The sequence below is a fragment of the Cohnella cellulosilytica genome (assembly GCF_042431195.1).
Classification (GTDB): domain Bacteria; phylum Bacillota; class Bacilli; order Paenibacillales; family Paenibacillaceae; genus Cohnella; species Cohnella cellulosilytica.
The window spans coordinates 1-57,415 of the sequence record NZ_JBHMDN010000032.1; the positions used below are offsets into that span (position 1 = coordinate 1).

Here is a 57,415-nt window from a genome sequence, read left to right on the forward strand (position 1 = left end):
CGCAGGTCAGCGTCAGACTTTCTGCGAACGGGACGGGCAATGGCAGTGGTTTGCTGTATGCCGACAACATCGACCTGCGCGAGACAACGGACCCGAACCTGCTGGTAAATGCGGATTTCGAGCATACCCTGGACGCAAGCGCGACCGGCTGGCAGAGCTTTAATACGGGTACAGGCACAATTGAATCGGTGAACGCCCCTGTTGCCAGCGGAAGCAAGGCGATGAAGATCGAAGTGGCGAATCTGCCGATCTGGAAGAGCGGCTATATTCGTCAACAGATTAATGTAGAGGCAGGACAAACCTTTAAGCTGAGCGGACAATTGCATGCGGAAGAACTCAATGACGCGTATGGACAATTACTCGTGTGGTTCTACGACGAGGACTGGACGAATGTTGGATCGTTCACGGCAGAGTTGAATCAGGAAACAAATGGTTATGTGTATCTGGAAAAGCAGGGCGTCATTCCAGAGGGCACGGTGCTGGCGGAAGTCGGAGTGCATTTGACGGCCAATCATAGCGGCGGCTCGGGTACGTTGTATGCCGATGCGCTGAAGTTTGAGTATGGTATTGTGCAGTCTGAAGCGATTTCTGAGGAGCCTCCAGTACCGGAGGAACTGCAGGTTATACCTCTGGAAGGAAACGAAATTAAGCTTTCGTGGACGACTTCCGATCCTTTTCAGCAGGTTGTATCCTACCAGATACGTTCTAACCATTCTGTTGTGGGCTCCGTTTACGAGCCGCAATGGACGATGACTGCCGTGGAAGGGATCACCTACAGTTTTACGGTGGTTGCTGTTGATCAGAACGGACAACTATCAGATGAGAGTGAGAGCGTGTCATATACGCACGATACGATTGCACCAACTGCGTCAACGATCTTGATTGCTACTCGTCTTTCGGAAGCTGAAGCAGAATTGACGTGGACTGCTTCAGAAGATTCGAGCGGTATCAGGGAATACGAGGTATGGTTAAACGACGTGCTCTATCAAACTACTAACATGACAAGCTTTACATTTACAGGGTTGGAGGCAGGTTCGATCTATGATGTCAGAATACGAGCGAGGGATAACGCTGGTAATGAGTCGTGGGGTGAACTAGTAAGGATCCCAAATGTGTGAGCAATCGATGAGTTAAAAGTGTTATTGACAAAGCTATTAATTATACCCTTAAACTTAGGACGTGACTCTCTAAATGTGGAATAGATTAGGGTCTAGAATGGCCATGCTTATTCTCTCGCTTTTGATTACTGTCAACGGATTAACGACTTATGCTCCCGACCAAACGTCAGCCAATTCGGCTTCATCTTCTAGCGTTTCAATTCAAGATATTCTTAGCCGCTTTTCGACTACAGAAGCCTTTGTTCAACAACAGTTAAACAGTGGACTTGAATTGGAAGAAATCTATTTGATCTTTTTTCATGCCAAGATCAATCAAATGAATTACGAAGAAGCCTATGAGATGCTTTACCCTGAAGAGATTAACCTATCCTCCGAAGTTGAAAGCGAAACGATTAATGAAGTTACGGAGCTGGCTGAAAAACTTCAAGGATATACCGTTGTTGAAGAGGAAACTGAAGAAAATTCAGAGAATTCGAGTGAGCTCAATTCTCTGGAAGGAAGATCGAATGCTCAACGCATTCAGACACAGCAGGAGCCGATACTGGAACAGCCCCCTGTTTTCGACAGTACTAGAATTAGCCAAGCGCCCTATTCGGTTGGAACACAGGACGAACAGGTATCTACGCTTTCAGGAGCGCTTTCTATTCAACAAGCGGATTTTACTTTGCCGGGAAGAAATGGGCTGTCCTTTGCTTTGACACGTCAATACAGTACTTCAGACGCGCAATTGTATGATATGGGCTACTCTACCAGTTCGTATCAATATCAAGTTCCCATTTATAGCGTGACCTATAATCGTTATCGGATTCCGTATACATTAAAATATCAAATCGTTTATCGCGAAGTGCTTGAAGCTATTCAGGAGGATCGCAACAATGATGGCAATCCCGATTCTTCTTTGTACTATCCTACACTGAAGTACACCGATAATGTATATGGAACCTATAATACGAAAGCAGAAGCGCAAAGTGCACTGAGTCAAGGGATCAAATATGGCGGAGGACGTGAAACCCGTACAGCAACGGATACCAGAACGAGCCCAAGTGAAAGTTCGTTGCCTTCTTCCATTTCTTACAACCAGAACGGATATACGGGAACGCTATATAAATCGGGCTCTGTATCTGTGAGTGGTTCATATACGCCAGCAGCATCTAAAACGGAATCAACGACATGTATTAATGAAATTCCGGGAAAATACAATTCCAGTGGTAACTGGGTGGCGACTGGTTCCGAGACGAATCCTTGCCAAAGCTCTAAGCCTTACAATAGCGGAGGATATTCAGGAACGCTGAATAGAACGAGCACAACTACGTTGAAGGCATGCGCTTCTCCAGGCACAGCGAATTGGGTTTGCACGAAGAAATTTCAGGCCAACTATTCGGGAACGGTGACAAAGCCGGTATCGGATACCAGAAGCTATACGCAAAACTATTCTGGAACCGTTGGAAGAGATGTACCCGCAAGCAACAAAAGGTATGGATCTTGGACTTTTGACGGAAGCATCAGTTGGCGATATGTTTATGCGATTTCCTCTTCCCCAGCGCCGCAAATTAAAGATATCGAGATTCTGGGGCAAGGACAAACCTATAGAGCGCGGAGTGGACAGACAGATTCGTTAACGGCTGCTAACGATTTAAAAGCATCTATTAACAATCAGGCAGGGGCTCTAATCGCTCAATCAGACAGTGCATACGAGTTTATTGCTTCGCCGGCAGGAGCAACGGTAGAGACTGAATACATGACAGCAACAGGATACACGTATCACAATTCCGGAAAGACTCCTCTAAAACAACTCATGTACCCAATTGGCAAAGGATGGAAGTGGAATCTGCCCTATATGGAACTGAATGAAGGGAAACGTTACATTTCTCTTCCAAGCGGGGGGTACTATGAAGTTACCGGTTCAGGATCTTCAATGCAACTGAAAGGGTATGAGTGGAACAACCTTTCGATCGCGACCAATGCGAGCGTAGTGGTTAACGCCGAGACCTCAGCCTATGTCCTGTCATTTAAAGATGGCAGCAGGAATTACTATTTCACCAATGATGGTCGTCTGATTCAAATTTCAGATGCGTACAATAATAAGATTTTACTTGCGTACCAACAAAATGCCGCATACAACCGCAAACTGCTAAGTCAGATAGAGGACGCAATCGGTAATAAAATCAATATCACTTATACCAAAACAGAAGTGGTGCTAACCCAAGGAAACCAGACGGTGACCTATCACAAGAATACGGAAAATGGAACGGAATTGTTAAGCTCCGTTACGGATGCGGAGAACCGAGTAACGACTTATTCCTACAGAATTGCGCAGGCAGCCTCAAATCTATTTGAATACGATTCTGCCCGGGCTATGTCCAATCCGTATGCGCTTCTGACGAAAACGCAGCATCCGACCGGAGCAATAACGGAATACAGCTATGAGGGAAGTCCTGTAAAGAGATTCATTGGCAGCAGTTCTAGCAATCAAGCTTATCGATTGTCTGCTCGCAAAGATCAAATTGTTTACAGTAATGGTACATTGGAGGATTATAATTACCAGAGTTTTGATTATCACAATCAGGACGTGGGGAGTTCGTATGGCCAAGATTTGAACTTTACGACGAGTATTACTGACGGGTTGACGCTTAAAAATTATGCATACAAAAAGGATTACATCGATTCAAATACTCCGACGCAATATTATCTGATGCAGGAAACCGAGAATGCGGAAAATAAAGAGTTTAAGACAGAATACACGTATGCGAAGCAAGTCGCGGGGAGAAACTTTGCTGCATCGGTGCCTACTACGATCAAGAAGAGCAATAATATCAACTCGGATGTACTCACTGAGAACTCCAGTTACGATGATTTTGGAAATGTTTTGACTTTCACAAATGCCAATGGAGTAACGACGACTTACACCTATGATTCAGTGAAACAGTTGCTAGCAACAGAACTACAGCCGGTTAGTGCCAGTGCTGCGCTGCATACGACGTATAGTAGAAATGCGCAAGGATCAATTACTCAGATCACCGTTCGAAAAAACAATGCTGCGGGTGAAATTTTACAACAAGTGGATTATGGAAATTATGATTCATTTGGAAATGCGAGGACGATCTCTTATGCGAACGGCAGCCAATCATCGGTCGTCACAAGGAGTTTCAGTTCCGCTTATCAATCTGCGTTCCTCACCAGTCAATCTATTGCGGTAAAAGATGTTGATCAGACGCCAGCAACGATTATCGTTCAACAAGAATACAATTTAGGAACTGGCCAAGTCATTGCTGATGTCGACGGTCTTGGAAACAGAACCGAATACACCTATGACAAACTTGGACGAATTACCCGGATTAAGTATGCCGATCAAAAGCAAGTAAATGTATCTTATGATGACTTGCTCAATACATCGACTGTGACTGATGAAGACGGGCGGACATCTAAAACGACATGGAACATGTTGGGACAAAAGATTGAGGAAGGAACCCTTGCTTCACAGACCTATATCAAGCGTGCGAAATACAGCTATGATCCGCATAATCGCTTAATTTGGATCGAAGACGCAATGGGAAATCGTACGCAAACACAGTTCGATAACTGGAGCCGCCCAGTCTCGGTTACGTTTGCGAACGGAGTGATAAATCAAACGCAGTATGACGATGTGAATCGTAAAGTTGTCGAAATCGATGGAGAAAATAATGAAACGATTACAATCCATGATAAATTCGGCAGGGTAATTAAAGTTGAGGATAAGCAGTCGAACGGCAGCATAGTGACACGAGGATCGACGGTATACGATCCGATTAACGGTAATGTGGTTGAACAAGCGGATGCCAAAGGTCAAAAGACAACATACAATTACAATGTGCTGGGAATGCTGCAGACTGTCACCAACGCGAAAGGCGAATCAACAAGCTATACCTATGATCGATTGGGCAATCTGGTCCAACTGACGAATCCGGATCAAACGACAAAATTGAAACAATATGACCAGCTTGGCAGAACGATCCTGACTCAAGACGAGAGCGGACAAATCGAAAAGTTGTATTACGATGCAAATGGCAATCTGGTTCAACGAGCTGATCGTAACTTAAATACGACCACATACGCATACAATAATCGGAATCGTGTAGCTTCCATTGTCAATACGGAAGAGACGATTAGCTTTACTTATGACGGTTCAGGTCATCGGACGAGTATGATCGATAATACCGGTATGACACATTACGAATACACGAGTGATACGGGAACTCTTAAAAAGGTAACATATCCGGATGGATTGAACCTTCAGCTTCAATACGATCTGAACGGAAACCGGACGCAAATGACGGACCCGTTTGGCAATTCAACCTATTATACGTTCAACACGGTTAACCAACTGCAAGCGATCGGTGATACTCAAGGGACTTCCAATGCTATATATTCCTATCTAGGAAACGGATTGATAAAAGATAAATCCGCCGAGAACGGAATCAAGAGCAACTTCTCGTATTCCGGATTTGACTTAACCGGGCTAAACCATGCACAGGGAAGCTTGGTTTTGAAGGATTATGCTTATTCGTACGATACGAATCGAAATATTACCGCTATTGCAGCAGACGGTGCTACTTCGTCGTATACGTACGATTCTCTAAACCGTATTCTTTCGGAATCGGATTCTTCAACCTCGTATAGCTACGACCCACGAGGCAATCGTTTGACCATGGAATCGGATGCTTCACCTGGTCTTCGTGATCACAACTATCAATACAACAAACGTAATATGCTAACTAAAGTGATGTCCGACGAGTTGGATGTTCAGTACCGATATAATGGGGACGGACTGCTTGTTGAACGAATCGAAGGAAATACAACTTCAAGATATTATTATGATGGCGATCAGATGATTGCAGAAGCGAATGTTGTGGAAGGTACTCCGGAGCTTAAGGCAAGCTACATTCGCGGCAACCAACTAGAAGCCATTAAATACGCTGACGGTCAAAAAGCGTATGTCACGTATAATGGGCATGGAGATGTCGTTGAGCTAAGGGATGCACAAGGAGAGCTTTTGAATCGCTATGAATACGATACCTGGGGCAATATTCTATCCAAGGAAGAAGAGGTTTACAACCCATTCCGCTATTCGGGAGAATATTGGGATGACAGTACCGGTTTGCAGTATTTAAGGGCTAGGTGGTATGATCCGACTATAGGGCGATTTATTAATGAGGATAGCTACCAGGGAGAGCTTAATAATCCTCTAACGCTGAATCTGTATATCTATGTGGCGAATAATCCGTTGATCTACAGAGATCCCTCTGGTCATGAAATGGCCGGGGATGGAAAGTATGGTTCATTTGTTTATGATCAACTCAAATACTTAGGTGATGTCTGGCGTGCATCAGCCGGTGATTCAATTTTGCAAGCACAAATTCACGATACGGCAGACTATTTGAGGTTTTTAGCAGGTTCAGGAACTCCTTATGCAATTATTAGCTTGGATACATTTTTGCCTGTAGATACTGGAACAGATCCTTGGGGAGATACGTATCTAGGAAATGGGGACGATCGACAGTTCGGCGTAAATGATCTAAATGTAAAAACGTTGCAGTATGCCGCTGTAAATCTCCGATACAATTCATTTGTGGGATTTAATTATGTGACAGTGACAGAAAGAATTAATAGCAAAGGTGAAGTTATTGCGTCTAAACGTGATAGTAATGCGGGAATGTCTATGGCTTCTAACCTAGACAGAGACGGAAAGAGTAATTTTACAATATTCACTGCAACCACTTCTGCTAGAAATGAGTTGTCTTTAGGTTCACCATCACTGGATTACTCGGTTCTAATTACAATAAGTAATATGAACCAAATAAAAGTATCAGGAACAGTGGACAAATTTCCATCTTATGAGGGTTATATTAGTATTAATGGCGGTAACTTTAACTCCTTATATCAGTTTAGCGCAATACCGGCACCAGGAAATCCCTTTTATAATCTTGCTTTTAGTCGAGGATCGTTCAGCAGTAGATTCAGCTACCGTTAACCTCACGAGATAATTGATGCAGCAAGGAAGGCTAGGCGAGCTTAGAAAACCTAGCCTTCTCAAAATCATATTAAAAGTAAGAACGTGGTGAGGATGAGTATGAGTATGAGTAAAAGAGTTGGTTCAATATTAGGGGTAGTGTTTTCTGTGGTTTGTTTTGCAATGGCAACATATGGAAGTCGTTTTTTTGAAAACGGAGTTTCTCCATTCATTCTTTACCTGTTTTTATTTCCAGCTATTTTAGCCCTCATAGGATCACTTTTGAATAAACCGATAATAAATATAATATCATTGATTTGGATATTTCCTGCTTGTCTCTACTTTACCTTCGGGCCCTTACTAATAATTTTGCATGTAGTAGCGATTGTCTTTATGTTTATAGACAAAAAATCAAATGTTCGCAATAAGTCCCATATTCCACATAAATAATGAAATTAGTCGTCGTACTCTTCACGGCGCGCCGTTCTCACGCAAGCCAGGTCCGCCACTTCCACCATCGCCGCCGCTCTCCTGTCTCCTCCCTCGAGATTGCACGGATTACGAAGAAATCGTGCCGGGCATGGATACGAAGCTGAGCTGGACGTGCAATTGCCGGATGACCACCGACGCAATCCAGGCGACCGGAAGAGTAGCTATTGATTGGCCGGTGAGGCGCATGTCTATGGTTACCTGATGCTCACCGCTTGCCTTCGCAACCAACGTGCCCTGGTCATCAACAAGAGAAGACGTATCGCTTATGCAAGAAGTTGGGGATCCTTCATCCACAGCGTCGCAAAAAAGTACACTATCCGCGCCGTTTGGCTCGTAACGCGGTGGTGACGGCTTCTAATCAACAATGGTAGCTAGATGTGAAATACGGATACGTCGCAGGGTACGACCAGTTCTTTTACATCGCTGACATGATCGACGTGTACGACCGAACCCTTGTCGGCTACCACATGGGTGCATGCTGCGAAGCCAAGGATGTCTGTCGGATGGTGGAGGCGACGCTCACGTCACGTCTGTCGCCCGAAGAGCCGCCACCGGTGGATCCGCACTGACAACGGCCACAATTCGTTAGCAAGGCATTTGGGGAGCTTTGTGCGCGCAAGGGGAATACGCACGAGCGTATTCCGCCTAAAACGCCCAACATGAACGCCTATATTGAATCCTTCCATGCCACGCTGGAACGTGATTTACTCCGCAAAGAGGACTTCGATACGTTTCAGGAGGCCTATGAAGCTGTAGCGAACTACATCGGTTTTTACAACAATCGACGGATGCGCAGGAGTCTCGGCAAACGCTCTCCGGCCACGTTTATCGCCTGGGCGAAGACGAGAACGCCGGAGGAGTTGGAGCCGTACACCAGAGCTGTGTGAAGGAGCAAATGCCTGAAAACCAGCGAAAAATGAAGGCAAAGGGACAGAAGACTTTTTCAAATTGATTGGGATGCGCATTATCGTTCACCGCTTGTTTGAACTGAAAGAACTGCTCCCGCATTGGCCGCTGTCGGAGTTTGCCAAGCAACTCAACTACGACGGCTACAAGACAGCGCAAGGCAACCGTGTACTGTTAAGCAACTGGCGATTCGTCAGCTCGTCGTCGCCAAAAAAACGAAGCAACCGCGTAACGTCTACTTGCTGAACTATTACGAGCAAAAGATGAAGATGGTAAGTCAAAGCGTCAAGCAGTCGTATGCTTGATGCGGAAGATGGTGAATGTCGTATTCTATCTTTTGAAATATAGAGCAACGTATCCAATGCCAGCTATAACGGAACAAGGCAGAATGATATACTAAATTTTAACAGAGAAGGGTGCGTGGAATAATTCTTTACGATATATTGATCCGACTGGACATTGGTCGACCGACATCACAGCAAACTTCACAATTAACGAGATAAAATGGGCGTATGAGAAGGGCAAGAAATCAGGTGGGGACTATCAGAAGTGGGCGGATGCAGCTAACGATTTAAGGGCTAAAATGAGAAAAGCAGGGATAGCGGAATCGGATATTATGCAATCAACCGATACAGCTATTCCGGAAGAAATAATTACGAAAATGTCCTGGGCAAGTACATTTAGTTGGATTTAGAATGATCCTACCGGTTTTGGATTCTTAGTTTGGTCTGCTGACAAAATGTCTTATTTGTCAGGGGGCGGAGCTGCTGCATTGTCAATCAAAACTGAAAAGGATTTGTTCGATCTGAGGGAGAAGCAGGAATTAAGAAACTGACTGGCCAAGGCGTCAAAAAAGGCGGAACGTGGTATCAATATGAATTAAAAAACATATCAAAAGAATTTGGCGATTATCGTATTTATGGTAATTGGGACGATAAACTTAAGCAAGTTGTTTTCACCTTTTTTGGCAGGCATTAAACTCGTGAGAGAAGGGTTGATATGGATGTAGAAGGTCTAAAGGAGTTTGTCAGAAAGTACAACTTGGAAGAAAGAAGCGTCGTTGGATTCTGGAATTACTTCAACAACTTCAAAAAAGAACATAAAGACGAGTTTTATGATACGTTCCCAGACTTTAATAGTGATGAAATGGAATTATCTATCGGTACTGTCGCCTTGAGGATTACAAATTGGCCCGAGGATGGCTACAACCATGTCGTAGTCACTGTAGAACTACATTACAAAAAGCAATATGCGGGACGTTATTCAATTGAATTTTCACTCACTGGCGAAGTAGAAGATGATCACTTATCACTCTTCTAGGTCACTATAACACCTCATTTTTGATCCACATGCGGGCGCGATAACCTCATGTGGTTTCTTTTTCCAGAGGTTTTATCAGGTTGGGTAAGGGCTCGGTTTGCTGGCCAGTAAAGTCTAACTCCCAGTCTTGCGGCAGCATAAATACAACCCTAACCCGCTCGCCCACAAGTTGATTCCTCCGCAGGAGTAGCTGGCAGTCTTCCAATTTCGTTGGACAGATTCCTGTCTCCAACATCTGGAAAGGCTGTGAGCTGGAGTGCTGCGATAAAAGTTCAGTCGAAAAATCGCCTCGTATGAAATAAAATGAAAGCAAGCGAGGGGACGAGAGTATGAAGCGGTACGACAAAGCATTCAAAGAAAAAGCGGTCCGATTGAGCAATGAGATTGGGCCAAAGAAAGCCGCCGAACAGTTAGGCGTAGCCTATATGCTGCAGGATTGACGAAGACGAAGAACGCTGCACGGCGACGGCGCGCCTATCGGGAGCGGACATGCCTACGCCTCTGCTGATAAGACTGCACTCGAAATCGAATTAGAAAAAGAAATCAGTGAATTGCGGGATCGACGGACCGTCAAGGCGATGTGCGAAGGGCTTGCTGTCAGTGAATCAGGCTACTACCGCAGCTTGAAGCCCACACCCAAACAAGAGCGGCAGCAGCTTCTTCTAGTGAAGAAGCATGGCTTACTGAAGAAAGCCAAACGTTATCCAAATGGCATGACATGCGAGGGTGCCGCAGCTCAAAAGAGTGAGAATCTGATTCAGAGAGACTTTCGTGTCTCGGCCTCCAGCCCAAAGTGGCTAGCGGACATCCCCGAGTCCCTTGTTCCGACCATTAAAATGGGCAGGTGAGCATGTGGCTGAGTATCTGACGTATTTGAAGATTGAAGAGAACGAAGAAATTCGCAGCTGTAGGATGTATGTTCAATTTCTAAGCAACGGCCAATGCAAGATTCGCCTGGACGGGCATAACTTTTCTGAGGAAGCCGTTGAAAGCAGCTATTCTCGTTCCCTTGAAGCACTCTTAAGAGAACTACCATCAGGGTCAACATTACACTTAAACAATAAAATTGTTATAAACAAGAACGGTTTTTGTCATGTTATGGAAATTTCTGAAAAAGTAAAGCTGAGTTTTGTACCGTATGAGAATGACGACCTAATAGAATTCATTCTTGGATGTACATTTGAAAATCAAGAGTTGATTGCTGCATGCTTTGATGACTTTGGCATAGCTTTTTCTAACTTGGTGAAGCAAATTGGGTTGCCTGTTGAAACTTGTGCATATTGCCACAACGGCGACTTCAAATCAGATGGTGGGGAAGATTTAAGACATGGATGGTATTGCTTTCGAGATGTAGAGAATGCAAATATGCAACTTCCTTGGGTTGAACGTTTAGAAATGTTTAGCAAAGCAACCCCTAATTTAAGTGCATTTTTTTGGTGTCCAGGTTTTCAATACCAAAATAAAGAGCTTGCTTGACGTATAATACCAAGGTTGTGTATTTTTTACTAGGCATACATTGACTTTAATCGCAGATATCACTCTAACAAATACTGGCTTGATCAGGTTTTAAAATATGCGCCGAAATAAGGAGTGATCATGTTGACTTCGAAGAGGCTGCAGTGTCCTTGTTGTGGGTATTTCACTGTTGATAGTGATGATGAGGTAATTGTGGATATCTGTGAAGTATGTTTTTGGCAATATGACGCTACAGCTCATGGGCAACCTGAAAGAAATACCGGTGCAAATCATATTTCATTAAAGCGAGCAAGGGAAAATTATAGGCAGTATGGTGTTTGCAAACCCGAATTCAAGCACATGATTAGAGAACCTCGGGAAGAGGAGTTTCCTGAAAAATCGACATCATTAAATAAGGAGACAAAATGAACCCAATAACCATTAATTTAGATGAAGATGCGCAGTTTCTGCTTAAAGATAATGTGGGGAGAGAGTTGAGATCCTATCAGGAAACCGTGTTATGCTCTCATTAAGCAAAAATGCATTGCTGGGATTGGGACACCAATTAATAAAGTTAGCCAGTCTTAATTATAACGAGGGTTATCATATACATGTTGATCCTTGCGAGTCGAATTTTCATCCTCAGGTTTTAGGTTTTTTTCGCATCCGGATAGTGCAGAATTAATTGTTAGTTGCAGCGATTTTGAGCCAATTAACAATTACACCGAGGGAGAGTGAACTCTTAGATTATACTTGCCAATACACCGCAGGTTAATTTAAAATGTCGGCGGAATCGAGTTGCGTATTCATTGACGGCTTGGCTGTGGTTGTTCGGGCGCGCTCTGGAACCGAACTAAATAGACCCGCTCGGAGAGCTTAAGCTCTCCGAGCGGGTCTATTGTAGCTACACTTCCTATTTCCGAAAGCAAAGAGCCTCCGTCATTAAATAGGAGAGGGTGGCCTCGGCGCCGCAGTTGATGTTCGGACCGTACGGGGTGAGGCCGTCGCAGCAGCTGCCGTCCGCGGGGTCGGCGACGGGGGCGCGCAGGTCGTTGGCGCCGTGGAACCATTCCCGGCACTGGTCTCGCAGCCCCATATAGCTGCATGGCTGGCCCTCGTCCAGAGCGAAGCTCTCGCCCAGAGCGGAGCGGCCGAGTACGCCGGTGCGAACGCCGCCGCCGCTGCGGTCTGTCGGCGATTCGCGGCCGCGCGTGTCGCCGCGTCCCGCCGGCACATCTCCCGAGCCGCCGCGCGCGCTGCCGACGAGCCGCGATTCCTGCTCGAACAGCTGCGACGCTACCGCCGCTTCGTCCAACGCGAGCGCCAGCTTGAACATCTCCAGCGGCTGCTGATCCCAGCGGCTGACCGTGTCCGAATCGTGGGTGCACCAGCCCTCGTTGCCGATCGGCCGCAGCCAGCCTTCCTCGGCGGTCATCGCCTCGACGAGGAACTGGAGGCTTTCCGTGCCGATCCGGTACGTCTCCGGACGTCGCGTGAACCGGTAGGTGCGAAGCATCGCCCACGGCAGCACGCCGTTGCTGTACGTCATCGCCGGCTCGAACCAGCGCCAGGAGGCGATGGAGAAGTCCCGGTACGCCCGGCACAGCACCGACTCCAGCCGCGTCAGATGGTGCTGGAGCTCGCTCTTGACGTCAAGCGGCAGGTGGATCGCGCCTTCCTGCGCCGCCTGCAGCACATGGGCGCACGACGCCATCGCGAACGCCTGCCCGCGCAACGAATCGATTCTGCTGAACGTGGGCAGGGTGCGTTCGAAAATCGTCCGCGCCGTCTCCCGGCGGGGGCCGGACAGCCGAATCCACGCATCGGCGCAAGCCCAGATCGAACGTCCCTGGCAATCGTGGGAAATTTCCTCCGGCTCGAGCGTCCGGTCGTAAGCGAAATTGTTCAGAAACCAGCCGTTCTCTTCTTGCGCCCACAGCATGAACGCCAGATATACTTCGGCCAGTCTTTCCAATTCCCGCGTCTCTTCCTGTCCGAGCACGGGCTCTCCGAAAGCGAGCCATTCCGTGGCCGTCCACAGCGCTCTCGCGTTGTCGTCGGTCGTATAGCCTTCCCGTCTGCGGGGAATGCGGCCAAGCGCGTGCTCCAGCAATCCCGTATCGTCCGTCAGGCGGCGCAGGTGGGCGAGGGAAGGAAGCGCCGCCGTACGGGCCGTGCCGCGGTTAGACGACATCGGCAATTTTGTTCCCCTGCTGCGTGATGACGCGCTGGAATAGCCGCAGATGCTGCGCCCCTACATGCGGCCAGTGCATGCTTCGCCCGATTTCCGAGATGAGGCGTTCCCAGTCCGCCAGCATGCCCGGATAAGTAAACACTTCGATCAGCTTGGCGCTCCAAGCGTCCACGTCCCCGTAAGGCAGCAGCATCTCCTCGCGGCCCTGCACCAAATCCCGGGCGTAGACGTAAGGCGTCGACAGAATCGGTCTGCCCAGTCCGGCTGCATAAGCCAGCGTGCCGCTCGTAATCTGGCTCATGCCGGGATAAGGCGTCACGTACAGGTCGCAGGCGGAGATCAGCGAGACGAGCTCATCCTCCGGCAAATACCGGTCGACCCACTGGACGTGATGCTCCAGCCCCAGCTGCCGGATCAGCGCCTTCAATTCGTCGCGATAGGCTTCCCCCTCGTGCTTGCGGACTTCGGGGTGCGTCTGCCCGGCGATGACGTAGAGCAGCTCCGGGACGGCTTGAACGGCAGTCGCCATCGCCTGGAGAATCAGTTCGATGCCTTTGCTGCGGCCGAGCAGGCCGAAGGTGAACAGCACCTTGCGATGCTCCCAGCCGGCCGCCTTGCGGATTTTCGGCCGGTCGGCCTTGTTCGGAACCGGGGTTCCGTGCGGGATAAAGGTCATTTTGTCGGATGAAATGCCGAAGCTGTCTTTCAAATAAACGAGGCCTTTCCGATTCATGACGAGCAGATGGTCGCTGCAGTGCGCGATCTCCCGCTGCACGGGGGCATAAGGCTCGACAGGCTGCTCGAACAAGGTGTGGAAGGTCGTCACGACGGGTTTCTTGAGTCGATGCAGAAATTCCAGCAGATAGGAGCCCGCTTCCCCTCCGAAAATGCCGAATTCGTGCTGCACGGAAACGACGTCTATGGAGCTCTGGTTGATCAGCTCGGCGGTCCGGCGGTAAGCGTCCCGCTCCTGCTTGACGAGCGGGAGCATCCACGTTTCCCGGTAATCGTCCTGTTCGTCCGGATTGCACATCGTAATGACCGGCTCCGGGGAGCGGGAGCCCTTGGCATGGGAGATGGCTTCCCGGAGATGGTGGGTGTAAGTGGCCAAGCCGCATTTTTTAGGGACATAAGTGCTGACATAGGCGATCTGGGGCAGACGTGGATTCATCGGCGTTGCACCTCCATATTGCGATTGCATACCGCTTCGTGCAAAATGTGCGGACCGGCCTGCGTGGCCGTACCGAAAATACATTCGTTAAGCTGTGCGCCGGCGCGGATTTTGCACCGGTCCCACAGGATGGAATGGGCCAGTCGGACCTGCTTGCCGATCCGGCTTCCCTTGCCTACGACCGCGTAAGGTCCGATAATCGCCCGGTCGCCGATCGTCACGTCGTCCCCGATCATAACGGGGGGAACAAACAGGACGCCTTGGCCGACGCGAACGTTGTCTCCGAGCCAGATGCTCTTCTCCTCCATTTCTTTGGCATCGATGCGCAGCGGGAATCGGCGGTCGAGCAGGTCCCAGTGAAGCTGGCGATACCGCTCCGTAGTGCCCATGTCGATCCAATACCCGCCGATCGGATGGCCGTATACTCCGCTCCCGTTGTCGATCAGTTGGGGGAACGTTTCTTTCTCTATCGATGCGGCTCGGCCGGAAGGCACGAAGTCGAGCGCTCGCCGCTCCATAATGTATATGCCGGCATTGACGCGATTTGACGGTGCTTCTTCTTTTTTCGGTTTTTCGATAAACCGGACGATCCGTCCGCCGTCCGCTTGCTCGACGACGCCGTAGTGGGAAGGATCCTCCACCTCGGTCAGACAGATCGTAACCGCTCCCCCATGCGCCTCGTGGTATCGCAAAGCCGCGTCCAAATTAACTTGATGGATAATATCCGCGTTGACGACGATAAAACGATCGCTGAGCAGGTGCTCGGCGTTTTTGATCGCTCCGGCCGTCCCCAGCAGCTCTTTTTCCACCGAATAATCAATGCTTACGCCAAACTTGGAGCCGTCGCCCAAGTAGCTCTCGATGAGTTCCCGATAATGCTTGACGGCGATCACGAATTCCTGTACGCCCTGTTCCTTGTAGTGAAGAAGAAGGTGCTCGAGCCATGGCCGGTTGCCTACAAGGGCCATAGGCTTCGGAAGATGTTCGGTGAGCGGGCGAAGTCGGGTTCCTAAACCTCCGGCGAGAAGTAAAGCTTTCACGATAGGATCAACCTCCAATGATTTGATGAGTTCCCCTCGCAGGGTCAACTGACAACCTATTAACACAATCGCCGCGGCCTCAATCACCCCCCGCGGAAAATAGAAAGACGCCCCCATTCGCCATCGAGCGCAGGGAAGCGTCTATATCCGTTGGTAAGATCGTTATCGGGATTAGAAAAGTACGGTGTCGCGTCAAGAGAAAGATTTGCCCCGTCGGCAAGGCACAGAGAAGAACGGAGATGAGGCTGTGCTAAAGCCTACTTTACCTGAAAAAGGCATTAGCTGCAACTATTATCCAGATGCCTTGTCCGACCGGAGCAGACTCATAGATCGGTCGCCGCTGCCCGGAAACGGTTTAAACCCTTCCGCGTCGGCCGGTAAACAAGGAAATAATGAACAGGATCAGAAACACGAAAAACAGGATTTTGGCGATTCCCGCCGCCGCGCTGACGATTCCTCCGAATCCGAAAATCGCGGCCACGATCGCGACCATTAAAAAAACTGCAGCCCAATATAACATGTTGTATTCCTCCTTAAATTGTGCGCGTTGCGTACTGCGGACGATTGTATGCGCCGCCGCTCTGCGCTCGGGGTTAATGCTTGGTTACCCTGTCGGAGCGGGAATGAATCCGGCGGAGCGGATGTTTCGCAGGATGTTTCGGATGAACCCGGACGGGTTAACGAACAGTAGCAACTGCCGGAGGAGGAATGAAAAATGGACAGCAACGAACTATTGGCTTGGAGCGTCGCGGTGGCGGCGTTGGCATTCATTGTCATGTGCGGCTTTATCATTGCGCTGCTCAGAACGGCCCGGGAATCTCTCATGACCGCCCAGGTGGCGTTAAAGGAAGTAACCGCAACCGTAGAGGGGCTCCGGGGCGAAGTCGGCAAGCTGGCGGTCAGCGTCAACGACGTGGCCGCCGACGTCAAGCATAAGCTGCGGTCGACCGATCCTCTGTTCCATGCGGTCCACGACGTCGGAGACATGCTCAGCGAGTTGACCGGAACGGCCCGCGAAGCGGCGCACAGCTTGACGAAGACGGTTCGCAGGCAGGCCGCGGCTTCCGAGGAAAGCGCGGGACCGGTTCCGAAATGGCTCAGATGGGCGGCGATCGGCTCGCGCGTCGTGTCAGGGATACTGAAAGGCAAGGAGCTGGGCGTCAAATCGCCTTATCCGCAGGCTAAGGAGGGGCTTTAATGAGGCTCTCATGGCTGCTGCTGATCGCTTCTTTGCTGAACGGAGGATCGACGCCGCCTTCTTCGGCTCCTGTGGCGGCCGTTCCGCTGCCCGTCGTTCCCCATTGGGAGCTGGACGGGGTGGCGCTGGGAGATGCCGGGATGGAAGTTTCCGCCGCCTGGGGCAGTCCCGGCACGATCGAGGAAGACGAATGGTATCCGGGCTGCGTCATCTGGAGCTATGCCGACGGCAGGAATGTCGGTCTGTGCGAGGACGCGGTATCCTTCGTCCAAGTGACCGCCGGCGCAGGCCAGGCGAGCTTGAACGGGCGGGAGTTCCCCCTGGAAGACGCCGCTCTGCGCCAAGTGCTGGGAAAACCGGAGTTCGAGGCAGAGGACGGCTGGGGAGTCGTTAACGGCTTCGAGGCGCTTAAGGTGTTCGTCGACGACCGCGGAAAGCTCGTGTCCCTGGACCTGTTCGGGGCGGAAGGCTGAAATCGGCCGGACGCCCGGCAATTCGACAAAGGTTAACAAACTCTATGTTTCAAATAGATAGAGACGGGTTTAATCAACAGTAGACCGAAGAGAAAAAAAGGAGGAGTGCAAATTGAAAGCCTATGCTAAACTTGTAAACAACGGGTTGGAAGCGTTCGAGGTCGTGAACGATCTGCATCGTCAAGGATACAGGGAAGAGGAGATCTACGTGCTCGCCCACGAAAGCGACCGAACGAATCGTCTGGCCGACGCGGCCTCCGCGAATACGATCGGTGTCGCGGAGGAAGGAATGTTCGACACGATGGCGAATTTATTCCGTAACCGGGGCGATGCGCTGCGGAGCAAGATCGAATCGATGGGCTTCGAGCCGTCCGAAGCGGGCATGTACGAATCCGAATTGGATAAAGGCAAAGTGTTGGTAATGGCTCGCCAGTAACCCTAAGGGCAGGCGGGAATAAGGAATGAGGGCGGAAAATCCGCCGCTCATTCCTTATTCCCGTTTGCCGTTCGCGTGTTCGGCGGCTTACGTAGACGAGTTGGGTCAAGGAGACTGAGAAATGAAAAGAAAAATGACCGTATTGATCGTAGACGATAACGCTATGAACGTGCTTGTAATAGAAGAAATGCTGAAGAGGGAAGGGTATGAGCGGCTTCGCTCCGCGCACTCGGCGGCGGAGATGTTCCGCACGCTGGGGGGCGAGGCGGACGGCAGCGTACCCGGAGTCCCGCAAGTCGACTTGATCCTTCTTGATCTGATGATGCCGGAGATGGACGGGATCGAGGCGTGCCGGCGCTTGCAGTCGGACGCGCGGTACAAGGACATTCCGGTCATTATGGTAACGGCGGTCGGAGACTCCGTAAAGCTGGCGGAGGCGCTCGATGCCGGTGCAAGCGATTTCGTGACGAAGCCGATCAACAAAATCGAGCTGCTGGCCAGAATCCGCTCCGCGCTGAAGCTGAAGCTGGAGCTGGATTGGCACAAGGAACGCGACAACCGGCTCCGTCAGGAGCTCCAATTGGCCCGTCAGGTGCAGGAATCGGTGCTGCCGGACGAGGTGGAAGACGGCCGTATCCGCATCCTCGCTTATTATCAAGCGTCCGAGGAGCTGGCCGGAGACTTGTACGCCTGGCACCGAATCGACGACAACCGCTGGGGGATCGCGGTCATCGACGCGATGGGACACGGCATCTCTTCTTCGCTGGTCAGCATGTTTGTCGCTTCGGTCCTGAAGGAGTCGATGCGGACGCTGTGGTCCCCGGAACGCGTATTCAAGGAGCTTAACCGCCGGCTGATGGGGCTCCAGTGGGAGAACGAGCTGGTCCATTATTATTGCACCGGCATCTATGCGACGATCGATCTGGAGATCGGCAAGCTGAATTATATCAATGCCGGGCATCCGCCCGGATTCGTGTATCGCTCGGAAGGAGGGCATCCGGACAAGCTTCCCGTAAGCTGCCCGCCGTTGGGGTTGTTCGACAAGCTCGATCTGACGCCGAGCACGATTCAGCTGTCTCCCGGAGACGCCTTGTATTTGTTCACGGACGGCCTTCTCGGCGCGTTCGAAGGCGAGGAAGAGGATCGGCTAGGACAGTTGGCCGCTTTCCTGCGCCGCCCGGGGTCCGAAGCGGAGCTGGAGCGGCTCGTCGGCCGGGAATCGCCGGAGGAGACGACAAGGTCCGACGACCGCTGTCTGGTGAAGATTGAGCTTTGTACGAAGGGAAGCGGACAATGAAGATCAAAACGAAATTAGGTATCGGTTACGCGCTGCTGCTGCTGTTATTTGCCGGCGTCACCGCGTTCGGTTATTTGCAGTTGACCCAGATGAACCAATCTTTGGAGCTTTTTTACGAGAATCGCTTCGAGAAGGTGAAAATCGCGCTTGCGGTGCGCGGAGAGGTGAACGCTTCCGGCCGCGTCATGAACGATATGATGCTCGGGGACCAGGATCCGGCCCAGGCGATCGCGGACATTGGGCGGAGGCTGGGAGGCGCCGAGCAGCAGTACCGCATATTGGAAGGCATGCAGCTCGGGCCGGAGGAGCTGGATACGATCGGGAGAATCGAACAGCTGACCAACCGGTACGGAACGTCGGTCCGGCAGTTCATCTCTTTGGTCGAAGAAAGCAAAATCGAGGAAGCGAAGCAATTTTACGCCGACAAGCTGCGCGACGAGCAGCGCGAAGTCATCGATCTGATGGACGAGCTGGTGTCCGTTCAGGAAATTTCCTTGCGGGAGGAGATGGCGGACTCCAAGGAGACCTACGACTGGTCCATGCGCATGGTTGCCATGCTGACGGTCGTCGGTCTGCTGCTGGGAATGGGGATTGTGCTGTGGGTGTTTCCGAGCATTAACCAGGGGCTGAATCTGCTCGAGCGAATGGCCGATCGCTTCGCCAGGGGGCGCTTGCGCAGCTTTGCCCGCATCGAAGTCCAGTCCAAGGACGAGCTGGGCGCGCTGGCCGCGCTGTTCAAGCGGATTGCGCTGGACCTGCAGGAGAAGAACGAGCGCGAGGCCCGGCTGTCGGAGGTTCAGCAAAGGCAGGCCAGGATCAACGCCCAACTGGCCAGGGTGACGGAGCTGCTGCAGGAAGGCACGGACGCGAAGGGCGTCGCGCAGTCGTTCATCGCCGAATTCGCTCCCGTGCTCGGCGCCGCTCACGGGCTGATCTACTTGTCCGATCCGGCTTCGGCGGGCACGCGGCTGGAGCTGGCCGGAACTTACGCGGCGGCGGCAGGCGGCGGCGAAGGCGGCTTTGCGATCCCGGAGGCGCTGCGTTCCGGGGAGGGATTGGTCGGACAATGCTTCCGGGACGCCAAGCCGATCGAGGTCGACAAGGTGCCCGGCGGCTACTTCAAGATCGGCTCCGGGCTTGGGGAGATCGAGCCGGGAAGCTTGATCGTGCATCCGATCGTGTTCGACGATTCGGTCATCGGAGTCGTCGAGCTGGCCGCGTTCCAGTCGTTCGAGCCGGAGAACCGCGAGCTGCTGGAGGCGTTATCCGAGAAGCTGGGGACGATTCTGAACAACATTCGCTCCCGTCAGCGCGTCGAGGAGCTGCTGCGGGAATCGCAGGCGATGACCGAGGAGCTTCAGGTGCAATCCGAGGAACTGGTATGCCAGCAGGAGGAACTGCGGGAGACCAACGACAAGCTGGAGAAGCGGCAGGAGGACTTGAAGAAATCGGAGCTGCGGCTCCAGCAGCAGCAGGAAGAGCTGGAGCATGCCAACCGCGAGCTGAAGCTGAAGACGGAGGTGCTGGAGCAGCACGTCGGACGCATGGAGCAGCAGAACAGCCAGATTGCGCAAGCGAACGCCGAGCTGGAGCGGCAGGCGCTTCAGCTTGCGCTGACGACCAAATACAGATCGGAATTTCTGGCGAACATGTCGCACGAGCTGCGAACTCCGCTGAACAGCCTGCTTATATTGGCGGAATTCCTGACGGAGAACCGGGAAGGGAATTTGACGGAGAAGCAGCAGGAGTATATGCGCACGATCCATCTGTCGGGCTCCGATCTGTTGAAGATGATCGACGAGATTCTGGATCTGTCGAAAATGGACGCGGGCAAAATGGAGGTCCACCCGGAATGGACGGTGCTCGACGATCTGTCGACGTACCTGGAGCACCAGCACCTGCCGCTCGTCGAAGCGAAGGGGCTGTCGTTAAGCTTTGTCCGTCAGGCCGATATTCCGGAAACGATTCGGACGGACGGGCACAGGCTGAAGCAGATTATGCGCAACCTGCTGTCCAACGCGATCAAATTCACGGAAGCGGGATCGGTGACTCTGACGATGCGCAGGCCTTACTCGCACGAGATGGATTCGTCCCGGCAGGAGGAGAGCGAGGAAGCGGCCTATGTCGCGTTGTCGGTAACGGATACCGGCATCGGAATCCCGAAGGACAAAAGCGAGCAGATTTTCGAAGCGTTCCGCCAGGCGGACGGGACGACGAGCCGCAAATACGGGGGAACGGGCCTGGGGCTGACGATCAGCCGGGAACTGGCCCATCTGCTCGGAGGCTGGATTCATCTGGAAAGCGAGCCTGGCAAGGGCAGCGCCTTTACGCTCGTTGTGCCCGAGCAGATTCCCGGCCGGTCGCATGCGCTGCAGCCGGCGGACGATAACGGCGCAGGCGCCGAACGTCGTCCGGCCGATCCGGCGGCCGAACTGACGGCAGCCGCAGCGGAGCTGCCGGACAGCCCCGGGCCGGCAAGCAGGCCCGAGGACGACCGGGCCTTGCTCGATTCGGACGACAAGGTGCTGCTGATCGTCGAGGACGATATCAATTTCGCCAAGGTATTGCTCGAAATGGCCCGTTCGCGGGGTTTCAAGGCGGTCGTCGAGCTGCAGGGAGACGAAGGGCTGGAGGCGGCGAAAGCGATCAAGCCCGATGCGATTCTGCTCGACATCCAGCTTCCGGTGGCGGACGGCTGGTCCGTGCTGAGCGCTTTGAAGAGCGATCCGGCGACGCGCCACATTCCGGTGCACGTCATCTCCGTGACGGAGCAATCCTCGCAAGGACTGCGCATGGGGGCGATCGATCATCTCCAGAAGCCCGCTTCAAGGGAGCAGCTGGAAAAGGTGTTCGTAAGCATCCGCGAGGTGCTGGACCGCATGCCCAAGCATCTGCTGCTGATCGAGCGGGACGAGGAGACGCGCAGAAGCTTGACCGAGCTGATCGAGCACGACGACGTCGCCGTCACCGCCGTCGGCGATGCGGCCGAGGCCTGGGAGCGGCTGCGGGAGGGGACGTTCGATTGCATCGTGCTCGATTCCGGACTGCCAAGCGGGACGGCCATCGAGCTGCTGAAGAAGATGCAGCAATCGTCCGGTTTGCAGAAGATTCCCGTGATTGTGCATTCGGACAGCGATAACGAAGAGCAAACGTTAAGGGAAATGAAGTTTTTCGCGGATTCGATCGTTCTGAAGAACGTCAGGTCCCCGGAACGTCTGCTGGAGGAGACGGCGCTGTTCCTGCACCGGGTCGAAGCCGATTTGCCGGAGGACAAGCGCAAGCTGCTGGGCAAGCTGCATCGGGGCGAGGACGCGTTCGAGGGCAAGACGATTCTGCTCGTCGACGACGACGTTCGCAACGTATTCGCTTTGTCCGGAGTGCTCGAGCATCGGGGAATGAAGGTGCTGTGCGCGGAGAACGGCCGCGAAGCGCTCGACAAGCTGGAGCTGGAGCCGGGTATCGATATGGTGCTGACGGACATCATGATGCCGGAGATGGACGGCTACGAGACGATGAGGCGCATTCGGCAAAATCCCGAATGGAGCAACCTGCCCGTTATCGCGCTCACGGCCAAGGCGATGAAGGACGACCGCATCAAGTGCATCGAGGCCGGAGCGTCCGATTATATCACCAAGCCCGTTAATACGGATCAATTGCTGTCCCTGATGAGAGTGTGGTTGCATCGATGAAGGAGCAGGACCATCGGGACGAAGAGCTGGAGAAAATCGAGGTCTCCCTGCTGCTGGAAGGCATCTATCAAAGGTACGGCTACGATTTTCGCAATTACTCGCATCCGTCCATTTACCGGCGCATTCGGCATCGGCTCAAGCTCGAAGGACTGGCGGAAATTTCGGCGCTGCAGGGCAGCGTATTGCGCGATGCCGACGCTTTCCGGCGGCTGCTGAGCGATCTGGTCATTCCGGTAACCGAGCTGTTCCGCGATCCGGAGATGTTCCTGGCCTTTCGCCGGGATGTCGCTCCGGAGCTGCGCCGGCTTCCATACGTCCGCATCTGGCACGCGGGCTGCTCGACGGGAGAGGAAGTGTACTCGCTGGCCGTGCTGCTTCACGAGGAAGGGCTGCTGGACAAGGCGCGAATCTACGCGACGGACATTAACGAGGACGCGCTGCAGAGGGCGCGCGACGGCATGATTCCGATCGACCGGATGAAGCAGTATACGAAAAATTATCTGGCGGCCGGAGGCAAACGGGATTTCTCCAGCTATTACGCCTCCAATCACGGCATCGTGATGCTTAAGCCCGCCTTACGGGAGAAAATCGTATTCGCGCGCCACAACCTTGTGACGGACAGCTCTTTTAACGAGTTTCACGTCGTTTTCTGCCGCAACGTCATGATCTACTTCAATACGCAGTTAACGAACCAGGTGCACGAGCTGTTTTACGAGAGCTTGGCCCAGGGCGGCTTTCTCATACTGGGAGGCAGGGAGTCGCTTTCCTTCACGCCGCTGGCCGAGCGATACGAAACCTGGAACGACGCGCAGCGCATATATCGCAAAACGATGTAGCCCGCCCTTCGGTTCAAAGCCGCCCGTTCGGGGTATACCATCAATGAAAGAATGAAAGTCCAATTCCGATTTGAATGGAGGGCTACTTATGACGGCTATCGTAGGGATATTCCGGCAGGAGGATCAGGTGATGGAGGGCATTCGGCAGCTTCGGGAGGCCGGAGCCGAATCAGCGGACATCCGGGTCGTTGTCGGCAACCGGGAGAGCGCTCCGCTGCTCGGGTCCAGCTCCGACGTGAACCTGGAGGAGCTGCGCGAGATCCAGGCGACGCGCCGCCGCGAGCACGGAGACGAGTGGGTGGCCGGGGTAGCGCCGCTGTCCGCCTATCCCGCGGCCAACATGGCGGCGGGAAACACGGGACCCGGAGTGATCGTCGCGGCCGACGATGACGGGAGCAACGACACCGGGGCGGTGCTGGCCGCGATCGGAATTCCCGACCGGTTCTGCGAGCGCTGCGCCGATGCGATCGACAACGGCCATTATTTGCTCGTCGTCGACGACGGGCGGGAGATCGGCGCGCAGCGCATTCTGAATCGGGCCGGCGCGTCCGAGCCCGATTGACGAAAGCGGGCGCATAGCCGGCAAGCGACGGCACCCCCTTGGCAGCCCCCTGGCGATCGTTCCGCAATGTGCGGAGCCGCCAGGGGGCTGCTGCCGTTCACTGGGCGCTGACGCCGCGATCCGGGCGGACAAGCGGCGCGATCGGGTTCGGCACGCCGAGGATGCGGTCGCGGATGATGTCCGCGCCCATGCAGCAGTAGATCGTTCCGTTGCCTCCGTAGCCCAGGCAATAATGCTGGCCGGGGCGTTCGGGATCTTCCCCGATCCAGGGCAATCCGTCCGCGGACTCTCCGAACGTCGCATTCCATTCGTAGCGAATTTCCGGCGAGAGGCCGGGAAACAGCGCGCGAAGCTCGGACAGCAGCCGCAGCGAGCGGGCGCGCAAATCCGTCTTGGTCAGCACAGGCTGCCGTACGTTTTCGTCCAAGCCCCCGATAATGATCCGGTTGTCCTCCGTCGTTCTCAAGTACAAATAAGGGCGCGCCGTCTCCCAGATCAGCATCCGTTCGTGCCAGTCCGCCAGGGACGGAAGAGGATTGGTCGCGATGGCGTACGAGCGATTGAGCCGGGCCCCCGCCCAGCGGCGCTCCGTAACTTCCGGAACGTATCCGACAGCGTATACGACATGCTCCGTCTCGATCGAGCCGCCGCCGGTCCGTACGACGTATCCGCGCTCCGACGGCTGAATGCCCAGCATTTTCGTCCGTTCGTAGAGCCGCAAGCCCTGCTGGACCGCTTCTTCGGCAAGCGCGTGGACGAACAGATAAGGATTGACCTCGGCATCGCCCCGCGTAACGATCGCCGCGGATTTGCGGAAAGGGAAATGCGCCGCGATCCGGTCTCCGTCCCACCATTCGGCGTCGAATCCGTTGCGCGTCAGCATCTCGTACTCCCCGGCAAGGGCATCCGTGTCCCGATCGCTCGATGCGTAATAGAGACTGCTGCGCCGCTTGAACGCGACGTCACGGGGCAGCCTCTCTGCGATATCGGCGATTTTTTCCGACGCGCGCTTGCATGCCCGATAAAATTGCGCCGCATCGCTCTCTCCGAGCGTCAGGGCGAACTCGCTGAGCATCGTGTCGTTGGCGTATTGGAGCAGGCCGGTATTGGCCAGCGTGCTGCCGGAAGCGACTTGATCCTGTTCGATAAGGACCGTCTCGATGCCGCTCGCGCTCAACACATAGCCGCAGAGCAGCCCGGACATTCCGCCTCCGATAACGACGGCCCGCGCGCCGACATCGGCCCGCAGTTCCGGATAACGGTTTGGCCGGGGCAGCGAATACGGCCAGTATAACGACCCGAAATACAAAGGCATAGCTCTTCTCCTCCGATCCAGATTAGGTTTCCGCATCCGTTAACCGTTATTCAGCTGTTTCAATCGCGGCGAAAACGGGTTATAACAGGATTGGAGAATCATTTTAGCGAGAGGCGAGGGGAGACTGGGTATGGCTAAGAGTAAACTGGAGCTCCGGACGGAGCATGCTGAAGGCCGAACAATTATGCATGTCGGAGGAGAATTCGACCTGGAGGTGGCAAGCCAGATGCGCGCGGCTCTGCACTCGTTGATCGAGCAGGCGGACAGCCGGGTGACTCTGGATCTCCGGCAGTTGAAATATATCGACAGCACGGGCATCGGCATTTTAATTTCCTTAATCAAGGCGCTTCATGCGCGCGGCGTCTCTTTCGACGTCGTACATATTCCTCCTCATATCCGCAAGCTGTTCGATATGACGGGAATAACGCCATTCCTGATGAAACCGGAATCGTCGATATGAATGCGAAGAGAGGAATGAGGAAAGATTCCATGGTAAACGAGAGAGCGGTCAAATTAAGCATTCCCGCGCTTCCCGAATACGTCGACCTGGTCCGCCTGACTTTGTACGGGATCGCGACCAAGCTCAAGTTCACGTTCGAGGAGATCGAAGACATGAAGGTTGCGGTATCCGAGGCGTGCAACAATGCGGTTCTGCATGCTTACGGGGATGCGTCGGGACAAATCGAAGTGACGTTCGAGACGTTCGAAGAAGAGCTGATCATCACGGTGCAGGATTTCGGAAAAAGCTTCGTGGTCAAGGAGGGCAAGGAAACGCCTGTCATGCACGGCAAAGCCATTGACGAGATCCAGTCGGGCGGATTGGGGCTCTATCTGATGCAGGCGTTGATGGATCGCGTGGATGTCAGGCAGGACGGCGGAACCGCGGTTACGTTAACGAAAAAAAGGCAGGTCTCGGAAGAGACTGCATGAGCGCATCCCATTCCGAGCGTCTGCCCGACGACGCGATTGCGATACTGATCGAGTATCAGAGGACGTTATGCTCCGAGCTGGCCGAGAAGCTTATCCGGCACTACGAGCCGATGGTCAAGATAGCGGCGAACAAAATGTCGCGGAATCGGCCGGATCTGTTCGACGATCTGTTCCAGGTCGGCCAGATGTCTCTGTTTCGATTGTTGACGCAATTCGATCCGCAGCTAGGCATGCCTTTCGAGCCTTATGCGATGAAGAGCATGATCGGCCATATGAAAAACTATTTACGGGACAAATCGTGGTATATCCAAGTGCCCAGAAGAATCAAAGAGATGAGCCTGGTCGTGCAAAATACGATCGACGAGCTGACGAGCAAGCTTGAACGGTCCCCGAACGTCGAGGAGATCGCCAGCCATCTCGGCCTCGAGGTCGAAGAGACGCTGGAGATTTTGGCCGGACGCGACTTGTATCACTATGTATCGCTGGACACTCCGACGACGGATGACGACAAAGGGGCGGTGCTCGGCGATCTGATCGGCTCCTCCGCGGACGACTACGAGGCTTTGGAACAGAGGCTCGATTTAAGGCAGGCGATGGAGCAGCTGCTGCCGGAGGAGCGGAAGGTGCTGGACCTCGTCTTCGAAGGCGGAATGCCCCAGAGATCGATCGCGGACAAGCTGGGCGTGTCGCAGATGAGCATCTCCCGAATCCAGAAGCGGGCCATCGACAAACTGAAGCTGCTCATCCGAAAAACGGAATGACGGCCCCGTTTCATCTTCTCCCGAAAAGTGTAATTAGCGATAACGGAAGCTTTAATCCTTCCGTCAAAGGAGAGGGTGAACATGACGGTCAAATACCAAATCGAATTTTCCGAAAGCGATGTATTCGTACTGGAGCAAGACGAGGCCTTCCATCTGACGATCTGTTCCCGCGTAAATCCGCTTGGCTTCGGCAACAAGCTGGCGGTATACTCTCAGATCGGACAAGCGGTAGACGCGGCGGAGAAATTTTGCAAGCTGTACGAGCTGGCCAAGCAGCACGGCTACCATCTGAAGGGTACCAGCTTCGTGAAGGAAGGGTGCGACTCGCTGTTCGTTCCGGCATTGCTGGAGGAAGACGCGACCGTCGACGTCCTGCGGGCCAGGTTCAAGGCCGACAAGGTTCCGAACGAAGCTAGCGGCTGACGGGAGTAACGGCCCGGCCCTCCGAGCGCCAAACTGCAAACGAAGCGCAAATTGAAAATAAGCCAAAAGAGAAGCTCCCCGCCGACGATGCGAGGAGCTTCTCTTTGAAGTAAAGGTTTAACGGTTCTGGATCGGATCGTTCACGAGTCCGTCTTCTTCCAGCTCGCTTTCCGTTTTCATTTGCTTCATTTCCTTACCCATTTTCTGCATGTCCTTGAAGTCGTGGACCATGGAGCCGTTGCGTACGCTGTCGAGCGCCTTGGCGCCCTGCTCCTGAATTTCTTCCTGGACTCCGGCGACGATGGAGCGGGTTTTGTCCGCGAGGTCGGCCGTTTTCCGTCCGACCTGCTGGGCCAGCTCCAGCGTTTTGCTGCCGGCGTCGGAGACGAGCTGCTTGGTGCGGTCCTGTACGGACGAGTAACGGACGCGAATATCTTTGCGGAGCTCCTTGCCGGATTTGGGAGCCAGCAGCAGCGCGGCCGCCGCTCCGATAATTCCGCCGATTACGATTCCTTTAACCGCTTGTTTTGTTTCCGCCATAGTGAATTCCTCCTCGTTTTTGCAATACGGTACTTGATTTGAATTACCCGTTACGGGCAAAATGAATCGCGCTCTTTCCAGAGAGCGGCGGTTCGTCTACAATAGGGACAGGAAAAAGCTGTGGCAAAAAGTCGAAAGCGAGGACGGAAATGGACTATCATGAGACTGTCCGGTCCGCTCCGGTACAATGGGGGAAATCTTCGTCCCATTACCGCGAGGATCGGCGGTGGACGCCGTTGGATCTTATATTGGTTGTGCTTCTTACCGCGATATCGGCGATTATGACTTTTACCGATCTGGGCAATCGAACCGCGCCCCAGACGTTCTGGATGCCGGACAAGGCGGGGGATTATTTCACCGTCGATTTCGGCGAAGCCAGGAAGGTCGACCGACTTAATCTGTACGAAGGTCCCGGCGCCAAAGGCGAGACGAATATCGAATGGTCGCTGGACGGCCAAAATTGGGAATCCTATGCAAAGGTCGAGCATAAGACGAATCGCGTCTTTACATGGAAGTCGGAGGACAAGTCGGTCGAAGCCCGCTACGTGCGCTTTACGACCGTTCGTACCGGCTACCGTCTCTACGAAGCGGCCTTCTTCACGAAGGGCATCGAATCCGTTGCGATTCCGATCGCAAGCATCGAATCCGGGAGCGGCAATTCGGAGGCTGCGCAGGGCGGCGGACAACAGGTGTTCGACGAGCAGCAGTGGGCGCCGTACCGGCCCGATTACCGCAACGGCATGTACTTCGACGAGATTTATCACGGGCGCACGGCGTACGAATTCGTCGAGCTGATGGAGCCGTACGAGAACACGCATCCGCCGCTGGGCAAAATCATTCTCGAGCTCGGCGTCCGGATGTTCGATATGACGCCGTACGGCTGGCGTTTCATGGCCGGCGTGGTCGGGACGTTGATGGTGCCGCTCTTCTACACCGTCGCCAAAGGGATGTTCGGGAGAACGAGATATGCCTTTCTCGCCGCGCTGCTGCTCGTGCTGGAAGGCTTCCATCTCGTGCATTCCCGCTCCGCGAACGTCGATATTTCCGGCGTAACGTTTACGATTGTCATGTTTTACGGGATGTACCGGTTCGGGGAAACAAGGTGGCAGGGCGGCGGCTTCAAGCGCGGGCTTGGCTATCTTGCGCTTAGCGGCTTGTTCTTCGGTGCGGCCGCGGCGGTTAAATGGAACTATCTGTACGGCGGAGCGGGGCTGGCGATATTGCTGGTTTTCGCGCTATTCCGCCGCTGGCGGGAAGGACGAATGGCCGGCGACTTCGATACTTTGCGGCGCATCGTGCTGACGCTGATGGCCTGCGTCGTTTTCTACGTGGCGGTTCCGGTCGGCGTGTACGCCGCAACCTACGTGCCGTTCATCAAAGCGACCAAAGCGGAAGACAGCTACAAAGACTTGTGGCAGTTCCAGAAAAATATGTACGACTACCATAAAGGCGTCAAGGAAGAACACCCGTACGCTTCGAAATGGTACACTTGGCCTCTGATGCTCCGACCGGTCTGGTATTACGGAGGCAAGGATCTCGACAACGGAGAGGCGCAGAGCATCGCGGCGATCGGCAACCCGCTGATCTGGTGGGGAGGACTGGCGGCGCTGCTCGCTTCCTGGTGGCTCGGCTTCCGCAGAAGGGACCGCATCGTGCTGACGCTGGGCGTCGCCTACTTGAGCTTTTACGTGCCGTGGATGGTCGCGCCGCGAAGCATTACGTTCCTGTATCATTATTTTCCGATGGTGCCGCTCCTGATTTTGTCCATTGTCTGGATGCTTCGCTGGTTCGAGGAACGAAGCTACAACGGGCGCAGAGTGACGCTGGCGTTCGTAGTCGCGGCCGCCGGGCTGTTCATCTGGTTCTATCCGGTGTACACCGGAATGACGATCAGCCGGGAGTGGATGAATGTCATGATCCGCTGGCTGCCGAGCTGGGGCTTCTAAATCCGCTTTTGATCACGAAGATACACAGGGAGCAGACTCGGCGTCGAATCTTGAATTCAGCCGGGCCTTCCGGTGCTCACGTAGGCTTTTCCTACGCTCCGCTCCTCAGTTCCTAAGCTTCATCCAACCTTCTCGGTGCTGAAAAGCGGACTTTTTTGAACATGTTGTTTTCATGTTGTTTCTTGCTGAAGGGAGATTAAATTGTGCAGAAGGGCTGTTTTCTTTCCGTTGTCGTTCCGATGTACAACGAGGAAGAAGTGATCGAAGTGACTTACCGCCGGCTGCAAGCGGTGCTGGACAAGCTCGGGGAGACGTACGAGATCGTGTTCGTGAACGATGGCAGCCGCGATCGGACGGCGGATATCGTACGTTCCCTGTGCGCCGAGGATCGCCGCGTGAAGCTGGTGGAGTTCTCGCGCAATTTCGGCCATCAGATCGCGGTGACGGCCGGGATGGATCATGCCTCGGGCAGAACGGTCGTGCTGATCGACGCCGATCTGCAGGACCCTCCCGAGCTGATCGCCGACATGGTCGCCAAGTGGCGCGAAGGCTACGATGTCGTCTACGGCAAACGGATCGAGCGCAAAGGGGAATCGTGGTTCAAGAAATTAACCGCTGCGGTATTCTACAGGCTGCTGCGTTCGATGACGTCGGTGAATATTCCCGTGGATACGGGCGATTTTCGGCTGATGGACCGCAAAGTATCCGACGCGCTCACTTCCATGCGGGAACGAAGCCGGTTCATTCGCGGCCTTGTCAGTTGGGCGGGCTTTAAGCAGACGTCGGTAGACTACGTGCGGGACGAACGGTTCGCGGGAGAGACGAAGTATCCGCTGCGCAAAATGATCCGGCTGTCCTTGGACGCGATGACCTCGTTCTCCACCCGCCCGCTGAAAATCGCCAGCGTGCTCGGCTTCGTGCTGTCGGCCGCCGGCTTTATCTACCTGTTCGTCGTGCTGTACCAGCGCCTGTTCACCGATACGACGAGGGAAGGCTGGACTTCGATGATCGCGATCAGCCTGCTGTTCCACGGCATTACGCTGTCGCTGCTCGGCGTTCTGGGAGAGTATATTGGAAGGACCTACGAAGAAGCCAAGGGCCGCCCGCTGTATCTGGTGGCCGAGGCGGTGAATTTCGAGGAGGAAGCGGAGGATTCCCGCAAGAAGGAGACCGCCGGAACGATTACCTGAGCGAGCCAAATTTGGTTGGCCGGGCATACTTATGAATAAGGGACGACCGAATTCCAGACGGCGACGTCTGGTTTTTTGTCGGACTGCGCCAAGACAGCGAAAGGGGAAACGATCACGATGAGTACGAAGCCGATCCCGGCGGACGTTCCGCTATTGATCATGAATAGGGGCGGACGGACGGAGAATGTGCATAGAGGACGGATCGCCGTCGTATCCGCGGCGGACGGCAAGCTGCTGCACGCTTGCGGCAGCGTCGACGAGCCTGCCTACGTGCGTTCGACCGCCAAGCCGATCCAGGCAATTGCCTCACTGCTGGACGGAGCCGCCGAAGCGTACGGCTTCGAGGAGCGCCATTTGGCTCTGCTGTCGGCATCGCATAGAGGAAGTCGCGAGCAGATCGAAGTATTGGAGGAAATTTTAGCCCGTACGGGACTGAACGAGGAAATGCTCGCCATCCAGCCTACGCTTCCGGTCGGCCGTCGACAGAGAGACGAGTATGTCGCCGCTGGCGGTCAGCCGCGCAAGCTGCTCCATACCTGCGCAGGCAAGCATCTGGGCGTATTGGCGTGGAGCAAGCTGAAAGGCTGGCCGCTTGAAGGCTACATTCGCCCGGACCATCCCGCGCAGCGGGAAATCGTTCGTCTTATCAGGCAATGGGCGGAAGCCGACAGCGAGCAGATGACGATCGGCAAGGACGGCTGCGGCTTTCCGGTGGCGGGGATGCCCTTGCGCTCGCTTGCCTTGGCCTACGGCCGACTTGCGACTCCCGAGCTTGCCGAGGATCGCGCCGCGGCCGATGCGGCAAGACGTATAGCGTCGGCAATGAACGCCTATCCCGAGCTCGTCGAAGGGCGTTATCGGCTGGCCAGCCTGCTGCTCGAAGATCCGAACATCGTCGCCAAGAGCGGGGCGCACGGCGTATTCGCGCTGGGGCTGCGACGCGAGCGTATCGGCGTATCCCTGACGGTGACCGACGGAACGGAAGTGGCCTGGCCGTATATCGTCAAAGCGGCGCTCAAACGAATCGGAGGCGCTTCGGACGAGACAATGCTTAAGCTGGACCGGACGTTTCCCGACGAATTCCTCAACGACGCGAAGGAAGCCGCGGGAAGCTGGGAGCCTGTTTTCTCCTGGTAGCTTGCCGTTCCGGCTCGCCTACGGCTTCGGCTCACTTGCCGCCTCCCACCCGCCGACTCGTCTCGACTGCCATTCGGGGCTCCGTGTCTGCCAATTCGCCCCAGCTGCAGCTCGTCGGCCCGCGCCCGCTGATCCGCTCGGCAGCCCCGGCCGGCTTTTATTTCTTTTTTAAGGCGTCGTCGACGGTTGTTCTGTACTCCGTTGGCGACTGCGCATACCAGCGTCGGAACTGCTTGGAGAAGTACAGCGCGTCCTGAAAGCCGACCGACGAGGCGATTTGCTCTACGGTAAGCTCCGGCCGCTCGCGCAGCAGCCGTCTTCCTTGATCGACGCGCAGCTTCGCCAGGAAGGTAGCCGGAGAGACGCCGACGTGCTGCTTGAACATGCGGGACAAATAAGCGCGATTGTATCCAAGCGCCTCGGCCATGCCTTCGATCGTAATCGGTTCCGCGTATTGGGTGGACAAGTAGCCGGTCACTTGGCGGGCCAATTCTTCGGTGTGCGTGCCCGGACGAGGATAGGCGGGTTCGGAATCCCCCGAAGCTTCGCGCAGGCTCGCCAGCAGCAGATGCAGGTGACCGGATGCGGCCAGAGCCGCGGAGCCGCCCCTTTCCCGGAAAGCTTCGAAGATTGCCCGGCATCGTTCTCCGGGAGCTTTATCCCCTCCCGTCCGAGCCCAAGGCCGATCCGGGTCGAAGCCGGCGTCTTTGACGAGGGTTCCCGCTCCCGAACCGGCAAATGCAACCCAGCGGTACCTCCACGGAAAATCTTCGTCCGAGACGTAATGAAACAATCGGCCCGGATAGATCAGAAAGCTGTCCCCTGCCCCGAGCTCAAGCTCGACTTCTCCCATACGAAATATTCCACTGCCCGACAGCACGTGATGAAGCAAATAATAATCGACCACCTTGGGCCCGATCCGATGCAGAGGTTTGGTCTGGCTGTCTCCGGCGAACAGAACGGCCAGCGCATCCTTCCGAAAGCCGGAGGGGTTGGACGCGACGCGGTAGGTCGCTTGCTTGGCCATCATAACGACTCCTTTCCTCCACTGTGACTTCTTAATCTTGTATAGAGCTTCTTGTGTCCTCTGCCGAAACTCTTCCTATCTTATCCGATTATACCACGAAAATCTCGATTTCCCTTTCCCGAAAGTCACATTTCTCCATATGAAGAGCACTTCAAGCCATTTCGATTTTCCCGGGATTATCGCTATAATAAGATCAAACGAACAACAATTCGGAGGAGAGATGGATTCCTTATGGCACAGCTTACGGAGTTGAAAAAACGGTTCGCAGAGCAGTTCGGCGGGGACGCTTCCGGCTTATCGGCGTTTCAGGCGCCAGGGCGGGTCAATCTGATCGGCGAGCACACCGACTACAACGGAGGAGCGGTCTTCCCGGCGGCGCTCACATTCGGCACAACGCTGCTGATCGCTCCGCGCGACGATCGCAAGCTCGGCTTCGCTTCGACGAATTTCCCGGGGACGTCGGAGATCCCATTGGATGAGATTGCTTTTAGAGAAGAAGACGATTGGGCGAATTATCCGAAAGGCATCGTGTGGGAACTGAAGCAGCGCGGCATCGAACTGAGCCGAGGATATAATTTTCTGTATCACGGCGAGATTCCGAACGGATCGGGACTGTCCTCCTCCGCTTCCATAGAAGTCGTTACGGCGTACGCTTTGCTGACTTTGGAAGGCAAACCGACGGATACGGTGCAGATCGCTCTCTGGTCGCAGCATGCGGAAAATGAATTTATCGGCGTCAAATGCGGCATCATGGATCAATTCGCGGTTGCCAACGGACGCAAGGACCATGCCATTCATCTCGATTGCGATACGCTTAAATACGAGCTGGTGCCTTTCCGCTCCGGCGACTACAAGCTGGTCATCGGCAATACGAACAAACGCCGCGGGCTGGTCGATTCCAAATATAACGAGCGCCGCGCGCAATGTGAGCAAGCGGTTCGCGACCTTCGCGCTGCTTTCCCGGAGTTGACTCTGCTCGGACAGCTGACGCTGCAGCAGTTCGAGGACAACGCTCATCTGATCGCCGACGAGACGGTCCGCCGCCGGGCGCGCCACGTCGTCGAAGAGATCGACCGCGTAGGCCGTTCGATCGAAGTGCTGAACAAGGACGATCTGGCCGCGTTCGGCCAGCTGATGAACGCCTCGCACGATTCGCTGCGCGATCTGTACGAGGTGACGGGAGCCGAGCTCGACGCGATGGTCGACGCAGCGCGTACGGTGCCGGGCGTGCTTGGCTCGCGAATGACGGGAGCCGGGTTTGGCGGCTGCACGGTATCGCTCGTTCACAAGGATTCCGTGGAACGGTTCATTTCCGAAGTGGGCGACAAATACGAGGCCGCTACCGATCTTAAGCCTGCGTTTTACGTATGCGACATCGGGGATGGAGTCGGAGAACTGAAAGGGGAGGCGTAAACGATGGCGGTATTGGTAACAGGCGGCGCGGGCTACATCGGCTCGCATGCGGTTGCGGCATTGTTGGAAAAGGGTGAGCAGGTCGTCGTCGTCGACAATCTGTACCAAGGTCACCGGGACGCCGTGCTGGGCGGCAGATTTTATGAAGGAGACCTGCGCGACGGAGAGTTCCTGGCCAAGGTGTTTCAGGAAAACGACATCGACGGCGTCATCCATTTCGCTGCGAATTCCCTCGTCGGCGAGAGCATGAAGGACCCGGGCAAATATTATCACAATAACGTGTACGGAACGCTGTGCCTGCTCGAGCAGATGCAGAAAGCCGGCGTATCCCGCATCGTGTTCTCTTCGACCGCGGCGACCTACGGAGAACCGGAACGAGTGCCCATCGACGAGTATGATCGGACCGTGCCGACGAATGCTTACGGCGAAACCAAGCTGTCGATGGAGAAAATGATCCGCTGGTTCGACGTGGCCCATGGCATCAAGTTCGTTTCCCTCCGTTATTTCAACGCGGCAGGCGCGCATGATTCCGGCAAGATCGGGGAAGACCACAATCCGGAATCGCATCTGGTGCCGCTTGTGCTGCAGGTCGCGCTGGGGCAGCGCGAGTTCATCTCCGTATTCGGCGACGATTACGCGACCGAAGACGGCACCTGCATTCGCGATTATATCCACGTCAGCGATCTTGCGGACGCTCATATTTTGGCGCTGGAACGGCTTCGTCAAGGCGGGGAGAGCGCGATCTACAACTTGGGCAGCGGCAACGGCTACTCGGTTAAGCAGGTCGTCGACGTCTCGCGCGAAGTGACGGGCCATCCGATTCCGGCGAAGATCGAAGCGCGCAGAGCCGGAGACCCGGCGGTGCTGATCGCCTCTTCGGATCGGGCGCGTAAGGAGCTTGGCTGGGCGCCGAAACGCGACAAACTCGAAGCCATCGTCAAGAGCGCATGGGAGTGGCATAGCACGAATCCGAACGGCTACAAGAAGTAAGAAGGGGAGGATTATCGCATGAACGAATCGACAACGACCCCCCAAGCGGCGGAAGAGCATCGATTAGCGGCGGCAATCGAGAAGCTGGTTGCGTTCGCACTGCATCGAGGACTGATCGAACCGCTCGACGTGGACGACGTTCGCAACCGTCTGCTCGATCTGTACGGCGTGAAGGAGCCGGCGGAGAGCATGCCGTCAATCGAAGAGCTGCCGGACAGCCCGGTTCCGCTGTTGGGGCCTCTTCTCGATGAGGCTGCCGCTTCAGGTCTCATTCCGGACGATACGTTGACCTACCGAGATTTGTTCGACGCTCGTATTATGGGCCTGCTGCTGCCGCGGCCTTCGGAGACGAATCGTCGGTTCCGCGGACTGGCGGAGGAGAGCGGCATTGCTCGCGCGACGGATTGGTTTTACAAGCTGAGCATCGACTCCAACTACATTCGCATGGATCGGATCGAGAAGAACGGTTATTGGAAGCATCGCACCCCGGACGGAGAGCTGGAAATTACGGTCAACCTGTCCAAGCCGGAGAAGGATCCGAAGGAAATCGCGCTGCTCAAATCCTTGCCGCAATCCCATTATCCGAAATGCTTGCTGTGCAAGGAGAACGTCGGATACGCAGGGCGCCCGGATCACCCGGCCAGACAAAATTTGCGCATTTTGCCATTAACGCTGCAGGGCGAAGATTGGTTTTTCCAATATTCCCCTTACGTATATTACAACGAACACAGCATCGTTTTTTGCGGCGAGCACGTTCCGATGAAAATTTCGTCAGCCACCTTCGCCCGACTGCTGGATTTCGTCGAACAGTTTCCGCACTATTTTATCGGCTCCAACGCGGATCTTCCGATCGTGGGCGGCTCGATTTTGAATCACGATCATTTCCAGGCCGGGCGCCACGTCTTCCCGATGGAGACCGCTCCCGTGCCGGAATGGCGACAATACGACAAGCATCCGGAGGTTTCTCTCGGAATCGTGCAGTGGCCGATGTCCGTACTTCGTCTGCAGTCCAGCAACCGCCGGGCGATTCTCGAAGCTGCATCCGCCATTCTCGCCGAATGGCGCGGCTACAGCGACCCGGACGCGGACATCTTCGCATACAGCGAGAGGGACGGGGAGCGCGTCGAGCACAATACGATCACGCCAATTGCCCGGTTCAAGGATAATGGCGCCTACGAGCTCGATCTCGTGCTTCGCAACAACCGCACGAGCGAAGAACACCCGGACGGCATTTTCCACCCGCACCAAGAGCTGCACCATATTAAAAAAGAGAACATCGGTCTCATCGAGGTGATGGGGCTGGCGGTGCTGCCGGGTCGCTTGGAAGCCGAATTGAGCCAGATCGCCGATATTCTGACAGGCAAAACGGATTACGATGAAAAGGCGATTTCCTCCAGCGATCATCCTCTGAACAAGCATGCCGATTGGATTTGGCAGCTGGTCGACCGCTATGGAACGGACGGATCCGAAGATGCGGCCAAGCTCCTGCTGCAAGCTGACGTGGGCGATATCTTCTATGCTGTGCTTCGCGATGCGGGCGTATATAAAGTGGATGAGAAAGGTCGGGCTGCCTTTGGTCGATTCCTGGCCAAATTCGCAACGACGTAATCGTTGCCTGCTGTTCGTTCGAGGATGGATAGGCAGGACAAAGTTATACAAGTAAAGACGGATAACAGCGGTTGGGAAGAGGGAAACCTCCGCCCGGCCGTTTTATTTACGCTGCCGGACTCTTTCGCTCGCGGAGCATCCCGTATTCGTTAAGCGTGTAGATCGTCGTGCAGGCACTCAGGATCAGCTTGCTGAGCGCGGCGATCGGATTACAATCGTTGCTGCTTCGAAAACGATATTCGTAATAGTAGTACAGCCGGTTCCACTTGGAGACGCGTTTTCCGTAATACTTCCGAATGAAGGCGCGGGCCTTCCGGTACATCAGCAGCATGGCCCTGCGTACGATCGGCAGCTGCTCGGAGCGCTTCTCTCGTTTCCAGAAATCGAGCATGGGGATGCGTTCCGACTTGTGCATGGCAAGCCGGATCTTGCGAAGCAGCCTGTCGGCCGTTCGCTGCTGAATACGCAGCGTCTGGGCCAGCTTGCGCGCGGAACAGGGAAACCCGGAGGCGACCCAGTAGAGAGCCACCATCCAGTAACGCAGAGGCAGCTTGGTCCGGTGCATGAGGGTGTTGGAGGTAATGGAGGTTTGCGTCTTGCAGTTGGCGCATTCGTAGACGTTCCGCGTTTTGATCAAGCAGTACCGCATCTCGCCGCACTTGGTGCAAATAAAACCGCGAGGCCAACGTGCAGCAAACAAATAGTCCCTGCAGGCCTGCTCGTCCGGAAAGAGTGCCATAAACTTGCGAATGGACGCCATCGGATCCTCATCTCCTCACATATCGAACGTTTGTTCCCTTTTTTCTCATCATACCAAACATACATTCCCATTTCAACCACTATTCCATGATTTCAGTGAAATTTCAGACAGTTCCCTGAATTTTCCTATCTTGGCGAACGTCATTGTATCTCAAATTCGGCTTCCCTGAGTGAATGGCAGATGGGGAGGAAAGATGCGCTAACTTGGGCTTAGGCGGCTTTCTTGTTCTTGGGTAATAAATGAGGCATACAACTTGAATATCGGAGGAAGCTGCGGCGAGTCTGGCGGAGGAGTAGAGAATAATGGGGTAGAAAGATCAGTGTATGATTCGCGCAAAGGAATACGGGGTGATTCAGGCCAAGGAGAGCAGAAATTTCGGCGGGAGAGGGGAAGTGGGCTGGGAACGGGAACGGGAAGCGGGGAAGCAGGAGTAGGAGCAGGAACGGGAAGCAGGAGCAAGGACAGAGCAAGAGCAGAGCAAGGGCAGAGCAAGAGCAGAGCAAGAGCAGAGCAAGAGTAGAGCAAGAGTAGAGCAAGAGTAGAGCAAGAGTAGAGCAAAGAGCAGAGCAAGAGCAGAGCAAGGCAGGAACAGGAATAGGAGCAGGGAAACGGGGAATCCGTTGGAAAAGCAAGGGATCTGCAGATGGCTCAGGGAGCGGGAAAATGGGATACAAACGAGCTAGGGTTAGGAGGTATCTGGAAAAATATTTTCTGGAATATATTCCCTTTCAGGGTGCAGAAAGCTCCGAAGGCATGCAAAAAGCGCAGACTGAGCTGCAGTCCGCGCTTGCCGGGAGTGGATTAGTGGAGAGGAGGGCGGTTATCCGCGAAGCTTACCCAGCTCGGACACGAGAGCTTCGACTTCGCTGATGCTGAAGCGTTCCTTGGATTGGATCATGTCGTAGATATCTTTCAGGTCCTCGTATTTGTCCACGGTGAAGCTGGAGGCTTGCATTGCCGAGCCTGTCGCCATGCGCAGCTTCGACTTGATCGCTTCGATCATATATTCCACGTTTTGTTGCGTCGGTTGGGTCAAATCCATCGTTTTCTTCCTCTCTGGCCTAAATAGGGATGCTGCTATTGTAACACAGGAGGAGGTTATGCGCTCGCGAGCAAGGGGGGAGTGGAAAGAGAGCATACGTCCATGAGCAAGAGTCGGTGGAAAAGAGAGCATACGTCCATGAGCAAGAGTCGGTGGAAAAGAGAGCATATGTCCGTGAGCAGGCAATCGGGTGCAAAAGTGGCATTCCGCTTGCCGGAGTGGTAACCTGAAACAAAGAGTTTGAGAATGGGAGAGAGTACGATGATCGACCGCAAGCCGGGAGAGGCCGACCGGGTGGATGCCGCCGGACTGCAGGCTTTTGTGAACCGGATCGTCTCGGAGCATGGAGGAGAGGAACTGATCTTTCTGTGCATCGGAACGGACCGTTCAACAGGGGACAGCTTGGGGCCGTGGGTCGGCACGCTGCTGGAGGATCGGGGAGTGAGCGGCGTTCTAGGGACGCTGAGAATCCCCTGCGACGCGAACTCGCTGCCGAAGTTGATGCGCACGCTGCCGGAAAAAGCGGTTATAATCGCAATCGACGCCTGCTTGGGCCGCCCGGAGAGCGTCGGCTCGTTTCTGGCGAGAAAAGGACCGCTCGTCCCCGCCCGCTCGGTGAACGGAGGGCTCGAAGCCGTCGGCGCGTACAGTATCGAAGGCGTCGTAAATGAGAACAGCTTAAAACCTTACTGGACGCTGCAGTCTACGTCATTGTACCGCGTTATGGAGATGGCCGAACAGGTCGCCGACGTCATTGCGAACGCGATGAGGGTCAGAGGAGACTTGCGAGATAGCGTTTTGCGGAGATTTGCGAGATAGGGACATGCGAAATAGTAACTTGCGGAATAGTAACATGCGAAAGGGACGTGCGAGGCAGGGGCTACGAGAAGGAACTTGCGAGATGCGGACGCGTCAGATAGGGGTATACGAGATAGGGACATGCGAAATAGGGACATGCTAAAGAAGGAAAGGAAGGATCTCTTATGAATAAAAAACAGTTGTCTACGGGGATTTCCGTTGCTTACGAGGAAGCCGGCAAAGGGGAGCCGATCGTTCTGCTGCACGGCTTTTGCGGAAGCCGCCGATACTGGGAGGAGGCGCTGCCGCATTTTGCCGGGATCGGACGGACGATCGTGCCCGATCTGAGAGGACATGGGGATTCGGACGCCGCGGGATCGGAAGAGCGCTATACGATGGAGGATTTGGCCGACGATGTCGCCGCGTTGATGGACGAGCTGAATTTGCCGAAGATCGCCCTGTTCGGGCATTCCTTGGGCGGCTATGCGGCGCTGGCTTTTGCGGAAAAATATCCGCATCGCTTAACCGCGCTAGGGCTTGTGCATTCGACCGCCTACCCCGATACCGAGCAGGCGAAGGAAAACAGGCTGAAAGCTGCGGAGACGATTCGTACGCAAGGCGTCGATGCGTTCGTCGACGGTCTTGTCCCGAAGCTGTTTTCTCCTGCTCACCGAGAGAGCAAGCCGGAGCTGATCGCGAAAGCGAAGGAAATCGGCTACGGGACGTCGCCGGAAGGCGCAGCGGGCTGCGCTCTCGGCATGAGGGCCCGGCCCGATCGCGTGTCCGTCCTCCAGCGGTTAAACCTGCCGATTCTGCTGCTGGCCGGCGAGTCGGACGAGGTCATTCCGCCGGAAAAAAGGTTTCCGGTATCCGGAGACAACGTGACGGCGATTACGCTGGAGGGCGTCGGACATATGGGAATGATGGAGGCCCCGGAGGCGCTGGCCGGGTGCATAGGCTCTTTTATGGAACGGAATCGGAGGACTGATCGTGTTTGAGCGGGATTATCTGATTCGTCTGTTGACGCAAGCCGGCCTCGCGCTGGGCAAAGCGGCGGGGCTGAGGCAGCAGCAGAAGCAGCGGGAGGCGCTCGATCTGATTGACGAGTTTCTCGGCCGGGAGCTGCGCCTGCGTTCGCGGCTGGCCATGGGACTGTCGGACGACGATCTGCTGGCCATGCTGTCGGTAACGGGAAGTCCGAATGCGGAATCGGTGGCCGTCGTTGCGGCATTTTTGCAGCAGGAGGCGGATTTGCTGAGCGATCTGGGAGAGGCCGGGGAGAGCGTGCCGAGGTACGAGAAGGCGCTTCGTTTGAACTTGTTCATGCTTCGCGGCGGCATGGAGATCGAAGGCTGGGACATTCGCGACAAAGTGTCGGAGCTGATGAAGGCGTTGGAGCCCTATGAGCCGTCCGCGGAGACGAAGCGGGCGCTCTGGCAGTGGTACGAGTCCGAAGGCAGGCTGGCGGATGCGGAAAACGAGCTCTACGAGCTCGCGGACGATCAGGCGGTGACGGAGGAAGAAGGAACGGCGTTCTATGAAAGGCTGGCGGCTTCCGGCGACGACGTTCTCGAAGCCGGAGGCTTGACCAGGGAAGAGCTGGAAGAAGGACGCCGACAATGGGCGGCGTTGATGAAGGAGAAGGTATCGTGAACGGGAAAGTCGGTCAACGGGAATGGCTCGCTTTATTGGAGAAAATAGCCGCCGAGGAACGGCTGGTGCAAGCCGTATTCAGCGCCCCGAGACGCAAGGACGGGACGATCGCGCGCAAGGCGACCGTAAGGCCCGTTACGCTCAAGGGCGGGCTGCGCTATCAGTTCGAACGGCTTGCGGACAACAAGGCGTTCCATGAAAATGTGAACGCGGACGAGCTGGCGGCCAAGCTTGCGAACGAAATGACAAGCTATAAGCAGGCGCTGATTCAGACTACGGAGGCCGATATTCAGGCTCTCGCCAACAAGAAGGGAGAGCTGACGCTGATCGCGCGGGCGAAAACGTCCGATCAAGAGGGAACCGCGAGCAAGGCGGTTCCCCAGACGCACAACCGGGACAAGCGGTACGTTCTTCCGGAAGGCGAGCCGGTGCTGTTTCTGGTCGCCCTCGGCGTCATGACGCCGGAGGGCAAAGTCGTCAAGGCGAAGTATGATAAATTCCGGCAGATCAACCGGTTTCTCGAGATGGTGGCCGACGCCGCGCCGGAGCTGCCGCGGGGCAAGCCGCTGCACATCGTGGATTTCGGCTGCGGCAAATCGTATCTGACTTTCGCCCTGTATCATTATTTGGCGGTCAAGATGAAGCTTCCCGTTCGCATCTTCGGACTGGATCTGAAGAAAGACGTCATTGAGGCTTGCTCCAAGCTGGCTTCCGAGCTCGGCTGGGAGGAGCTGACGTTCGCGGTAGGGGACATTTCGGATTTCAAGGGGCAGGCTTCCATCGATATGGTCGTCACTTTGCACGCCTGCGATACGGCTACGGACGCGGCGCTGCTGAAGGCGATCGGCTGGGGGGCGAGCGTCATTTTGTCCGTTCCTTGCTGTCAGCACGAGCTGTTTCGTCAAATCTCCCAGCCCGTTCTGCAGCCGCTGCTTAAGCACGGCATTTTGAAAGAGCGGTTCGCGGCGCTCGCGACGGATGCGATTCGGGCGAATTTGCTGGAGCTGGCCGGCTACAGAACGCAAATGCTGGAGTTTATCGATCTGGAGCATACGCCTAAAAATTTGCTGATCCGCGCGGTCAAGAGCCGCGGCAGCTCCCCTGCCAGTATCGAAAATCTTCGCGCCGAATACGAGCGTTTTCGCGATTTTTTGTCCGTTTCACCCTTTATGGAGCGGGAAAACTGATTATTAAGACCGGGGTCTTATAAAAATAAGTAAAAAAGTCCTTGAAAATATACGAAAAATAACTAGAATGAAGTCTTTCGGCGGATATCTGGTTGTCGGAAAAAGCGGCGATATGGTAAAATCAAACATGCCTGCCGCATTTTTTTATTCAGCCCTTTTATGAAAAGGTGAATGCCTTGGGAATCCAATGGATCGATTTTATCCTTTTTTTGATGCTTTTTCTGCTATTCATCGGCGTTATCGCCGTTAACAGAATTACGACGACGCATAAAGTGTATTTGGCTTTTCATTTTATCATGATGCTGTGGCCGCTCGGACAGTTCGCGGTCAAGCTGACGGATTTTCCCAACGTTCAACTGTTTTTCATCAATTTATCCTTCGTGGCCTTGGGAATGCTTGGCCCGGGGTGGTTATTCTTCGTTTTTTTCCTCGCGAATCGAACGACCCAGTTGAAAGGGAGCCGGGTTCTGCTGTATATTGGCCCGGCGGTCGTCTGCATCGCGGCGGCGATGTGGAACCCGGGCAAGCTGTTCATGGCCCCGGTCGTCGACGGCTATACCGAACGGGAATACGGCCCGCTGCTGTGGCTGCTCGTCCTCGTTCAATTCGCTTACCTTTTCGTCGCCCTGCTGAATATGTTTCACGCTCTGAGGAGCGTAACGTCCGTGAATCAGCGCAAGCAGCTTGCAACCGCTTTAATCGGCATGTTCGTACTGACGGGGCTCGGGCTGCTCGACGTATTCGTGAACGTATTGCTGGTCGAGTGGCTGCCGGTCGTTCCGGGCCTGCTCTCGATGGGCATTTTACTGTCGGATCTCTGCTTCGTCATCGCGATTTATCGGTTTGGCATGCTGGATATTTTGAGCATGGCCCAACGGGATATTTTCGAGCATATGACCACCGGCGTTATCGTCGTGGACGAGAACGGCAAAGTGCTGGAAGTGAACCGGGGCGCTTCGCCGCTCGTGCAAGTCGCCAAAGGCGAGACGTTCGAGATGGAGAAGTTTCTGGGCCCTTTGCAGGTGCAGGGGGAAGTCTACGAATTTCTGTACCGCTACAATCATCATCCCCAAGAGAAGCTGCAGATGGAATTTTCGCTTCAGGACTCGTCGGGCAGGCACGTGTCGATTCAAATATCGCCCGTCCTGGACAGCCGCAGAACGCTGCTCGGGCGGATTATTACCTTCCACGACGTCTCGGAGCTGCGCAAGCTGGTCGTGGAGATGAATCGCAAAAACGAGGCGCTGCACGAGCGAAACCTGGAATTGATCACGATACAGGAAGAATTGTTCCGCGTGAACCAGAAGCTGGAGCAGATGGCCGTCACCGACGGGCTGACCGGGTGCTTCAACCGCAGGTATCTGATGCAGCAATTGGAGCACGAAGTGCTGCTGAACATGAGGTATCAAATTCCGTTCGCCATTTTCTTGTTCGATATCGATTACTTTAAGCAAATTAACGATAAATACGGCCATCTTGTCGGCGACGAGGTGCTTCGCAGCACGGCGGAGATCGTTCGTTCGATGCTGCGGCGGACGGATATTCTGGCAAGATACGGAGGAGAGGAGTTCACCGTCTACCTGCCCCATACGAACCGGGAGCAGGCGGAGCTGCTGGCGGAGCGAATCATGCTCGCCGTCGGGGAGAACCAGGTGCAGGCCGGACCGGATAAAGTGGGCGTCACGATCAGCATGGGCGTGCTGTCCGAATCCAGCGACAACTTGAAATTCACCGATCCCAAGGAATATTTGCGAGAGGTATTCTCCAGCGCGGACGCCGCTCTGTACAAGGCCAAAAATGAAGGCCGCAACCGCGTCGTCATGGTGCGCTGACCGGGGCGGGGCTTGGCGGAGACGCAAAAAACATATGACGGAAAGTTAGCGAATATGGTACAATTATTCCAGCGGAAAACGGATTGCGATAAACGCAAACTTGCTGAAAAGCAAGGACGCAAAGCCACAGGGTCTAATGTCCAGCGGACGATGACAGCCTGGCTGCCGATAATCCTACAGGGATGATTCAGGCGAAACGGGCTGCTCCGATAGAGTTGCCTGTTTTTTTATATCCGACTTAAGCAAAATGGCGGGAAGGTGGTTGCGCGGAGATGTCGCATACCGAAGACAATAGAGCCGCATTAACCGAACTGGACAGAGATTTGCTGCCCTTAAACGTGCTTCTGCACTGTCGGACCGTCGTAGAAGGAAAAAATTTCGTCACGACCGGCGTCATGACCCATGTGGAAGGAGAATTGTTCGAGGTCGAGCTTCCCGAATTCGAGCAATTCGAGCTGGGAGAGCCGGTAAAGATGACCGTATATTCGCCGGCGGGAATCCAGTCGATGTCGTCCATCGTGTTCGCGAAATACGAAGGGGCCATCGCGATTCTCCAGCCCCCCGAGCTGCAGAAAAGATTCAAGGAAAGGCGGGAGTACCCCCGGGTCGAAATCGAGGGGAACGCCTTGGTCGTCCGCGTCCTGGGCGATTCCGGGGCGGGACGGGAACTCCAGAACTCGGAAAGCCTTACGATTCACGATATCAGCATATCCGGAATCAGCTTTTCCGGTCCGGACGCGCCGCATTTCGCCGCAAAGTCGAGGCTGAGAGCGACGATCGAAATCGGGATCACCTTCGACTGCGAGCTGGAAATCGTGCGCAGGGAAAGGCAGGAGGACCGGATCTATTGCGGGGCCAAAATGCACGTGCTCGAGCCCGAGATGCTGCGCCCGCTGCGCGCGCTTATCTTGCGCCAGCAGGTTCAGAAAAACGCCGACGCCCGCCGCGCCCTGGGCAAGAAACGTTAATATTATCGGGAGAACGCCAAGAACAAGGGTTGGACCAGCCGCTAACGGCGTCCAACCCTTGTTGTCGATTCAACCGCCGAACGCGTCCCGGAAAGCTTGCGTCAGCTTGACGCGATCGACGTCCCACAGCTCCGCGATGTCGGCGCTGACCTCCTCGTCCCACCAATCGGCAAGCTTCTTGCGGTTGCTTTTATTTTCCGAGATCCACATCAGATTGCCGATCACCCGCTTGAAATACAGCTCCTCGGCCTCCCGGACGAGCGGGGCGGGGATGTGCCGCTTCAGCCTTTTGACGGTCCGGTACAGCTCGTTCGAGCATGCCCGGCGGATGCTGCGCGGCGAAGGCAGCGGGGAGGCATGTTTTTCCTGAAACATTTTCATCGGCTACGCCTGCCTTTCTCTCCCATACCCTATGCAGGAGAAAAAGGGGCGGTTACCGCGAGCGCGAAGTTATTGGACGACGAGATAGCCGACCATCGGTCCGCCGCTTTTCGGATCGGAATGCGTCTGGCAGACGATGGTGTAGATGCCGGCTTCCTTCGGAGTGAAATTGACGACGGTCGTTTTGCCTTTGCTGATGGTGCCCTTGATGTCGAAGCCTTCGATGACGAACGGATGGGACTGGCCGTTGATGCCGGTAATGCGCAGCTCGACGGGCACGCCTTTTTTGGCGACGACGGTGCCGGGGTAGAACAGGTAGGTTTCCAGCTTTTTGCCGTTGTCTCCCTGAGCCGTGAATTCTCCTGTCGTCAAATACAGAATCTGCTTGGCCGTCTCGTCGCCCGCAGGCGCGATGGCGGGTTTGGATTGCTGCCAACCGATATACGCGCCGGCCAAAATGACGAGCGCCGCGATAATGGCGTACAGCTGGATTTTCTTGCGGTTAAGGATGACGATTTTATTCATGCCGCTCTCTCCTCTTCAACTTTGTCCACCTACTCGAAGTCTATGCCGGGGCCCGTCCGCTCATGACAAGCCTGCAACGATTTTGCGGGAACGCCGTATAACTGGAAGGCGGCTGCGGGGCTGTGCTAGAATGAAGACGGTTGTCCGAGGAGCGGAAGGATTTAACAATGGGGAAGAAAGCGGGTTGGAAACGATGATGGACACGCTGCACGAATGGTTGGCGCAATTGCTGGCCTGGGTCGAGAGCTTGGGGTATTGGGGCATTATTATCGGTTTGGCGATCGAAGTGATTCCGAGCGAGATCGTATTGGGGTATGCCGGCTATCTGGTCTATCAGGACATTATTTCTTTCCCGGTTGCCGTCGTCTGCGGAACGATCGGCGCCATTTTGCAGCAGTGGCTGCTCTACGCGATCGGCCGCTACGGGGGGAGGCCGTTCCTGAACCGGTTCGGCAAGTATTTGCACTTGAAGTCCAAGCATATCGATCTGGCGGAAAAATGGTTCGAGAAATACGGGCCGATTATCGTATTTACGGGGCGGTTCGTGCCGGTCATGCGCCAGGTCGTATCGATTCCCGCGGGGATGGCGCGCATGAATCTGTGGAAATTCACCTGGCTGACGATTCTGGCTTCCATTCCGTGGTCGATCCTGTTCGTATGGCTGGGGTCTTCGCTCGGCGAGAACTGGGAGAAGATCGACGAGAAGGCGGCTCCTTACGTGCAGCCCGTTATTCTGATCGCCATCGCGCTGCTTGTGGTCTTTTTTCTCGTCCAATATTTGCGTAAAAGAGGCAAAAGCATCTAAAATAAAGATACTACGGAACGAGAGGAGTTTATTCGAATGAGCCAACTGATCGCCAGCAAATTACATAAGGGGTTGTCCCCCAGCCAATTTATCGAAGGTATGACGAAAAATCGGGAGACGTTCGAGTCCTGGCTGGAACGGTTCGAATGGCATACGGCCGAGCTGGAGGAATTTTACGAGTCGCTCAACAACCGCGACGACCTGCGCTGCATGATTTTGGCGGCGGACTGGTGCGGCGACGTCGTGCGCAACGTTCCGGTCGTATTCAAAGCGATGGAGAAAGCGGGCATCCCGACAGAGGTGCTGATCATGGAGGAAAACCTCGACTTGATGGATCAGCATTTGACGATGGGCGGCCGTGCCATCCCGGTCGTGCTGTTCATCGACACCGGCGGTCATCTGCTCGGCAAGTGGGGCGCGCGTCCGAAATACGTGCAGGAACCGATGAATAAATTCAAGGCGGAAAATACGGACCGCGAAGCGCCGGATTACCAGGAGAAGCTGAACGCGGCGAGACAGGAAATCGGACGCCGCTACGGAGAAGACAACGCCTATCAGAAGGTCATTCTGGAGGAAATCCGCGACGTTCTGTCCGGAGTGTGAGGAACGCCGCACGATGCTGACTTTTCAAAGATTCGCGCTTGGAGCGCTGCAGACGAACGCCTACGTCGTCATTAACGAAGATAGAACGCACGCAGTAATCATCGACCCCGGAACGGCTGACGGAGCGCTGATGCGCAAGCTGGACGGTCTGAAGGTCGAAGCGATTTTGCTGACGCATGCTCATTTCGATCATATCGGCGGGGTAGGGGAGCTGCGCAAAAAATACGGCTGCCCGGTCTATCTGCATCCCGCCGAGCGGGATTGGCTGACCGACGCGGGGAAGAACGGCTCGGCGCGCTGGGCCGACGTTACTCCGCCGATCGTAACGGAGCCGGCCGAGCACGCCCTGGCCGACGGCCAGAAGCTGGAGCTGATCGGGACGACCTTCGAGGTAAGGCATACGCCGGGCCATTCGCCGGGCAGCGTCGGCTTCCTCGTCGGCGACCTGCTGTTCGCGGGCGACGCGCTGTTCCGGCGGTCCATCGGGCGGACCGACCTGCCGGGCGGCAGCCAGGAGCAGCTATCCCGTTCGATCAGGGAGAAGCTGTATACGCTGCCCGACGACACGCTCGTTCTGCCGGGACACGGACCGGAGACGACGATCGGAGAAGAACGCCGCGAAAATCCTTACGTGCGTTAGTTTGGGAACGCTGCTAGAAATTGTTATAAAAGGTCTTTACAAGTGGGCCTGGGATTTGATATATTTAGCCTAGTTAAATTAGATATGCGAGACGAACGTACGCTGCGAAGAACGCATGCGATGGAGGTAACCCCTCTATCCTTGCGTTCTTTTTTTATCTTCCGGAGGAGATGAGGTGCTGGCATGAACAGGAGAAAACAAGCCGCGATCAGTCTGACGGCCGCGCTGCTGTCGGGGGTGTTCGTCTACGGCGTGTACTTGCTGCAGCTCAGGCAAATCGAGCTGCAGGAGATGGCGGAGGTTGTCGTTCCGAAGCAGTTTATCGCGACAGGAACGAGACTGGAGGAGGGGCTTCTGACGACGATCGCGATCCCGCGGTCGGCGATGTCGCCGGAGATGGTGACCGACCTGGCGGAAGCGGTAGGCTTGGAGACGTCAATGCCGCTCGGCGGCCGCGAACCGCTGCTGCGCTGGAAAGTCGACAAATACCGGCTGCTGCCCAAGGCCGGACAATCGACGTTCCAGATTCCGCGGGAGTACGTGAAGTCGATCTCCAGCGGCATTCGCGCGGGCGACGAAGCTGTTGTATATCTGTCGGGAGAGGAGATGGAGCCGCGCAGGCTGTTCCCCGAAGCTGTAGCGGTCGCGGGGGTGAAGACCGCCGCGAATCTGGAGATCGATAATCCGAAAAATTCGAACCTGCTGTCGATGGCCAACGGCGACAAGGAAGGCATGTACGCCTCCCGGCGCGACGCCAACGGCACGATCGACGCGATCAATTTGAATTTGACGGAGGAGCAGTGGCTGCGGCTCGACGCCGCCTGCAAGGGCGGAAACGCCAAGCTGGTCATTGCGTTCCAGGCATCGACGATTCGGGAGGAGGAACTGAGGTGAGCGGAAGATTGGCAGCCTTCGCGGGCTCGACGCCGAATATCGGCACGTCGCTGACGGCGTTCGGAACCGCATATCGCGTCGCGGCTTTGACCGGGCGCAAAGTCGGATTTCTTTGTCTGAACCTGAAGAGCGCGAAGACGCATCTGTACCTGGGCGTCGACAAGCCGGACGTCACGCTGGACGGAGTCAGGCCGGAGCTCAGAGCCGGGACGCTGACGGGGGACAAGCTAAGGCGCTACGCATTTCAACCGCCTCGGCCGGGCGGACTGCACGTCCTGTTCGGCAATCTGTCGCGGGAACAGGCCGAGTATTACGAGCCGGAGGACATGCGGCAGCTGCTGGCGGCGTCCCGCGAGGCGTTCGATCTGACGATCGCCGATGTCAGCGCATACTGGGACAACGCGGCGACGATCTGCGCCATGCGCGAAGCGGACGAGCGTTTTCTCGTGACGACGGACAGTCTCAGCCATTTTCAGGAGGATGTGCAACGCTGGACCGGCCAGGTCGGTCCGCAATTCGGAATGAGCCCGGAGCAATTTCAACTGGTGCTGCTCCAGGGCAATCATCGATCGACAGGAGGATTCGGGATGAAGGAAATTCGCAAAGAAACCGGGTGCGCGGAGTTTGCCGAGCTGAAGCTGCTGGAGAGCGTGCATCTGCAATTGGACAGCGGAAGATTGGACGAATGGCTGGCTGCGGAGGAGAGGCACGCCGCGGCGTTCGATGCGGTCGCCGAGCCGCTGATCGGCCGCCTGAACTGGGCGAGCCGGCTGCAGAAGACGGATAGACCCTGGATGAGAAGGCTGCTTATGCACCGGCGGAGGAAGACGTGAGCGCGGAGCAGCGGACGAGGAGCAAGCGCTTCTCTCCCGCCGCTTATGCCGCCGAGCTTCAGGTTTCCAGTGCCGCGGCGACGGCAATTCAGCTGGAGGACAGAGATTCCGCCTCGGGCATGAATCGGCTGAGGGCGTACACCGAAGAGGTCCGGCAGATGCTGTCGACGCCCAGAGGCTGGAGCGAGGAAGAGCGCAGGCAGTACGCGGAGAAGCTGAATCGGGCGATTATCGGCTTCCCGCAAGAACGGGCCGAGATGCTGGCGATCATCTCCGACTGGATCATTCGCAAGCGGCTGCAGCACGTTCAGTTCGGCAGCCTGCCCTATCCGACGCTGGCGGAGGCGCTGTTCGCCGAGGTGATCGGGATGAACGTTCTCGAGTTGGTGCTTCGCGAACGGGAGGGACTGGAGGAGGTGCAAGTCGTCGGCACGCGCATCTTCGAAGTGCGGGACGGCCGGGCCGCGGCTTCCCCGTATCGGTTCCGGGAGGTGAGCGAGGTCGAGAGAATTCAGCAAAACCTGGTGCTGTTCAACAACGACCGGATCAACCCCCGCAAGCGCTGGGCGGAAGTGCTGCTGCTTGACGGCTCGCGGGTTACGCTGACGGGGTTCGGCTTTACCGCCCAGCCCACGCTGACGATCCGGCTGTATACGGTGAAGAAATTCAGCCTGGATACGCTGTGCCGGCCCGAATACCGCACGATGGACGAGCGGGTCAAGGAGCTGCTGATGATTATCGTCCGGAGCCGCTTTAACATGGTCGTGATCGGAGCGACGAATACGGGCAAGACGCATCTGATCAAGGCGCTGATCGCGGCGATGCCGGACGAGGAGCGGATCGTGACGATCGAGGGGAGGTTCGAGCTGATGCTGGGGCGCGATTTTCCGGAGAAGAACGTCGTGGAGTACGAGGCGGAGGAGGACGATCCGCTGCACGGCCCGCGCCAGGCGTTCAAGCTGGCGCTCAGGCAGTCTCCGCAGCGGATTTGCCACGCGGAAATCCGCGACGAGGACGCGAACATTTACGTTCGCGCCTGTACGCGGGGACATGAGGGCAGCATCACGTCCGTTCATGCCAGCGGCCTGGAGGACGTGCCCGATACGATTACCGATATGTGCATGCTCGACGGCCGGGGCATGAACCCGATGACGATGACCCGGAGAATCGCCGAACACGTCACGCATATCGGGTTCGAGATGCGGATGATCGGCGGCGTGCGCAGGCTGGTCCGGGTCGGGGAGTTCGAATGGCGCAACGGGACGGTTCACGTTCGCGATCTCGTTCGTTACGAGGAGGAAGAGGAGCGCTGGACGTTTCCGGAAGGCTTCTCGCCTAAAGCTCTTCGCAAAATCCAGAGAGCCGACCCCGAAGGCAGCCGCTTGGTCGGGGAGGTCCGGTCGAAGGAGGAGCCCACTTGCTGAAGCTCGCCGTGCTCGGTCTTGCCGTCCTGCTGTTCCTGCTCTTCTCGACCAGCGTTTATTTCGGCCTGCTGGCCTGGTGGAGCGGGCAATCGCGCAAACGGCGCCTGCGTGTCAACCGTGGAACCCGCGGAGACACGGTCGCGTCTCCGCCGTATTGGCGCCGCTGGAGCAAACCCCATCGGCACGTGTCCGATCTGCTGCTGGCGCTGGGGTGGCGCATGAGTCCGGTCGGATTCGTCGTCTGCTCTCTGGCGATGGGGACGCTCGGGATTGTCGTCGGAGCTATCGTCTTCCAGTCCGTTCGTTCCGTCCTGACCCTGCTGTTCATGCTGAGCTGCACCCCGTATTTGGCGTTAAGGATGTCGCTGATGAACCGGCAGATGTCGACGCGTCTCGAATTTCTGCCCGCGGTCGAGCTGTTCTATCAGAGCTATCTGGTCACCGGATGCCGCCATATCCGGATCGCGCTGCAGAAGACGGTGGAGGAGCGCAGATTGCCGGGGGAGGTGCAGGCGGTGTTCGACCAGCTCTACCGCAACCTGTCGGTCAAAGGCGACGACGAAGGCAGCTTGCGCCGGTTCTCGCTCTCGTTCGGCAACATGTGGGCGGAATACTTCGGCAACATTCTGAAGATCGCCCTGGAGGAGGGCAACAACGTCTCGGACAATCTCCAGGAGCTGATCTCCGATATGCGCAAAGCCCAATTGGCCAACCAGGTCGAAAGGCACCGGATGCTCGAAATCCGCTTGGCAAACTATACGCCGGTGCTGTTTCTTGGCATCTTCATGGGCGTGAACTTCAGGCTGAATCCGTCGGGAAGCTACGAGTATTACATCGTCGACGCCGGAGGGAGGGAAATGCTGCTTAACGCCGTGCTCCTGTTATTCGGATCGTTCATGATGGGGCTCTATTTGTCCAGAAGAAAGCTTTAAAAGGTAGTTCAAAAAGTCCAAAAAGAAAGGCAGGGGGCGCGCAATGTCGGAGTATATGAGGTCGCTGACGTTCGGATTAAGCTGGCTGCTGCAATTCTCGCTTGCGTTCGGCGGCATTTACGCGGCTTCCAGGCTGATTATCGCCCCGCGAAATCGCTGGCGCATCCATCTGAAAGGGTGGCGCAAGCGGCGAGCCCCCCAATGGTGGTACAAAATGTGGCGCGTCGATCGGGACGGCATCGCGCTGCAGGAGAGGCGGGTGCTGCTGGCGGGCTGCGGCATCCGGTATTCGCCGGAAGCCTATCTGGCGCTTCGCCGCTTCCTGCTGACCGTATTGCCGGCTGCCGCGCTCGCCCTGTACGCGCTGCAGACGAGCAAGGCGATGGCTTCGCTGACGGCCTGGAACGGGATTTTCGCGCTGGCGGTCGCGACGGTCCTGTTGTCGCTTGACCGTTCGGCGCTGCACGCCATCCGCCGTCACCGGACGGATCGAATACGCCGGGAGATCGTGGCGGTTATCAGCCAACTGCTGTATTACACGGGCTCGCGGATGCATCTGCATGGCAAGCTGATGAAGTGCTTGTCCCTGACCCGCCATATTCGCAACGAGATGGGCCTGCTGCTGAACGAATGGTACCATGACGCGGACGCCGCCCTGAAGCGGTTCAAGGAACGTCTAGGCACGGATGAAGCTTACGGCTTCGCCGAGAGCATCCGCTCGCTGCGGCTGAACGAGAGCGAGGAAATCTACGCTTTGATGAGAGAGATCGTCAGAGATTACAAAGCGCAGATCGAGCTGTCGAGGCAAAGCCGCAAGGAGACGACCTCCTACTTGCTGTTCGTGCTGGCGGGGATTCCGGTTTTGTACACGTTCCAGGTATTTCTGTACCCTTGGGTGCAGGAAGCGGCCAAGCTGTTCGACGCTCTGAATCCTTAGAAAGGAGGTGCCCGGATGCGCAACATCCTTATTACTGTAATGATGCTGATCGTCGTCGCGCTGATGTTCAATACGATTATCGCGCAGGACAACACGGGGACGAAAGCCCGTATCGAGACGCACGGAGACACGGCCAACACGACGCTTGGCAATATGCAGCCGTAAGCCGCCGCGGCGGGCCGAATTCAATAATCCACGCCGTTGGGAAGGGAGATACGAGATGAGACAGTTGCTTATGACGACGCTGTTGGTGATCACGGTTGTGCTGCTCTATACGTCGATAGCGCAAGGCGACGGCGGAACGAACGAGAGAATTACCGATTCCGGCGGCCGGATGGCGGATCACCTGTCGCGCATCAGCCCATGAAACAGCTGCTCGTGTTCGTGCTGTTTGCCGCGTTGTTTTGTTGGCTGATGTTCTCTCCCATCTACAAGCATGTGCTCGTTATTCGCCAAGCGCTGCTGCAGCAAGAGGTCGACTATATGCTGGAGATCGGAGCGAGCGGCAAATACGGCTATATCGACGGCTGGATGGTCGAAGAGTCACGCAGCCGGCTGACGCAATACGGGTTTTCCGCAGGCCTGCTGGAATACGAGATTCATTCCACCACGGGAGCGGAGAGCGGCAATCCGGCGAATCCCCTGCCAAGGGGCACCGGGCTTCAGCTGCGCATTGCGTACCCGTATGAAAACCTGCTGGCGATCGACAGGCTGATCGGACTCTCTCCTCCCTCCGAGAACGCCCGCATATCCGGGAGGGGGATGAAGATGAGCGAATACGTTCCCGATTGACGACCGAACGGAACGGCTGCGGAAGGAGGCGAGGGAGAGCTGGCCAAGCTGATATTCAGCGTGCTGATGATCGTGGTGTGGTGGATGCTGCATGCGCTGCAGATCGACGAGGAAGCGGCTATGCGGACCGTGCACGAAGCGAAGCGGGCGATCGATCGGGCGGCGCACGCCGCGGCCCAGCAGGTCGACCGGGAGAAACTCGAGATGGGGGTGATCTCGATCGATGCCGGTCTGGCCGGGGCGACGGCGCTCGCGTATTTGAGCCATAATTTGTCGTTGGACGCGGGCCTCGAGCCTACGGCAAGGAGCTTCCTCCGCGACCCCGTCGAGGTGAAGGCCTTCGCGATTATCAATGAAGACGTCGGCTTTCCGTACACGTACTACAATGCGCAGTACGAATACGAGGTGACGTTGGACCGTCCGGGCGTTGTGCTGATCGCGCATGTGAAGTATCCGCGTCTGTTCGGCGTGCTGGCGCCAGTCGAATGGGACTTGAAGGGGACGGCGGAGCTGGTGTTCTGAAGCGCTCCCGGGCACGGGGAGGGCATCGGCAACGCGGCCGGCGCATCGGAATCCGGTTGACATGCCGATCCGGTCTTTGCTCTAATGGTAGGAGCAGAAGATGAACCCGATCGGAAGGAGCTGTCAACTATGAGCAATGTTCCGCCCAACGGCGAATGGTCCGAGCGCGTCGGCCGACTGCAGGAGAAGCTTGCGTCGGCGGGAATGGCCGGCTGCCTGGTCACGCAAAATGTCGGCATCTATTATTTTTCCGGCTCGATGCAGGCCGGGTACGTGTTCGTTCCGGCCGTCGGAGAGCCGACCTTTTACGTAAGAAGAAGCCTGGTTCGGGCGCTGGAGGAGTCGAAGATCAGAACGACGGAGCTGCTGTCGTTCCGCGCGTTCGGCGAGCAGCTTCGAGCGGACTACCCGCAGAGCTTCCCGGCCGCGGAAGCCGGAGAGCGGCCTCTTGTCGGCTCCGACCTCGACGTCATGCCCGCGCAGCTTTATTTGAAGCTGGGCGAAGTCGTTCCCGGGGCGCGCATCGTCGACGCTTCGACGTTGCTCCGAACCGTCCGCAGCGTGAAGTCCGCTTACGAGATCGGGCGCATCTCCGAGGCCGCCGAAGTCGTCGCGGCCGCCCTGGAGGAGGGGCTGGCGGCGCTGAAGTCGGGCATGACGGAGCTTGAACTGATGGCGATTATCGAGCTCGGCACGCGAAGAAGAGGCCATATCGGCCTGATGCGCATGCGCGGGTATAATCAGGAGATTATGACCGGCATCGTCTCTGCCGGAGAAGCCGCCGCCGAGCCTTCGTATTTCGACGGGCCGGCGGGAGGCCGCGGGCTGTCGCCGACTTCGCCGAAGAGCGTAAGCCGGCGGCCGATCGGCCGGGACGAACCGATCCTGCTCGATCTCGGCTGCTGCATCGACGGTTACGTGATCGACCAGACCCGCACTGCGGTCATCGGACAGCTGAGCCCGGAGCTTGAAGCGGCCTACCGGGTGTCGGAAGCGATTATTCGCCAGACGGAGCGATCGCTGCGTCCGGGAGCGACGCCGGAGCAGCTGTACGTTCAAGCGCTCGACGCGGCCGCCGAGGCCGGTCTCGCCGGGAACTTCATGGGCTTCGGCAAGGACCAGGTGAAGTTTCTCGGTCACGGAATCGGTCTGGAAATCGACGAATGGCCCGTGCTGGCCAGAGGCTTCCGCGATCCGCTGGAGCCGGGCATGACGCTGGCGGTGGAGCCCAAGTTTACGTTCCCCGGCCAAGGCGTCGTCGGGATCGAGAACACCTATCTCGTCACGGAGAACGGCTTCCGGACGCTTACGAAATCGCCCGAGAGATTGCTTGCGCTGTAGCTTTTCCTTGGCTCCCGGACAATGGCATTTGCATAGAATCCTACTTTTCTAGTAGGATAGTAATATTCCGGGAGATTAGGGGAGGGGAATCGGCATGCTGCAGCTGGGGGAAAGAATCGTCATCGTGGACGACCGGTTTGAGCAGAATTTGCCTGTGGGCGAATACGGCTATATTATCGCCTATGACCGCAATAACGACAGCGCATTCGATTACATTATTCGCGTGCCTAAAGCCAATAGACAATTTTACGTGCCGGAATCCGATATCGAGCTGGAGAGAATGCTTCTGGAGCTGGAGGCGGATCGAATCGAGAAGGAAGCGCTGATCGACTTCGCCTTGGCGACCCGCAACGAAGAGCTGTTCAGGAAAATCATGAACGGCGATCAAGCGGAAGATCAGCCGGCGGAAGACGATTCGAGCAAGGAAGTGCTCAGCCGCGAGGAGTTTATTCGCCAGGTGAATCTGAAAGCCTGGATTTAAGCGGGAAAGGCCCGAACATCGGATGCAACGGTCTGCGGACCGGCGGCGTCCGATGTTTTTTTGTTGCGGCAGCCTTTCCGCCGGGGGGCGACGGACGGCGGAACACTCAGCCGATAGAAGCGGCGGCTGTCTCTACGGGAACCGGCATGGCTCTGCCGAACAAGTAGCCCTGGAACAGAGGGACTCCCGCCTGCTTCAAATACGCCCATTCTTCCGGTCGCTCGACGCCTTCCGCCAGCACAACGCCGTGAAACCGCGAGACCCGGTCCAGCAATTGGTCGATATACCGCTGCTTGTCGGAATCCCGGTCGCAGCCGTCGACCCATCTGCGGTCCATTTTCACATAATCGGGCTGAAGCCGTTCGACGACGTCGAGCGTCGCAAACCCGCTTCCTACGTCGTCCAGGGCCAGGCGTACGCCTTCGCGCCGGTACAGGTCGAATATGGCGGGCAGTCCGGGATTGTCGAGCGGCTCCGACTCCATCACCTCGAAGACGCAGTCGCCGGGGTCCGTTCCGGTTTCCTTTATTTCGTCGAATGTGCATTTTAAACATGTCTCGGGCCGATACAGCGAGGAAGGCAGGAAGTTGACGAAACGCTTGATGCCCGCCG

The 57,415-nt window shown here is 55.7% G+C and carries 56 protein-coding genes, 1 pseudogene and 1 riboswitch (1 of these 58 cut by a window edge); of the genes and pseudogenes, 45 read left to right on the forward strand and 12 right to left on the reverse strand.

The features are described 5' to 3' along the window. From ACFFT4_RS22170 to ACFFT4_RS35380, 8 genes and pseudogenes are all read left to right on the forward strand, one after another. A partial coding sequence (locus ACFFT4_RS22170) for a fibronectin type III domain-containing protein (RefSeq protein WP_378051016.1) occupies positions 1–1,118 on the forward strand: 1,118 nt, incomplete at its 5' end. Positions 1,119–1,191: 73 nt separating this feature from the next. Further along, entirely contained in the window at positions 1,192–7,125 is a 5,934-nt protein-coding gene (locus tag ACFFT4_RS22175) for an RHS repeat-associated core domain-containing protein (protein ID WP_378051017.1), read from the forward strand. Between the two features lie 105 nt (positions 7,126–7,230). Continuing rightward, positions 7,231–7,554 carry a hypothetical protein gene (locus ACFFT4_RS22180; RefSeq protein ID WP_378051018.1) on the forward strand — a complete coding sequence of 108 codons (324 nt, stop codon included), beginning with the start codon at positions 7,231–7,233 and terminating at the stop codon, positions 7,552–7,554. Between the two features lie 674 nt (positions 7,555–8,228). After that, positions 8,229–8,483: pseudogene (locus ACFFT4_RS22185) on the forward strand (integrase core domain-containing protein); the annotation flags it as partial. A 1,018-nt stretch (positions 8,484–9,501) separates the two neighbouring features. Next, the gene (locus ACFFT4_RS22190) at positions 9,502–9,822 is read left to right on the forward strand and encodes a hypothetical protein (RefSeq protein ID WP_378051019.1); all 321 of its coding nucleotides are present in this window, start codon (positions 9,502–9,504) and stop codon (positions 9,820–9,822) included. Positions 9,823–10,674: 852 nt separating this feature from the next. Continuing rightward, positions 10,675–11,298, forward strand: a complete 624-nt coding sequence (locus ACFFT4_RS22195) for a hypothetical protein (protein WP_378051021.1) — start codon at positions 10,675–10,677, stop codon at positions 11,296–11,298. A 120-nt stretch (positions 11,299–11,418) separates the two neighbouring features. Further along, on the forward strand, positions 11,419–11,706 hold the full coding sequence (locus tag ACFFT4_RS22200) for a CPCC family cysteine-rich protein (RefSeq protein WP_378051022.1): 288 nt from the start codon (positions 11,419–11,421) through the stop codon (positions 11,704–11,706). Between the two features lie 91 nt (positions 11,707–11,797). Then, complete coding sequence (locus tag ACFFT4_RS35380; RefSeq protein ID WP_446681805.1) at positions 11,798–11,962, forward strand: Imm32 family immunity protein; 165 nt, start codon at positions 11,798–11,800, stop codon at positions 11,960–11,962. A 228-nt stretch (positions 11,963–12,190) separates the two neighbouring features. Here the strand turns inward: ACFFT4_RS35380 and ACFFT4_RS22205 are convergent, their stop codons facing one another. The 4 genes from ACFFT4_RS22205 to ACFFT4_RS22220 form a co-directional block, all read right to left on the reverse strand. Further along, positions 12,191–13,471 carry a hypothetical protein gene (locus ACFFT4_RS22205; protein ID WP_378051024.1) on the reverse strand — a complete coding sequence of 427 codons (1,281 nt, stop codon included), beginning with the start codon at positions 13,469–13,471 and terminating at the stop codon, positions 12,191–12,193. Further along, positions 13,461–14,630, reverse strand: a complete 1,170-nt coding sequence (locus tag ACFFT4_RS22210; protein ID WP_378051092.1) for a glycosyltransferase family 4 protein — start codon at positions 14,628–14,630, stop codon at positions 13,461–13,463. The genes ACFFT4_RS22205 and ACFFT4_RS22210 overlap by 11 nt, the downstream gene beginning before the upstream one ends. An 8-nt stretch (positions 14,631–14,638) precedes the next feature. After that, complete coding sequence (locus tag ACFFT4_RS22215; protein ID WP_378051026.1) at positions 14,639–15,682, reverse strand: sugar phosphate nucleotidyltransferase; 1,044 nt, start codon at positions 15,680–15,682, stop codon at positions 14,639–14,641. 355 nt (positions 15,683–16,037) lie between these two features. After that, on the reverse strand, positions 16,038–16,202 hold the full coding sequence (locus tag ACFFT4_RS22220) for a DUF1328 domain-containing protein (RefSeq protein WP_378051027.1): 165 nt from the start codon (positions 16,200–16,202) through the stop codon (positions 16,038–16,040). A 195-nt stretch (positions 16,203–16,397) separates the two neighbouring features. On the opposite strand from ACFFT4_RS22220, the gene ACFFT4_RS22225 reads away from it, so the two are divergent. From ACFFT4_RS22225 to ACFFT4_RS22255, 7 genes are all read left to right on the forward strand, one after another. Then, positions 16,398–16,880 carry a DUF948 domain-containing protein gene (locus ACFFT4_RS22225; RefSeq protein WP_378051029.1) on the forward strand — a complete coding sequence of 161 codons (483 nt, stop codon included), beginning with the start codon at positions 16,398–16,400 and terminating at the stop codon, positions 16,878–16,880. Then, entirely contained in the window at positions 16,880–17,353 is a 474-nt protein-coding gene (locus ACFFT4_RS22230) for a hypothetical protein (protein ID WP_378051030.1), read from the forward strand. The genes ACFFT4_RS22225 and ACFFT4_RS22230 overlap by 1 nt, the downstream gene beginning before the upstream one ends. Positions 17,354–17,465: 112 nt before the next feature. Then, entirely contained in the window at positions 17,466–17,789 is a 324-nt protein-coding gene (locus ACFFT4_RS22235; protein ID WP_378051031.1) for a YflT domain-containing protein, read from the forward strand. 121 nt (positions 17,790–17,910) lie between these two features. After that, positions 17,911–19,086 (forward strand): PP2C family protein-serine/threonine phosphatase, encoded by a 1,176-nt coding sequence (locus ACFFT4_RS22240; protein WP_378051032.1) that lies wholly within the window; start codon positions 17,911–17,913, stop codon positions 19,084–19,086. Beyond that, the gene (locus ACFFT4_RS22245) at positions 19,083–22,775 is read left to right on the forward strand and encodes a response regulator (protein WP_378051033.1); all 3,693 of its coding nucleotides are present in this window, start codon (positions 19,083–19,085) and stop codon (positions 22,773–22,775) included. Before ACFFT4_RS22240 ends, ACFFT4_RS22245 begins: the two co-directional genes overlap by 4 nt. Next, the gene (locus tag ACFFT4_RS22250; RefSeq protein ID WP_378051034.1) at positions 22,772–23,611 is read left to right on the forward strand and encodes a CheR family methyltransferase; all 840 of its coding nucleotides are present in this window, start codon (positions 22,772–22,774) and stop codon (positions 23,609–23,611) included. Before ACFFT4_RS22245 ends, ACFFT4_RS22250 begins: the two co-directional genes overlap by 4 nt. 88 nt (positions 23,612–23,699) lie before the next feature. Continuing rightward, positions 23,700–24,173, forward strand: a complete 474-nt coding sequence (locus tag ACFFT4_RS22255; protein ID WP_378051035.1) for a hypothetical protein — start codon at positions 23,700–23,702, stop codon at positions 24,171–24,173. Between the two features lie 97 nt (positions 24,174–24,270). Here the strand turns inward: ACFFT4_RS22255 and ACFFT4_RS22260 are convergent, their stop codons facing one another. Further along, entirely contained in the window at positions 24,271–25,488 is a 1,218-nt protein-coding gene (locus ACFFT4_RS22260) for an NAD(P)/FAD-dependent oxidoreductase (protein WP_378051036.1), read from the reverse strand. Between the two features lie 130 nt (positions 25,489–25,618). On the opposite strand from ACFFT4_RS22260, the gene ACFFT4_RS22265 reads away from it, so the two are divergent. The 4 genes from ACFFT4_RS22265 (at position 25,619) to ACFFT4_RS22280 (ending at position 27,602) form a co-directional block, all read left to right on the forward strand. Next, positions 25,619–25,948: an STAS domain-containing protein gene (locus tag ACFFT4_RS22265; RefSeq protein WP_378051038.1), complete on the forward strand. Its 330-nt coding sequence runs from the start codon at positions 25,619–25,621 to the stop codon at positions 25,946–25,948. Positions 25,949–25,977: 29 nt separating this feature from the next. Next, a complete protein-coding gene (gene rsbW / locus ACFFT4_RS22270) occupies positions 25,978–26,418 on the forward strand; it encodes an anti-sigma B factor RsbW (protein WP_378051039.1) in 441 nt (146 codons plus the stop codon). Beyond that, entirely contained in the window at positions 26,415–27,179 is a 765-nt protein-coding gene (locus ACFFT4_RS22275) for a sigma-70 family RNA polymerase sigma factor (protein WP_378051040.1), read from the forward strand. Before rsbW ends, ACFFT4_RS22275 begins: the two co-directional genes overlap by 4 nt. Before the next feature lie 81 nt (positions 27,180–27,260). Next, the gene (locus ACFFT4_RS22280; protein WP_378051041.1) at positions 27,261–27,602 is read left to right on the forward strand and encodes a hypothetical protein; all 342 of its coding nucleotides are present in this window, start codon (positions 27,261–27,263) and stop codon (positions 27,600–27,602) included. 117 nt (positions 27,603–27,719) lie between these two features. Here the strand turns inward: ACFFT4_RS22280 and ACFFT4_RS22285 are convergent, their stop codons facing one another. Beyond that, entirely contained in the window at positions 27,720–28,142 is a 423-nt protein-coding gene (locus tag ACFFT4_RS22285) for a YtxH domain-containing protein (protein WP_378051043.1), read from the reverse strand. Positions 28,143–28,291: 149 nt separating this feature from the next. Between ACFFT4_RS22285 and ACFFT4_RS22290 the strand changes: the two genes are divergently transcribed. From ACFFT4_RS22290 to ACFFT4_RS22300, 3 genes are all read left to right on the forward strand, one after another. Next, positions 28,292–30,088, forward strand: coding sequence for a discoidin domain-containing protein (locus ACFFT4_RS22290; RefSeq protein WP_378051044.1), 1,797 nt, complete (start codon positions 28,292–28,294; stop codon positions 30,086–30,088). Positions 30,089–30,291: 203 nt separating this feature from the next. Further along, a complete protein-coding gene (locus ACFFT4_RS22295) occupies positions 30,292–31,278 on the forward strand; it encodes a glycosyltransferase family 2 protein (RefSeq protein WP_378051045.1) in 987 nt (328 codons plus the stop codon). A 117-nt stretch (positions 31,279–31,395) separates the two neighbouring features. Then, the gene (locus ACFFT4_RS22300) at positions 31,396–32,415 is read left to right on the forward strand and encodes an asparaginase (RefSeq protein WP_378051047.1); all 1,020 of its coding nucleotides are present in this window, start codon (positions 31,396–31,398) and stop codon (positions 32,413–32,415) included. Between the two features lie 157 nt (positions 32,416–32,572). On the opposite strand, the gene ACFFT4_RS22305 is transcribed toward ACFFT4_RS22300, so the two are convergent. Then, the gene (locus tag ACFFT4_RS22305) at positions 32,573–33,442 is read right to left on the reverse strand and encodes an AraC family transcriptional regulator (RefSeq protein ID WP_378051048.1); all 870 of its coding nucleotides are present in this window, start codon (positions 33,440–33,442) and stop codon (positions 32,573–32,575) included. Between the two features lie 231 nt (positions 33,443–33,673). Between ACFFT4_RS22305 and ACFFT4_RS22310 the strand changes: the two genes are divergently transcribed. The 3 genes from ACFFT4_RS22310 to ACFFT4_RS22320 are packed head-to-tail and all read left to right on the forward strand — an operon-like array spanning position 33,674 to position 37,453. Further along, the gene (locus ACFFT4_RS22310; RefSeq protein WP_378051049.1) at positions 33,674–34,855 is read left to right on the forward strand and encodes a galactokinase; all 1,182 of its coding nucleotides are present in this window, start codon (positions 33,674–33,676) and stop codon (positions 34,853–34,855) included. Positions 34,856–34,858: 3 nt separating this feature from the next. Beyond that, positions 34,859–35,845 carry a UDP-glucose 4-epimerase GalE gene (gene galE / locus ACFFT4_RS22315; RefSeq protein WP_378051050.1) on the forward strand — a complete coding sequence of 329 codons (987 nt, stop codon included), beginning with the start codon at positions 34,859–34,861 and terminating at the stop codon, positions 35,843–35,845. An 18-nt stretch (positions 35,846–35,863) separates the two neighbouring features. Continuing rightward, positions 35,864–37,453, forward strand: a complete 1,590-nt coding sequence (locus ACFFT4_RS22320) for a UDP-glucose--hexose-1-phosphate uridylyltransferase (protein ID WP_378051052.1) — start codon at positions 35,864–35,866, stop codon at positions 37,451–37,453. Between the two features lie 106 nt (positions 37,454–37,559). Here ACFFT4_RS22320 and ACFFT4_RS22325 read toward each other — a convergent pair whose 3' ends face one another. Both ACFFT4_RS22325 and ACFFT4_RS22330 read right to left on the reverse strand, forming a co-directional pair. Next, a complete protein-coding gene (locus ACFFT4_RS22325) occupies positions 37,560–38,213 on the reverse strand; it encodes a transposase (protein WP_378051053.1) in 654 nt (217 codons plus the stop codon). Positions 38,214–39,033: 820 nt separating this feature from the next. After that, positions 39,034–39,255 (reverse strand): DUF1128 domain-containing protein, encoded by a 222-nt coding sequence (locus ACFFT4_RS22330; RefSeq protein ID WP_378051054.1) that lies wholly within the window; start codon positions 39,253–39,255, stop codon positions 39,034–39,036. Between the two features lie 261 nt (positions 39,256–39,516). Between ACFFT4_RS22330 and yyaC the strand changes: the two genes are divergently transcribed. The 6 genes from yyaC (at position 39,517) to ACFFT4_RS22360 (ending at position 45,693) form a co-directional block, all read left to right on the forward strand. Continuing rightward, positions 39,517–40,074 (forward strand): spore protease YyaC, encoded by a 558-nt coding sequence (gene yyaC / locus ACFFT4_RS22335; RefSeq protein WP_378051056.1) that lies wholly within the window; start codon positions 39,517–39,519, stop codon positions 40,072–40,074. A gap of 164 nt (positions 40,075–40,238) precedes the next feature. Beyond that, positions 40,239–41,051 carry an alpha/beta fold hydrolase gene (locus ACFFT4_RS22340; protein WP_378051057.1) on the forward strand — a complete coding sequence of 271 codons (813 nt, stop codon included), beginning with the start codon at positions 40,239–40,241 and terminating at the stop codon, positions 41,049–41,051. After that, positions 41,044–41,706: a DUF6483 family protein gene (locus ACFFT4_RS22345; RefSeq protein WP_378051058.1), complete on the forward strand. Its 663-nt coding sequence runs from the start codon at positions 41,044–41,046 to the stop codon at positions 41,704–41,706. Before ACFFT4_RS22340 ends, ACFFT4_RS22345 begins: the two co-directional genes overlap by 8 nt. Continuing rightward, positions 41,703–42,893 carry a class I SAM-dependent methyltransferase gene (locus tag ACFFT4_RS22350; RefSeq protein ID WP_378051059.1) on the forward strand — a complete coding sequence of 397 codons (1,191 nt, stop codon included), beginning with the start codon at positions 41,703–41,705 and terminating at the stop codon, positions 42,891–42,893. Before ACFFT4_RS22345 ends, ACFFT4_RS22350 begins: the two co-directional genes overlap by 4 nt. Positions 42,894–43,069: 176 nt before the next feature. Continuing rightward, a complete protein-coding gene (locus ACFFT4_RS22355; protein ID WP_378051060.1) occupies positions 43,070–44,725 on the forward strand; it encodes a histidine kinase N-terminal 7TM domain-containing diguanylate cyclase in 1,656 nt (551 codons plus the stop codon). A gap of 83 nt (positions 44,726–44,808) precedes the next feature. Continuing rightward, positions 44,809–44,895: riboswitch (cyclic di-GMP riboswitch) on the forward strand. Between the two features lie 102 nt (positions 44,896–44,997). After that, the gene (locus ACFFT4_RS22360) at positions 44,998–45,693 is read left to right on the forward strand and encodes a PilZ domain-containing protein (protein ID WP_378051062.1); all 696 of its coding nucleotides are present in this window, start codon (positions 44,998–45,000) and stop codon (positions 45,691–45,693) included. 69 nt (positions 45,694–45,762) lie between these two features. Here ACFFT4_RS22360 and ACFFT4_RS22365 read toward each other — a convergent pair whose 3' ends face one another. Together ACFFT4_RS22365 and ACFFT4_RS22370 are read right to left on the reverse strand one after the other, a co-directional pair. Beyond that, positions 45,763–46,074: a dehydrogenase gene (locus ACFFT4_RS22365; protein WP_378051063.1), complete on the reverse strand. Its 312-nt coding sequence runs from the start codon at positions 46,072–46,074 to the stop codon at positions 45,763–45,765. A gap of 69 nt (positions 46,075–46,143) precedes the next feature. Continuing rightward, the gene (locus tag ACFFT4_RS22370; protein ID WP_378051064.1) at positions 46,144–46,599 is read right to left on the reverse strand and encodes a cupredoxin domain-containing protein; all 456 of its coding nucleotides are present in this window, start codon (positions 46,597–46,599) and stop codon (positions 46,144–46,146) included. A 193-nt stretch (positions 46,600–46,792) separates the two neighbouring features. On the opposite strand from ACFFT4_RS22370, the gene uptA reads away from it, so the two are divergent. From uptA to ACFFT4_RS22440, 14 genes are all read left to right on the forward strand, one after another. Further along, positions 46,793–47,404, forward strand: coding sequence for an undecaprenyl phosphate transporter UptA (gene uptA, locus ACFFT4_RS22375; RefSeq protein ID WP_378051094.1), 612 nt, complete (start codon positions 46,793–46,795; stop codon positions 47,402–47,404). 36 nt (positions 47,405–47,440) lie between these two features. Then, positions 47,441–48,007 carry a thioredoxin family protein gene (locus ACFFT4_RS22380; RefSeq protein WP_378051065.1) on the forward strand — a complete coding sequence of 189 codons (567 nt, stop codon included), beginning with the start codon at positions 47,441–47,443 and terminating at the stop codon, positions 48,005–48,007. Between the two features lie 13 nt (positions 48,008–48,020). Then, positions 48,021–48,647, forward strand: coding sequence for an MBL fold metallo-hydrolase (locus ACFFT4_RS22385; RefSeq protein WP_378051066.1), 627 nt, complete (start codon positions 48,021–48,023; stop codon positions 48,645–48,647). A 183-nt stretch (positions 48,648–48,830) separates the two neighbouring features. Continuing rightward, on the forward strand, positions 48,831–49,541 hold the full coding sequence (locus ACFFT4_RS22390; RefSeq protein WP_378051067.1) for a CpaB family protein: 711 nt from the start codon (positions 48,831–48,833) through the stop codon (positions 49,539–49,541). Then, a complete protein-coding gene (locus tag ACFFT4_RS22395) occupies positions 49,538–50,374 on the forward strand; it encodes a CpaE/TadZ family protein (protein WP_378051068.1) in 837 nt (278 codons plus the stop codon). The genes ACFFT4_RS22390 and ACFFT4_RS22395 overlap by 4 nt, the downstream gene beginning before the upstream one ends. Further along, on the forward strand, positions 50,371–51,798 hold the full coding sequence (locus ACFFT4_RS22400) for an ATPase, T2SS/T4P/T4SS family (protein ID WP_378051070.1): 1,428 nt from the start codon (positions 50,371–50,373) through the stop codon (positions 51,796–51,798). The genes ACFFT4_RS22395 and ACFFT4_RS22400 overlap by 4 nt, the downstream gene beginning before the upstream one ends. Beyond that, positions 51,792–52,730, forward strand: coding sequence for a hypothetical protein (locus ACFFT4_RS22405; protein WP_378051071.1), 939 nt, complete (start codon positions 51,792–51,794; stop codon positions 52,728–52,730). Before ACFFT4_RS22400 ends, ACFFT4_RS22405 begins: the two co-directional genes overlap by 7 nt. Positions 52,731–52,773: 43 nt before the next feature. Continuing rightward, positions 52,774–53,667 carry a hypothetical protein gene (locus ACFFT4_RS22410; RefSeq protein WP_378051072.1) on the forward strand — a complete coding sequence of 298 codons (894 nt, stop codon included), beginning with the start codon at positions 52,774–52,776 and terminating at the stop codon, positions 53,665–53,667. A gap of 15 nt (positions 53,668–53,682) precedes the next feature. Then, a complete protein-coding gene (locus tag ACFFT4_RS22415; protein ID WP_378051073.1) occupies positions 53,683–53,832 on the forward strand; it encodes a hypothetical protein in 150 nt (49 codons plus the stop codon). A 55-nt stretch (positions 53,833–53,887) separates the two neighbouring features. Then, on the forward strand, positions 53,888–54,034 hold the full coding sequence (locus ACFFT4_RS22420) for a hypothetical protein (protein WP_378051075.1): 147 nt from the start codon (positions 53,888–53,890) through the stop codon (positions 54,032–54,034). Then, the gene (locus ACFFT4_RS22425) at positions 54,031–54,459 is read left to right on the forward strand and encodes a hypothetical protein (protein ID WP_378051076.1); all 429 of its coding nucleotides are present in this window, start codon (positions 54,031–54,033) and stop codon (positions 54,457–54,459) included. Before ACFFT4_RS22420 ends, ACFFT4_RS22425 begins: the two co-directional genes overlap by 4 nt. Positions 54,460–54,525: 66 nt before the next feature. After that, a complete protein-coding gene (locus tag ACFFT4_RS22430; RefSeq protein WP_378051095.1) occupies positions 54,526–54,981 on the forward strand; it encodes a hypothetical protein in 456 nt (151 codons plus the stop codon). A 129-nt stretch (positions 54,982–55,110) separates the two neighbouring features. Then, positions 55,111–56,322 carry a M24 family metallopeptidase gene (locus ACFFT4_RS22435; RefSeq protein WP_378051078.1) on the forward strand — a complete coding sequence of 404 codons (1,212 nt, stop codon included), beginning with the start codon at positions 55,111–55,113 and terminating at the stop codon, positions 56,320–56,322. A gap of 94 nt (positions 56,323–56,416) precedes the next feature. Continuing rightward, complete coding sequence (locus tag ACFFT4_RS22440) at positions 56,417–56,803, forward strand: ATPase (RefSeq protein ID WP_378051079.1); 387 nt, start codon at positions 56,417–56,419, stop codon at positions 56,801–56,803. A gap of 106 nt (positions 56,804–56,909) precedes the next feature. On the opposite strand, the gene ACFFT4_RS22445 is transcribed toward ACFFT4_RS22440, so the two are convergent. Then, positions 56,910–57,415: the 3' portion of an EAL domain-containing protein gene (locus tag ACFFT4_RS22445; protein ID WP_378051080.1), read on the reverse strand. Its footprint extends 622 nt past the window's final position; only the last 506 of its 1,128 coding nucleotides appear in the window; its start codon lies off the right edge, out of view; its stop codon occupies positions 56,910–56,912.

Coding starts and splice junctions, on each gene's coding strand:
- ACFFT4_RS22175 (WP_378051017.1), top strand. CDS start 1,192: ATGTGGAATAGATTAGGGTCTAGAATGGCCATGCTTATTCTCTCGCTT.
- ACFFT4_RS22180 (WP_378051018.1), top strand. CDS start 7,231: ATGAGTAAAAGAGTTGGTTCAATATTAGGGGTAGTGTTTTCTGTGGTT.
- ACFFT4_RS22190 (WP_378051019.1), top strand. CDS start 9,502: ATGGATGTAGAAGGTCTAAAGGAGTTTGTCAGAAAGTACAACTTGGAA.
- ACFFT4_RS22200 (WP_378051022.1), top strand. CDS start 11,419: ATGTTGACTTCGAAGAGGCTGCAGTGTCCTTGTTGTGGGTATTTCACT.
- ACFFT4_RS35380 (WP_446681805.1), top strand. CDS start 11,798: ATGCTCTCATTAAGCAAAAATGCATTGCTGGGATTGGGACACCAATTA.
- ACFFT4_RS22205 (WP_378051024.1), bottom strand. CDS start 13,471: ATGTCGTCTAACCGCGGCACGGCCCGTACGGCGGCGCTTCCTTCCCTC.
- ACFFT4_RS22220 (WP_378051027.1), bottom strand. CDS start 16,202: ATGTTATATTGGGCTGCAGTTTTTTTAATGGTCGCGATCGTGGCCGCG.
- ACFFT4_RS22225 (WP_378051029.1), top strand. CDS start 16,398: ATGGACAGCAACGAACTATTGGCTTGGAGCGTCGCGGTGGCGGCGTTG.
- ACFFT4_RS22230 (WP_378051030.1), top strand. CDS start 16,880: ATGAGGCTCTCATGGCTGCTGCTGATCGCTTCTTTGCTGAACGGAGGA.
- ACFFT4_RS22240 (WP_378051032.1), top strand. CDS start 17,911: ATGAAAAGAAAAATGACCGTATTGATCGTAGACGATAACGCTATGAAC.
- ACFFT4_RS22245 (WP_378051033.1), top strand. CDS start 19,083: ATGAAGATCAAAACGAAATTAGGTATCGGTTACGCGCTGCTGCTGCTG.
- ACFFT4_RS22250 (WP_378051034.1), top strand. CDS start 22,772: ATGAAGGAGCAGGACCATCGGGACGAAGAGCTGGAGAAAATCGAGGTC.
- ACFFT4_RS22255 (WP_378051035.1), top strand. CDS start 23,700: ATGACGGCTATCGTAGGGATATTCCGGCAGGAGGATCAGGTGATGGAG.
- ACFFT4_RS22260 (WP_378051036.1), bottom strand. CDS start 25,488: ATGCCTTTGTATTTCGGGTCGTTATACTGGCCGTATTCGCTGCCCCGG.
- ACFFT4_RS22265 (WP_378051038.1), top strand. CDS start 25,619: ATGGCTAAGAGTAAACTGGAGCTCCGGACGGAGCATGCTGAAGGCCGA.
- rsbW (WP_378051039.1), top strand. CDS start 25,978: ATGGTAAACGAGAGAGCGGTCAAATTAAGCATTCCCGCGCTTCCCGAA.
- ACFFT4_RS22275 (WP_378051040.1), top strand. CDS start 26,415: ATGAGCGCATCCCATTCCGAGCGTCTGCCCGACGACGCGATTGCGATA.
- ACFFT4_RS22280 (WP_378051041.1), top strand. CDS start 27,261: ATGACGGTCAAATACCAAATCGAATTTTCCGAAAGCGATGTATTCGTA.
- ACFFT4_RS22285 (WP_378051043.1), bottom strand. CDS start 28,142: ATGGCGGAAACAAAACAAGCGGTTAAAGGAATCGTAATCGGCGGAATT.
- ACFFT4_RS22290 (WP_378051044.1), top strand. CDS start 28,292: ATGGACTATCATGAGACTGTCCGGTCCGCTCCGGTACAATGGGGGAAA.
- ACFFT4_RS22300 (WP_378051047.1), top strand. CDS start 31,396: ATGAGTACGAAGCCGATCCCGGCGGACGTTCCGCTATTGATCATGAAT.
- ACFFT4_RS22305 (WP_378051048.1), bottom strand. CDS start 33,442: ATGGCCAAGCAAGCGACCTACCGCGTCGCGTCCAACCCCTCCGGCTTT.
- ACFFT4_RS22310 (WP_378051049.1), top strand. CDS start 33,674: ATGGCACAGCTTACGGAGTTGAAAAAACGGTTCGCAGAGCAGTTCGGC.
- galE (WP_378051050.1), top strand. CDS start 34,859: ATGGCGGTATTGGTAACAGGCGGCGCGGGCTACATCGGCTCGCATGCG.
- ACFFT4_RS22320 (WP_378051052.1), top strand. CDS start 35,864: ATGAACGAATCGACAACGACCCCCCAAGCGGCGGAAGAGCATCGATTA.
- ACFFT4_RS22325 (WP_378051053.1), bottom strand. CDS start 38,213: ATGGCGTCCATTCGCAAGTTTATGGCACTCTTTCCGGACGAGCAGGCC.
- ACFFT4_RS22330 (WP_378051054.1), bottom strand. CDS start 39,255: ATGGATTTGACCCAACCGACGCAACAAAACGTGGAATATATGATCGAA.
- yyaC (WP_378051056.1), top strand. CDS start 39,517: ATGATCGACCGCAAGCCGGGAGAGGCCGACCGGGTGGATGCCGCCGGA.
- ACFFT4_RS22340 (WP_378051057.1), top strand. CDS start 40,239: ATGAATAAAAAACAGTTGTCTACGGGGATTTCCGTTGCTTACGAGGAA.
- ACFFT4_RS22360 (WP_378051062.1), top strand. CDS start 44,998: ATGTCGCATACCGAAGACAATAGAGCCGCATTAACCGAACTGGACAGA.
- ACFFT4_RS22365 (WP_378051063.1), bottom strand. CDS start 46,074: ATGAAAATGTTTCAGGAAAAACATGCCTCCCCGCTGCCTTCGCCGCGC.
- ACFFT4_RS22370 (WP_378051064.1), bottom strand. CDS start 46,599: ATGAATAAAATCGTCATCCTTAACCGCAAGAAAATCCAGCTGTACGCC.
- uptA (WP_378051094.1), top strand. CDS start 46,793: ATGATGGACACGCTGCACGAATGGTTGGCGCAATTGCTGGCCTGGGTC.
- ACFFT4_RS22380 (WP_378051065.1), top strand. CDS start 47,441: ATGAGCCAACTGATCGCCAGCAAATTACATAAGGGGTTGTCCCCCAGC.
- ACFFT4_RS22385 (WP_378051066.1), top strand. CDS start 48,021: ATGCTGACTTTTCAAAGATTCGCGCTTGGAGCGCTGCAGACGAACGCC.
- ACFFT4_RS22390 (WP_378051067.1), top strand. CDS start 48,831: ATGAACAGGAGAAAACAAGCCGCGATCAGTCTGACGGCCGCGCTGCTG.
- ACFFT4_RS22410 (WP_378051072.1), top strand. CDS start 52,774: ATGTCGGAGTATATGAGGTCGCTGACGTTCGGATTAAGCTGGCTGCTG.
- ACFFT4_RS22415 (WP_378051073.1), top strand. CDS start 53,683: ATGCGCAACATCCTTATTACTGTAATGATGCTGATCGTCGTCGCGCTG.
- ACFFT4_RS22420 (WP_378051075.1), top strand. CDS start 53,888: ATGAGACAGTTGCTTATGACGACGCTGTTGGTGATCACGGTTGTGCTG.
- ACFFT4_RS22425 (WP_378051076.1), top strand. CDS start 54,031: ATGAAACAGCTGCTCGTGTTCGTGCTGTTTGCCGCGTTGTTTTGTTGG.
- ACFFT4_RS22430 (WP_378051095.1), top strand. CDS start 54,526: ATGATCGTGGTGTGGTGGATGCTGCATGCGCTGCAGATCGACGAGGAA.
- ACFFT4_RS22435 (WP_378051078.1), top strand. CDS start 55,111: ATGAGCAATGTTCCGCCCAACGGCGAATGGTCCGAGCGCGTCGGCCGA.
- ACFFT4_RS22440 (WP_378051079.1), top strand. CDS start 56,417: ATGCTGCAGCTGGGGGAAAGAATCGTCATCGTGGACGACCGGTTTGAG.